The 42169-nt window shown below is 70.6% G+C and carries 43 protein-coding genes; 22 read left to right on the top strand and 21 right to left on the bottom strand.

Going from position 1 to position 42169, the window contains the following annotated elements; all coding sequences use genetic code 11:
• The 4 genes from tuf to rpsL all read right to left on the bottom strand — a co-directional run bounded on the left by tuf (position 1) and on the right by rpsL (position 4325).
• A complete protein-coding gene (gene tuf / locus ACLBX9_RS25445) occupies positions 1 to 1191 on the bottom strand; it encodes an elongation factor Tu (protein ID WP_010686902.1) in 1191 nt (396 codons plus the stop codon).
• A gap of 57 nt (positions 1192 to 1248) precedes the next feature.
• A complete protein-coding gene (gene fusA / locus ACLBX9_RS25440) occupies positions 1249 to 3324 on the bottom strand; it encodes an elongation factor G (protein WP_010686903.1) in 2076 nt (691 codons plus the stop codon).
• A 30-nt stretch (positions 3325 to 3354) separates the two neighbouring features.
• On the bottom strand, positions 3355 to 3825 hold the full coding sequence (rpsG, locus tag ACLBX9_RS25435; RefSeq protein WP_007557567.1) for a 30S ribosomal protein S7: 471 nt from the start codon (positions 3823 to 3825) through the stop codon (positions 3355 to 3357).
• 128 nt (positions 3826 to 3953) lie between these two features.
• A complete protein-coding gene (rpsL, locus tag ACLBX9_RS25430) occupies positions 3954 to 4325 on the bottom strand; it encodes a 30S ribosomal protein S12 (protein WP_007557568.1) in 372 nt (123 codons plus the stop codon).
• 758 nt (positions 4326 to 5083) lie between these two features.
• Between rpsL and ACLBX9_RS25425 the strand changes: the two genes are divergently transcribed.
• From ACLBX9_RS25425 to ACLBX9_RS25415, 3 genes are all read left to right on the top strand, one after another.
• A complete protein-coding gene (locus ACLBX9_RS25425; protein ID WP_010686904.1) occupies positions 5084 to 5461 on the top strand; it encodes a hypothetical protein in 378 nt (125 codons plus the stop codon).
• A 302-nt stretch (positions 5462 to 5763) separates the two neighbouring features.
• The gene (locus ACLBX9_RS25420; protein ID WP_447720879.1) at positions 5764 to 7293 is read left to right on the top strand and encodes an MDR family MFS transporter; all 1530 of its coding nucleotides are present in this window, start codon (positions 5764 to 5766) and stop codon (positions 7291 to 7293) included.
• A 243-nt stretch (positions 7294 to 7536) separates the two neighbouring features.
• Complete coding sequence (locus ACLBX9_RS25415; protein ID WP_039894693.1) at positions 7537 to 8571, top strand: TerC family protein; 1035 nt, start codon at positions 7537 to 7539, stop codon at positions 8569 to 8571.
• A 12-nt stretch (positions 8572 to 8583) separates the two neighbouring features.
• Here ACLBX9_RS25415 and ACLBX9_RS25410 read toward each other — a convergent pair whose 3' ends face one another.
• From ACLBX9_RS25410 to ACLBX9_RS25400, 3 genes are all read right to left on the bottom strand, one after another.
• Positions 8584 to 9339: an N-acetylmuramoyl-L-alanine amidase gene (locus ACLBX9_RS25410; protein ID WP_010686907.1), complete on the bottom strand. Its 756-nt coding sequence runs from the start codon at positions 9337 to 9339 to the stop codon at positions 8584 to 8586.
• Positions 9336 to 10091, bottom strand: coding sequence for a TerB family tellurite resistance protein (locus ACLBX9_RS25405; protein ID WP_010686908.1), 756 nt, complete (start codon positions 10089 to 10091; stop codon positions 9336 to 9338). Before ACLBX9_RS25405 ends, ACLBX9_RS25410 begins: the two co-directional genes overlap by 4 nt.
• Before the next feature lie 153 nt (positions 10092 to 10244).
• Complete coding sequence (locus ACLBX9_RS25400; protein ID WP_007560631.1) at positions 10245 to 10514, bottom strand: hypothetical protein; 270 nt, start codon at positions 10512 to 10514, stop codon at positions 10245 to 10247.
• Between the two features lie 250 nt (positions 10515 to 10764).
• Here ACLBX9_RS25400 and ACLBX9_RS25395 point away from each other — a divergent pair, with 250 nt between their 5' ends.
• A complete protein-coding gene (locus ACLBX9_RS25395; RefSeq protein ID WP_447720882.1) occupies positions 10765 to 11388 on the top strand; it encodes an urease accessory protein UreE in 624 nt (207 codons plus the stop codon).
• A 362-nt stretch (positions 11389 to 11750) separates the two neighbouring features.
• The gene (locus tag ACLBX9_RS25390; RefSeq protein ID WP_447720878.1) at positions 11751 to 12557 is read left to right on the top strand and encodes an outer membrane protein; all 807 of its coding nucleotides are present in this window, start codon (positions 11751 to 11753) and stop codon (positions 12555 to 12557) included.
• 135 nt (positions 12558 to 12692) lie between these two features.
• Here ACLBX9_RS25390 and ACLBX9_RS25385 read toward each other — a convergent pair whose 3' ends face one another.
• Positions 12693 to 12905 (bottom strand): hypothetical protein, encoded by a 213-nt coding sequence (locus ACLBX9_RS25385; protein ID WP_010686911.1) that lies wholly within the window; start codon positions 12903 to 12905, stop codon positions 12693 to 12695.
• 507 nt (positions 12906 to 13412) lie between these two features.
• On the opposite strand from ACLBX9_RS25385, the gene ACLBX9_RS25380 reads away from it, so the two are divergent.
• Entirely contained in the window at positions 13413 to 14288 is an 876-nt protein-coding gene (locus ACLBX9_RS25380; RefSeq protein ID WP_447720877.1) for an SDR family oxidoreductase, read from the top strand.
• 56 nt (positions 14289 to 14344) lie between these two features.
• On the opposite strand, the gene ACLBX9_RS25375 is transcribed toward ACLBX9_RS25380, so the two are convergent.
• The gene (locus ACLBX9_RS25375; protein ID WP_447720876.1) at positions 14345 to 15922 is read right to left on the bottom strand and encodes a cache domain-containing protein; all 1578 of its coding nucleotides are present in this window, start codon (positions 15920 to 15922) and stop codon (positions 14345 to 14347) included.
• 700 nt (positions 15923 to 16622) lie between these two features.
• Between ACLBX9_RS25375 and dusA the strand changes: the two genes are divergently transcribed.
• Positions 16623 to 17654 carry a tRNA dihydrouridine(20/20a) synthase DusA gene (gene dusA / locus ACLBX9_RS25370; RefSeq protein ID WP_447720875.1) on the top strand — a complete coding sequence of 344 codons (1032 nt, stop codon included), beginning with the start codon at positions 16623 to 16625 and terminating at the stop codon, positions 17652 to 17654.
• Between the two features lie 15 nt (positions 17655 to 17669).
• Here dusA and ACLBX9_RS25365 read toward each other — a convergent pair whose 3' ends face one another.
• From ACLBX9_RS25365 to cobS, 3 genes are read right to left on the bottom strand one after another with little or no spacing between them, the layout of a single operon-like run.
• Positions 17670 to 18362: a retropepsin-like aspartic protease family protein gene (locus ACLBX9_RS25365; RefSeq protein ID WP_447720874.1), complete on the bottom strand. Its 693-nt coding sequence runs from the start codon at positions 18360 to 18362 to the stop codon at positions 17670 to 17672.
• Positions 18359 to 18571, bottom strand: a complete 213-nt coding sequence (locus tag ACLBX9_RS25360) for a DUF1289 domain-containing protein (protein ID WP_447720881.1) — start codon at positions 18569 to 18571, stop codon at positions 18359 to 18361. The genes ACLBX9_RS25365 and ACLBX9_RS25360 overlap by 4 nt, the downstream gene beginning before the upstream one ends.
• A gap of 52 nt (positions 18572 to 18623) precedes the next feature.
• On the bottom strand, positions 18624 to 19448 hold the full coding sequence (cobS, locus tag ACLBX9_RS25355) for an adenosylcobinamide-GDP ribazoletransferase (RefSeq protein WP_447720873.1): 825 nt from the start codon (positions 19446 to 19448) through the stop codon (positions 18624 to 18626).
• Between the two features lie 86 nt (positions 19449 to 19534).
• Between cobS and cobT the strand changes: the two genes are divergently transcribed.
• Positions 19535 to 20587: a nicotinate-nucleotide--dimethylbenzimidazole phosphoribosyltransferase gene (cobT, locus tag ACLBX9_RS25350; protein ID WP_447720872.1), complete on the top strand. Its 1053-nt coding sequence runs from the start codon at positions 19535 to 19537 to the stop codon at positions 20585 to 20587.
• Positions 20588 to 20718: 131 nt separating this feature from the next.
• Here the strand turns inward: cobT and ACLBX9_RS25345 are convergent, their stop codons facing one another.
• Positions 20719 to 22311: an ABC transporter substrate-binding protein gene (locus ACLBX9_RS25345; RefSeq protein WP_447720871.1), complete on the bottom strand. Its 1593-nt coding sequence runs from the start codon at positions 22309 to 22311 to the stop codon at positions 20719 to 20721.
• A gap of 117 nt (positions 22312 to 22428) precedes the next feature.
• On the opposite strand from ACLBX9_RS25345, the gene ACLBX9_RS25340 reads away from it, so the two are divergent.
• The 4 genes from ACLBX9_RS25340 to queC all read left to right on the top strand — a co-directional run bounded on the left by ACLBX9_RS25340 (position 22429) and on the right by queC (position 25326).
• A complete protein-coding gene (locus ACLBX9_RS25340; RefSeq protein WP_039894677.1) occupies positions 22429 to 23097 on the top strand; it encodes a GntR family transcriptional regulator in 669 nt (222 codons plus the stop codon).
• A gap of 111 nt (positions 23098 to 23208) precedes the next feature.
• Entirely contained in the window at positions 23209 to 24162 is a 954-nt protein-coding gene (locus ACLBX9_RS25335; RefSeq protein WP_010686922.1) for a dihydrodipicolinate synthase family protein, read from the top strand.
• 98 nt (positions 24163 to 24260) lie between these two features.
• Positions 24261 to 24617 carry a 6-carboxytetrahydropterin synthase QueD gene (gene queD, locus ACLBX9_RS25330; RefSeq protein ID WP_010686923.1) on the top strand — a complete coding sequence of 119 codons (357 nt, stop codon included), beginning with the start codon at positions 24261 to 24263 and terminating at the stop codon, positions 24615 to 24617.
• Entirely contained in the window at positions 24607 to 25326 is a 720-nt protein-coding gene (gene queC / locus ACLBX9_RS25325) for a 7-cyano-7-deazaguanine synthase QueC (RefSeq protein ID WP_447720870.1), read from the top strand. Before queD ends, queC begins: the two co-directional genes overlap by 11 nt.
• Here queC and ACLBX9_RS25320 read toward each other — a convergent pair.
• Positions 25313 to 25879 (bottom strand): TetR/AcrR family transcriptional regulator, encoded by a 567-nt coding sequence (locus ACLBX9_RS25320; RefSeq protein ID WP_447720869.1) that lies wholly within the window; start codon positions 25877 to 25879, stop codon positions 25313 to 25315. The two genes, queC and ACLBX9_RS25320, sit on opposite strands and share 14 nt — an antisense overlap.
• A 126-nt stretch (positions 25880 to 26005) precedes the next feature.
• Here ACLBX9_RS25320 and ACLBX9_RS25315 point away from each other — a divergent pair, with 126 nt between their 5' ends.
• From ACLBX9_RS25315 to ACLBX9_RS25295, 5 genes are all read left to right on the top strand, one after another.
• The gene (locus ACLBX9_RS25315) at positions 26006 to 26974 is read left to right on the top strand and encodes a quinoprotein relay system zinc metallohydrolase 2 (RefSeq protein WP_447720868.1); all 969 of its coding nucleotides are present in this window, start codon (positions 26006 to 26008) and stop codon (positions 26972 to 26974) included.
• 41 nt (positions 26975 to 27015) lie between these two features.
• Positions 27016 to 27855: a quinoprotein dehydrogenase-associated SoxYZ-like carrier gene (locus ACLBX9_RS25310; protein ID WP_010686927.1), complete on the top strand. Its 840-nt coding sequence runs from the start codon at positions 27016 to 27018 to the stop codon at positions 27853 to 27855.
• Between the two features lie 18 nt (positions 27856 to 27873).
• A complete protein-coding gene (locus ACLBX9_RS25305) occupies positions 27874 to 28455 on the top strand; it encodes a rhodanese-like domain-containing protein (protein WP_447720867.1) in 582 nt (193 codons plus the stop codon).
• 219 nt (positions 28456 to 28674) lie between these two features.
• On the top strand, positions 28675 to 29493 hold the full coding sequence (gene panB, locus ACLBX9_RS25300) for a 3-methyl-2-oxobutanoate hydroxymethyltransferase (RefSeq protein WP_010686929.1): 819 nt from the start codon (positions 28675 to 28677) through the stop codon (positions 29491 to 29493).
• A gap of 223 nt (positions 29494 to 29716) precedes the next feature.
• On the top strand, positions 29717 to 30853 hold the full coding sequence (locus ACLBX9_RS25295) for an HPP family protein (protein ID WP_010686930.1): 1137 nt from the start codon (positions 29717 to 29719) through the stop codon (positions 30851 to 30853).
• A 213-nt stretch (positions 30854 to 31066) separates the two neighbouring features.
• On the opposite strand, the gene ACLBX9_RS25290 is transcribed toward ACLBX9_RS25295, so the two are convergent.
• Positions 31067 to 32062, bottom strand: coding sequence for an NUDIX hydrolase (locus ACLBX9_RS25290; protein WP_010686931.1), 996 nt, complete (start codon positions 32060 to 32062; stop codon positions 31067 to 31069).
• 230 nt (positions 32063 to 32292) lie between these two features.
• On the opposite strand from ACLBX9_RS25290, the gene thiE reads away from it, so the two are divergent.
• The 3 genes from thiE (at position 32293) to ACLBX9_RS25275 (ending at position 34558) form a co-directional block, all read left to right on the top strand.
• Complete coding sequence (gene thiE, locus ACLBX9_RS25285; protein ID WP_447720866.1) at positions 32293 to 33003, top strand: thiamine phosphate synthase; 711 nt, start codon at positions 32293 to 32295, stop codon at positions 33001 to 33003.
• Positions 33000 to 33809 carry a bifunctional hydroxymethylpyrimidine kinase/phosphomethylpyrimidine kinase gene (gene thiD, locus ACLBX9_RS25280; protein ID WP_447720865.1) on the top strand — a complete coding sequence of 270 codons (810 nt, stop codon included), beginning with the start codon at positions 33000 to 33002 and terminating at the stop codon, positions 33807 to 33809. The genes thiE and thiD overlap by 4 nt, the downstream gene beginning before the upstream one ends.
• Before the next feature lie 122 nt (positions 33810 to 33931).
• Complete coding sequence (locus ACLBX9_RS25275; protein WP_447720864.1) at positions 33932 to 34558, top strand: helix-turn-helix domain-containing protein; 627 nt, start codon at positions 33932 to 33934, stop codon at positions 34556 to 34558.
• Between the two features lie 7 nt (positions 34559 to 34565).
• On the opposite strand, the gene ACLBX9_RS25270 is transcribed toward ACLBX9_RS25275, so the two are convergent.
• The 5 genes from ACLBX9_RS25270 to ACLBX9_RS25250 form a co-directional block, all read right to left on the bottom strand.
• Entirely contained in the window at positions 34566 to 35147 is a 582-nt protein-coding gene (locus tag ACLBX9_RS25270) for an ABC-type transport auxiliary lipoprotein family protein (RefSeq protein ID WP_447720863.1), read from the bottom strand.
• 121 nt (positions 35148 to 35268) lie between these two features.
• Positions 35269 to 36351: an MlaD family protein gene (locus tag ACLBX9_RS25265; protein WP_010686936.1), complete on the bottom strand. Its 1083-nt coding sequence runs from the start codon at positions 36349 to 36351 to the stop codon at positions 35269 to 35271.
• Between the two features lie 98 nt (positions 36352 to 36449).
• Complete coding sequence (locus ACLBX9_RS25260) at positions 36450 to 37259, bottom strand: ABC transporter ATP-binding protein (RefSeq protein ID WP_010686937.1); 810 nt, start codon at positions 37257 to 37259, stop codon at positions 36450 to 36452.
• Between the two features lie 11 nt (positions 37260 to 37270).
• Positions 37271 to 38410, bottom strand: a complete 1140-nt coding sequence (locus ACLBX9_RS25255) for an ABC transporter permease (protein WP_447720862.1) — start codon at positions 38408 to 38410, stop codon at positions 37271 to 37273.
• A 52-nt stretch (positions 38411 to 38462) separates the two neighbouring features.
• Positions 38463 to 39635, bottom strand: a complete 1173-nt coding sequence (locus ACLBX9_RS25250) for an MFS transporter (protein ID WP_447720861.1) — start codon at positions 39633 to 39635, stop codon at positions 38463 to 38465.
• A gap of 151 nt (positions 39636 to 39786) precedes the next feature.
• Between ACLBX9_RS25250 and ACLBX9_RS25245 the strand changes: the two genes are divergently transcribed.
• Positions 39787 to 40761: a hypothetical protein gene (locus ACLBX9_RS25245; protein WP_447720860.1), complete on the top strand. Its 975-nt coding sequence runs from the start codon at positions 39787 to 39789 to the stop codon at positions 40759 to 40761.
• Positions 40762 to 40828: 67 nt separating this feature from the next.
• The gene (locus tag ACLBX9_RS25240; RefSeq protein ID WP_447720880.1) at positions 40829 to 41269 is read left to right on the top strand and encodes a DUF1489 family protein; all 441 of its coding nucleotides are present in this window, start codon (positions 40829 to 40831) and stop codon (positions 41267 to 41269) included.
• 338 nt (positions 41270 to 41607) lie between these two features.
• Here ACLBX9_RS25240 and ACLBX9_RS25235 read toward each other — a convergent pair.
• Positions 41608 to 42169, bottom strand: a 562-nt coding sequence (locus ACLBX9_RS25235) for a hypothetical protein (RefSeq protein ID WP_447720859.1), incomplete at its 5' end; no start/stop codon positions are given.

Raw genomic sequence — 42169 nt, 5'->3', positions numbered from 1 at the left:
TCAGTCGTTGATGGCGGCGACGACGCCGGCGCCGACGGTGCGGCCGCCCTCGCGGATGGCGAAGCGCAGCTTCTCCTCCATGGCCACCGGCACGATCAGCGCCACGTCCATGGTCACGTTGTCGCCCGGCATCACCATCTCGGTGCCCTCCGGCAGCGTGCAGATCCCGGTCACGTCCGTCGTGCGGAAGTAGAACTGCGGCCGGTAGTTCGTGAAGAACGGCGTGTGGCGCCCGCCCTCCTCCTTGGTCAGGATGTACGCCTCGGCCTTGAACTTCGCGTGCGGCTTCACCGAACCCGGCTTGCACACCACCTGGCCGCGCTCCACGTCCTCGCGCTTCGTGCCGCGCAGGAGAACGCCGACGTTGTCGCCCGCCTGGCCCTGGTCGAGCAGCTTGCGGAACATCTCCACGCCCGTGACCGTCGTCTTCGTGGTCGCCCGGATGCCGACGATCTCGACTTCCTCGCCCACCTTCACGATGCCGCGCTCGACGCGGCCCGTCACCACCGTGCCGCGGCCCGAGATCGAGAACACGTCCTCGATCGGCATCAGGAACGGCATGTCGATCGGGCGCTCCGGCTGCGGGATGTAGCTGTCCACCGTCGCCATCAGCGCCAGCACCGCCTCCTTGCCGATCTTGGGCTCCTTGTCCTCCAGCGCCATCAGCGCCGAGCCCTTGGTGATCGGGATGTCGTCGCCCGGGAAGTCGTACTTCGAGAGAAGCTCGCGCACCTCAAGCTCCACCAGCTCCAGCAGCTCCTCGTCGTCGACCATGTCGACCTTGTTGAGGAACACCACCAGAGCCGGAACGCCGACCTGACGCGCCAGCAGGATGTGCTCGCGCGTCTGCGGCATCGGGCCGTCGGCCGCCGACACCACCAGGATCGCGCCGTCCATCTGCGCCGCGCCCGTGATCATGTTCTTCACGTAGTCGGCGTGGCCGGGGCAGTCCACGTGCGCGTAGTGCCGGTTCGAGGTCTCGTACTCCACGTGCGCCGTCGAGATCGTGATCCCGCGCGCCTTCTCCTCCGGCGCCTTGTCGATCTGGTCGTAGGCCGTGAACGTCGCCCCGCCCGTCTCCGCCAGAACCTTCGTGATCGCCGCCGTCAGCGACGTCTTGCCGTGGTCAACGTGCCCAATCGTGCCGATGTTGCAGTGCGGCTTGGTGCGGGAGAACTTTTCCTTGCCCATCAGAGCCTCCTAAATTCGAATTCGCGTTGCGGAAGAAGAGATGCTTAGGCGTGAACCTCAGGCGTACTTGGCGATGACCTTGTCGGCCTCGCCGCGCGGCACCTCTTCGTAATGGTCGAACTGCATCGTGAAGTTGGCGCGGCCCTGCGAGAAGGAGCGCAGCTGGTTCACGTAGCCGAACATGTTGGCCAGCGGCACCATCGCGTTGATGACGTTGGCGTTGCCGCGCATGTCCTGGCCCTGGATCTGACCACGGCGGGCATTCAGGTCGCCGATGACCGAGCCGGTATACTCTTCCGGCGAGACGACCTCGACCTTCATGACCGGCTCGAGCAGGACCGAGCCACCCTTCTGCAGGGCCTCACGGAAGGCCGCGCGCGAGGCGATCTCGAAGGCCAGCGCCGACGAGTCGACGTCGTGGTAGGCGCCGTCGATCAGCTCGACCTTGACGTCGACCACTGGGAAGCCGGCGAGCACGCCCGCGCCGAGGACCGAGTTCAGGCCCTTCTCGACGCCCGGGATGTACTCCTTCGGCACCGCGCCGCCGACGATCTTCGATTCGAACGCGAAGCCTGCGCCCGGCTCGTTCGGCTCGACGACGAACTTCACCCGCGCGAACTGGCCGGTACCGCCGGTCTGCTTCTTGTGGGTGTAGTCGATCTCCTGACGGCGGGTCAGCTTCTCGCGGTAGGCCACCTGCGGCTGGCCGATATTCGCGTCGACCTTGTAGGTGCGGCGCAGGATGTCGACCTTGATGTCCAGGTGGAGCTCGCCCATCCCCTTGAGGATGGTCTGGCCCGATTCCTGATCGGTGGACACACGGAAGGACGGATCCTCGGCGGCGAGCTTCGAGAGCGCGATGCCGAGCTTCTCCTGGTCGGCCTTCGACTTCGGCTCGACGGCGATCTCGATCACCGGCTCCGGGAACTCCATCTTCTCGAGGATGACGGCCTTCTGCGAGTCGCAGAGGGTGTCGCCGGTGCGGGTATCCTTGAGGCCGGCCAGGGCGACGATGTCGCCCGCGTAGGCCTCCTTGATGTCCTCGCGGTTGTTGGCGTGCATCAGGAGCATGCGGCCGACGCGCTCCTTCTTGTCGCGCGAGGAGTTGAGCACGTTGGCGCCCGATTCGACCTTGCCCGAGTACACGCGGCAGAAGGTGATCGTGCCGACGTGGGGGTCGTCCATGATCTTGAAGGCGAGCATGGAGAAAGGATCCGAATCCGTCGGATGACGGACGGTCTCTTCCTCGGTCTTGAAGTCGATACCCTTGATCTCGCCGCGATCGGCGGGGGAGGGCAGGTAGTCCACGACGGCGTCGAGGAGTGGCTGCACGCCCTTGTTCTTGAAGGCCGAGCCGCAGAGCACCGGGTGGAAGGCGCGCAGCTGCACGGCCTTGCGCACGAGCTTGCGCATGGCGTCCTCGTCCGGCTCGGTGCCGTCGAGGTAAGCGGCCATGGCGTCGTCGTCGAGCTCGACGCAGGCCTCGACCAGCTTGGTGCGGTACTCGACGGCCTGATCCTTCAGGTCGGCCGGGATCTCGACCTCGTCGAAGTTGGCGCCGAGCGCCTCACCGGACCAGACGATCGCCTTCATCTTGATGAGGTCGATCACGCCCTGGAAGCTGGACTCGGCCCCGATCGGAAGCTGGAGGCACACCGGCTTGCCGGCGACGCGATCGATGATGTCCGCGACGCACTTGAAGAAGTCGGCGCCGATCTTGTCCATCTTGTTGACGAACACGACGCGCGGCACGTCATACTTGTCGGCTTGACGCCACACGGTCTCGGTCTGCGGCTCGACGCCCTGGTTGCCGTCGAGCACGCACACGGCGCCGTCGAGCACGCGGAGCGAGCGCTCCACTTCGATGGTGAAGTCGACGTGGCCGGGGGTGTCGATGATGTTCAGGCGCTTGTCGCGCCAGAAACAGGTGGTCGCAGCCGAGGTGATCGTGATGCCACGCTCCTGCTCCTGCTCCATCCAGTCCATGGTGGCGGCGCCCTCATGGACCTCGCCGATCTTGTGGGACTTTCCGGTGTAGTAGAGGATCCGCTCGGTCGTCGTGGTCTTGCCGGCATCGATGTGGGCCATGATGCCGAAGTTGCGGTAGTCCTCGATCGCGTGCGTGCGGGGCATCGAATTGCTCCTGAGAGACGGCGGAACCGCTTACCAGCGGTAGTGCGAGAAGGCGCGGTTGGCTTCCGCCATCCGGTGCGTGTCTTCCCGCTTCTTGACGGCGTTGCCGCGGTTGTTGGCGGCGTCGAGCAGCTCGGCGGAGAGGCGCTCGATCATGGTGCGATCGTTCCGGGACCGGGCGGCCTGGATCAGCCAGCGGATCGCCAGCGCCTGGCGGCGCTCGGTGCGGACCTCGACGGGGACCTGGTAGGTCGCGCCGCCGACGCGGCGGGAGCGGACCTCGATCATCGGGGCGACATTGTCGAGGGCGGCGCGGAACACCTCGATCGGGTTGGCGCGGGCGCGGTTCTCGACGATGTCGAAGGCACCGTAGACGATCCGCTCCGCGGTCGACTTCTTGCCCTCGTACATGATGGAGTTCATGAACTTCGTGAGCACCACGTCCCCGTACTTCGGGTCCGGGATGATCTCGCGCTTCTCGGCAGAGTGACGACGGGACATTGTTTGCGGCTCTCGAACGAAAAGATCTTAAGCACCCTGCGCAGGCCACCTGAGCCTTCCGGCCGGCGGCATCCTTACAGGGCCGTGGAAACGCGAACCGGTGCCCGGAAAATGCCCGGGCCCCGAACTTACTTCGGACGCTTGGCGCCGTACTTCGACCGGCGCTGCTTGCGGTTCTTCACGCCCTGCGTGTCGAGCACGCCGCGCAGGATGTGATAGCGCACGCCCGGAAGGTCCTTCACGCGGCCGCCGCGGATCATCACCACGGAGTGCTCCTGAAGGTTGTGGCCCTCGCCCGGGATGTAGCCGATCACCTCGAAGCCGTTGGTCAGACGGACCTTGGCGACCTTGCGGAGCGCCGAGTTCGGCTTCTTCGGGGTCGTCGTGTAGACGCGGGTGCAGACGCCGCGCTTCTGCGGGCAAGCGTCGAGCGCCGGAACCTTGTTGCGGCTCCGCTGGATCTTCCGCGGCTGGGCGATCAGCTGGTTGATCGTCGGCATCCTGTGCCCTCTTCCTCGGTCACCTAGGCCGGACTGCGCAGGGCAGTCCGCAAAACGAATATGCGCCGGAGGGCCAGTCACGGACCCTCGGCGCGGTGTGGGCAGAGGAGCACGCCCGAAACGAACGCGCTCGTACCTACGGATCTGACTTACACGTCAGGCGATTTGAACCCTCGGAGCGCTCGGGGCGATGGCGGCGGCTTCCGGGGGTGTGCCCAAGGGCCGTCGGCAGCCGATGGCCGTCCGAAGTGGCGCGCTTCTAGACGCGGTTGCCCCGCAGGTCAATGCGTGCGCGGCAGAAAACTGCACCGCGCGGGAGGTTAAGGATCGGTCAAGACGCCGAAATTCCGAGCGCCCGAGCGACGCCCTTCCGGGCCGCCGCGCAGGCCCCTGCAGCCACCTGCACTGGCGACTTCGCGGGGACACGTGCAGGTGTGGAGGCCGGCAAGGTCGACCGTTCCCAGTGGACCCTTCGCGCGATGCAGCCCTAACCCGCGTCACATGCAGCGACGACAGCCTCGAACGTCGCAGGTGAAAATTGAATGGTTGCGGATCGAGGCCGCTGCTCTTGGCGTGAGGTCGTCAGGGCTGGGCGCGGGAGACCCGGCAAATCCTGCAGGGCGGCTCCGGTCCGGCGTGCCGGATCGGGGCAGGGGGGCGCCGTCTCGGTCTACGGAGAATTAAAGCGATCCGTCGAATTGTCGCGAACACCGGGCGGCCGGCACGCCGCCCTCACGTTCGCGTCGAGGATGTTGCGTATGGGTTGCGTCGCGGTCAGCAACGTCGTTCCGTTCCGGCGGCCACTCCCGTCCCAGGCACCGGGCGAGCGGGACGCGCGCAACCGCAGGCGCGGCGAGCAGCGCTCCCTGCTGGACGCGGTCTACGCCACGGGCAGCCTGATCGTCGCCGCCGATGACCGCGCGCTGAAGCTCACGGCCTCGCGCCTGCAGGTCTACGGCTTCCTGGCCATCGAGGAGATGGGCGAGGATGGGACCGCGCGGCGGCTGCGGCCCTCGGAGGCGATCCGCGCCCGGGCCGAGCGGCCGTGGCGCCTGTCGAAGCCGGCCTGCGGTGCGTCGGTGACGATTCCCAGCCTCGACGGCTTCCTGTTCGAATCGTCCGGCCAGCCGGCCTGATCCGGCTCACCTGAGACCGTCGTGAAGGGTTTCCGGCCGGCGCGCAGTCAAGCGCGCCGGCCGATCGCGTTGTCACGGACGCTTTCCAGCCGTGGCCCTCACCCGGAGCGGAGGCCACGCCCGATCGGACGAACCCGGTCCCTGAACCGGCGGGAATTGCCGCCCATCGAACATAAGTACTTCCCCAATCCCGTACCGGCCGGTATCGGCCCGCTGCGGCTGCGCCGCCGCGCGCCCCTTCACGCCGCTCAAGCCGGCTCCGGAGCGGGCTGAAGCGCGGCCCGGACCAGAGGCTCCTGCACGTGGCCAGCCCCGTCGCCGTCACAGGGATCCCGGCACAACCGGGTTCCGCCGCCCCGCCGGTCGTGCTCAACCACGGCGAGATCCGCGCGATCGTCCTCGGTCTGATGACCGCGATGCTGCTGGCCGCCCTCGACCAGACCATCGTGGCGACCGCCATGCCGACCATCGGCCTCGCGCTGGGCGACGCCGCCAACCTCCCCTGGATCGTCACCGCCTATCTGCTGGCCTCCACGGCGGTGACGCCGCTCTACGGCAAGCTCTCCGACATCCACGGCCGGCGGGTCATGCTCCTGATCGCCATCGGCACCTTCGTGATCGGGTCGCTGGCCTGCGCGCTGGCGCCCACGATGGTGACGCTGGCGCTGGCCCGGGGTCTCCAGGGGATCGGCGGGGGCGGGCTGATCGCGCTGGCGCAGACCATCCTGGCCGACATCATGTCGCCCAAAGAGCGGGCGCGTTACCAAGTGGTGATCGCGGGCGTGTTCGTCGCGGCCTCGGTGGCGGGGCCGCTGCTCGGGGGCTTCTTCGCCCAGCACCTGCACTGGTCGCTGATCTTCTGGATCAACCTGCCGATCGGTGTCCTCGCCTTCGCGCTGACCAACGCCAACCTGAAGCGCCTGCCGCGCCACGACCGCCAGCACCGGCTGGACTGGCCCGGGGCCGCCCTGATGGTCTCGGGCTCGATCGCCCTGTTGCTGGCCCTGAGTTGGGGCGGCGTGCGCTACCCGTGGGGCTCCGCGCCGGTCCTGAGCCTCCTGGCCCTGGCGGCCCTGCTGGGCGGCGGCTTCGCGGCGCGGCTCGCCACGGCGGCCGAGCCGCTGATCCCCACCGAGGTGCTGAAGAACCAAGTCGTCTATAGCGCGACGCTGGCCGCCTGCTTCGCCATGGGCACCTTCATCGGACTGACCATCTACGTGCCGATCTTCCTCGAGGGTGTGATCGGCCTCTCGGCGAGCGAGGCCGGCGTCGCCCTGGTGCCACTCATGATCGGCACCGTCACGGGCGCCACCCTGTCGGGCCGGTCGATGATCTATTTCCGGCACTACAAGCGCGTGCCGCTCGCCATGATGTGCATCAGCCTCGCCTGCTGCGGGGTCATCGCCTGGCAGGGACGGGCGCTCCCCTTCTGGCTGATGGAGGTGCTGTTCGCGCTGCTCTCCATGGGGATCGGGACGATCCTGCCGCTCTCCACCATCGCGATCCAGAACGCGGTGGCGCGCCACCAGCTCGGCATCGCGACGGCGTCGATGAACTTCTTCCGCTCGCTGGGGGGCGCCCTGATCGTGGCGGCCTTCGGCACCATCGTCCTGGGCGGTGTCGCGGGCGGCGCGTCCGGGGGGCACGACGTGGAGAGCCTGATCCGCGGCGCCGATCCGGCCCGCCTCGCCCTGACGTTCCGGCACGTGTTCCTGGCCGCCTGCCTCGGACTCCTCGCGGCCTTCGCGTTTCTGGCGCTGATGGAGGAGCGGCCGCTCGGCGAGCGCACCTCGCCGCGCATGGACGGCCGGACGCCGGACAAGCCGGCTTGAGGGTCCTGTCCGTCCCGGTCGGCTCCGTCTTACAGGGAGCCACGTGCCCGAGCCGGTCCGGGCCTCGCCACCCGCAGCCGTAGCCCGTCATCCGGCACCCGGCCGCCAGATCCTGCCCTTGATTCGCCCCGATCGCCTCTTACCTCGCCTGCATCGGCTGCGGGCCCCTCTGGCGGGCGCTCCTCAGCGCCCGTGATGTCGGAGCCGATGCTTTCCGTCTGGAATCAGCATCAGGTCCCGCACATGATGGACGTCCTCACCGTCGAATGGCTCGGCAAGCCGTTGTGGATGTGGCTCGGGTTCCACGTCCTGATCGCCTGCCTCCTGGCCTTCGACCTGGGACTTCTCCACCGCGACAAGGACCACGAGATCGGCGTCCGGGAGAGCCTCCTGCTCACCGGCTTCTACCTCGTCCTCGGTCTGGCGTTCGGCGGCTGGGTCTGGTGGTACATCGGCCCCCAGGCGGGCGAGGAGTACGTCACCGGTCTCGTGGTCGAGAAGTCGCTGTCGATGGACAACGTCTTCGTCATCGCGATGATCCTCACGGCGCTGGGCGTCCCCCGCGCGGCTCAGCACCGGGTCCTGCTCTGGGGCATCCTGGGCGCGGTGCTCCTGCGCGGCTTGATGATCGGGCTCGGCGCGGCCCTGGTGCATCAGGTGCACTGGGTCCTGTCGCTGTTCGCCGCCTTCCTGATCTACGCCGGCCTGAAGATCCTGCTCTCCGGCGACGAGGAAGAGGGCGATTTCCAGAACAGCGCGGTCGTGCGCTGGTTCAAGACGACCTTCCGTGTCACGCCCGACCTGCACGGCCAGCGCTTCACTGTGCGCAAGACCGATCCGAAGACCGGCCGGGTGGCCCGGTACTTCACGCCGCTCGCGCTCGCCCTGGTGCTGGTGAACGGCGCCGACGTGATCTTCGCGGTCGACAGCGTGCCGGCGATCTTCGCCATCACCACCGACACGTTCGTGGTCTATACCTCCAACATCTTCGCGATCCTGGGCCTGCGGGCGCTCTATTTCGCCCTCGCCGCGATGGTAGATCGCTTCGCCTATCTCAAGACGGCGCTCGCCTTCATCCTGATCTTCATCGGCGCCAAGATCGTGGTCGCCGACACGTTCGGGCTCGTCGCGGTGCCGCCGTGGGTCTCGCTGGTGGTGACGCTCACCTTCCTGGCGGCGGGCGTCGTCTACAGCCTGTGGCGGACACGGACCGACGCGCCGGCCGAGGCGGTCCCGGAGTCCGGACACCCGCACGAGGCGCGGGCCCACCGGGCCTGATCCGGCCTGTCCTCAGGCGGCCGGGAGGGCCGCGATCAGGTCACGGAGGGTGGTGATGGTCGAGGCGTCGGCCACGCCGTCCACCCGCGCCTGCCGGAAGTGGCGCTGGAACGCTGTGACCACCGCGTGCGTGCGCCCGTCGAACATGCCGCTGACCGGCAGGTCATAGCCGTACAGGGCGAACATCGCCTGCAGCGCCTCGACGGGCTGGCCGGAATCGCCCTGGGCGAAGAAGCGGCCGTCCCGCATAGGCGCCGGCGGCACCCCGTGGCCGATTCCCGCCGCCGCCAGACGCGCCCACGGGAAGGTCTCGCCCGGGTCCTCCTTGCGCTCGGGGGCGATGTCGGAGTGGCCGAGCACCCGCTCGGGTGGGATCGGCCAGCGGCCGAGGATGTCGCGCGACAGGGCGGTCACGGCGTCGATCTGCGCCTCAGGGTAGGGCGGCAAGCCGCCGGCATGGCCCGGATTCACGATCTCGATCCCGATGGAGCGGGAGTTGATGTCGGTCTCGCCCTTCCAGGCACCTGCGCCCGCGTGCCAGGCCCGGCGGCCCTCCGGCACCAGCTGGACGATGCCGCCATCTTCGAACACGAGGTAATGGGCCGAGACCTCGCTCAGCGGGTCGCGCAGGCGCGCCAGCGCCGCGGCCCCGCTCTCCATGCCGGTGTAGTGCAGGATCAGCATGTCGAGCGGCCCGGCCCGGCGGGCGCCGTGGTTCGGCGAGGGTGCGACGCGGCGGGCGAGGGGGGTGTCGGGAACGAGGCTCACCGCAGCCCGCGCTCCTGCGCGACCCGGTCGTAGGCGGCGTTGATCGCGGCGAGCCGCCGCGTGGCGATGGCCACGGCCTCCGTGGGCAGGCCGCGGGCGAGCGCCCGGTCGGGGTGGTGCTCGGCCACCAGCGCGCGGTGGCGCGCCTTCACAGCGGCGTCGTCCGCCTCCCGGTCGAGTCCGAGGACGCCGTAGGGATCGTCCGGCAGCCGCACATGCCGGGCGGCGATGCGCCGGAACGCGGCCTCGTCGAAGCCGAAGATGCCCGAGACGGCGCGCAGGTAACGCTCCTCCGCCTCGTGGAGCGCCCCGTCGGCGCCCGCGATCTGGAACAGCCCGTCGAGCACGTCCTCAAGCAGGGCCGGCTCGTCGCCGAAGGTCGTGGCGAGCTGCTGCGCGTAGGCCTCGAAGCCGTTCGTGGTCTTCTTGGCGAGATCGAACAGGCGTTCGACGCCCGCGCGCGCGGACGGCTCCACCTGCACGACCCGACCGAACGCCTCGACCTCGGAGGGCAGCACGACGCCGTCGGACTTGGCCATCTTGGCGGCGAGCGCCACCAGACCGGTGGTGAACACGACATCCCGGGGCGTCCGGCCGAAGGGCGCACCGACCCGGTCGAGGAGGAAGTGACCGGCGACGCCGCCGACCAGCGCCCCGAGGGGCCCGCCGATCGCGAGGCCGAGGCCGGCGCCGCCGATCTTGCCCCAGACGCCCTGAGCCTGGGTTGCGGAAGTCTTGGTGCCGGGATTCATCGGTCGAGCGACGCCGGCGAATATCGTGGACTCGGTGCTGTCATCGTAGGCGGCAAGCGTCCGTCACCGGGGACGCGCCCGGCCGGGCGTCGAGATAGCCGCTCCTCAGGCCGTGAGGAAGGGCCGGATCGCGCCCGGCCCCCCTCCCGCAGGTCAGCGGCAGTAGATGTTGCCGTAGGCGTCGCGATAGGTCCCGTAGGGGCAGCGCGGCGCGGTCGAAGCGCCCACGATGGCGCCTCCGGCACCGCCGATGGCCGCGCCCGCAAGGGCGCCGCCCGCGCGGCCCGTGGCGGCCGCGCCGATCGCCGCGCCGGTCAGCGCGCCGAGGCCCGCGCCGCCGAGCGCCCGGTCCTCGGGGGTGTTGCAGGCGCCGAGCGAGAGAGCGGCGATGGTGGCGAGGGCGGCTGCCGTGAGCTTCTTCATAGGTTCGGAACTCCCTTGTGCATCCGGTCCGGCATTTGGCCGTGATCGTGGCGGATCGCGCCGAGCTTAGCAGGAAAGGAATGGCGACCATACGGCTAAGGTTCCATCCGCCGAGCCTGGAGTTGCGACTGAGGTTGCGTCGGGTTCCCCGATCGCCCTATGCCACCCCAGCAGGCGGCGCCCCGACCGGCACCGCCGCGGCACCGTGTCCGAGGGTTTTATGTCCGAGGGTTCCATGTCCGTGGGTTCCATACCGACCGCCACCACGATCGTCCGCCGGCCCGCCGTGCGCGCCGACCGCGTCGCCGACACCGTGAGCCTCGGCCACGGGGCGCGGGCCGCAGCCGCGGGCTCGCTGGTCGCAGAGGGCGGATTGACCTTCTCGGTGGCCCTCACCAAGGCCGCGACGCTTGAGGATGGCGATGCTCTTCGCCTCGACGACGGGCGGCTCGTTGCGGTGCGGGCCCAGGCGGAGGACCTTCTGGAGGTGCGCGCCGAGAACCCCGCCCGGCTGCTGCGGCTGGCCTGGCAGCTCGGCGGCAGCCACGTGCCCGCCGAGATCGCCGGGGACGTGCTCTACGTCCCGGCGACACCCGCCACGGCCGAGCTGGTCCGTGGACAGGGCTGCCTCGCGACCCCCGTCTCCCGCGCCTTCCGCCCCGAGCACGCCGCCCACGATCACAGCACCTGCGGGCACGATCACCACGGCCACGACCACCATGACCACGACCACCATGGCCACGACCACCATGGCCACGACCACCATGGGCACGACCAAGGCCACGATCATGGCCACAAACACGGCCACCACGATCACGACCATGATCACGGCCACGGCCATGTGCATGGACCCGGCTGCAGCCACGACCATTAGCGTGGGCCGGAGCTGGGCGGTCCCGGTTCCGCGATGCAGACCTCGGCAACTTCCGAAGCGGCGCCTGATCGATATCCGATCAGGCGCCGCTCTTTTAGGTCGCGATGCCGCCCCCACGGTCGACCTCAACCGCGCGACGCAACGGCCGTTTTTCCCGCAAGCGACAGCCCGAAGAAACACAATCCGAACCTCGGAAACGCGCCTTTATCGATTTCAATCTAGATATAATTCGAAATTAATTCTCATTTTTCGAGATATATCTTTCAAATATGCTTGATTTTGCTTGTTGCAAATGCACAACAGACGGACTTGGTGGCGGCATATATATCGATTCCTGTATCTTATTCCTGGAATCGACCAACATGAAGAACATCTTTACGTCCGTGGCCGCTCTCTCGGCCCTGACCACTGTCGCTTCAGCCGCAGATCTGCCCCGTCGGGCGCTCCCGCCAGCAGCGATTCCTGTGCCGGTCTTCACCTGGACGGGCGCTTACTTTGGCATCAACGCCGGCTATATCACCTCGACCAAGGATATAGTGGACACAGTGGGCACGATCCGGGCCCCCAACGGCCGCCCCGACCTGGACTATTCAGCCTCGGCTCCGCTGCCGCGAGATGGGTTCACGGGTGGCGGCCAAGTCGGCTACAATTATCAGTTCACGCCCGGCTCCGGCTTCGTCGTCGGCGTCGAGGCCGATGCAGCCTACACAGCTCTCCGCCGCAGCAGCAGCTTCCAGAGCAGCATCCTCGGGACCCACAACTTCCGCCAATCCAGCGATTACCTCGGCACCGTGCGCGGCCGGATCGGTTATGCCGTTGACCGCACCCTGTTCTACGCCACGGGTGGCTTCGCCTATGCGGGCGACACCTACCGCGCGAGCCTCTTCCAGACCCGGATCGAGCCGAACTTCTACGGAAGCCGCGCGCGCACCGAGACAGGCTACGTCGTCGGCGGCGGCATCGAGTACGCGCTGCCCACCGATTCCTTCCTGAACGTCTTCCACTCCAGCGCCGTGACGGTGAAGGGCGAGGCCCTGTACTACGACCTCGGCAGCCGCACGATCCCCGTCCTCCCGACCTACCGGAACATCAACGTCTTCGGGACGCGCTTCCAGAACGAGGGCGTGCTCGGTCGCGTCGGCGTCAACTACAAGTTCGGAAGCTACTGAGCCGCCCAGCCCTGGCCTTCGGCGGGCATCCCCAGCCCGATCAGACTGGTCGCCCCGTCGAAGGCCGCCCCAGGAGCCAGCTCGTGGGGCGTTTTGCGTGGCGCGGCCCCGGTTCGCCCTGGAGCCCGACGCCGCTCAGAGCCGCTTCGGCACGGGCCGCCGGCAATAGGTCCGCGCCTCCTCCGCGGCGAGGCCGTCCTGCGCCGCGACACACTGGTCGAGGGTGAGCCCGATGCTGCTCGCGTAGGGCTCGTTCGGCGACAGCGCCTCGCGGGCGAGGCTGGCCAGGTAGAGCAGGAAGGCGCCGACCGCGAACACCACGGCCGCGAGCAGGGCGCGGCTCAGCATGCGTTCCGAACCACGGCCTCGCGCCGCGAGGTCTCCGGACCGGGCAAGCCCGATCCCTCGACGGGCAGGCCGTGGCCCCGGGACCGGTGACGACAGGCACCGGGGCGACGCCATGGGGCCCGGCGCGGCCGGGACGATCGATCCACGGCGCGTACGGCTGATCCGGCCGGCATTCCGGCCCACCCTACTGCAACAGGCCCCAGAGGCCCGTGGCGAGGCCGAAGGTCAGCGAGAGCATGGCCGCGGCCACGAGGGCGCGGTCGATCAGGCGCGCGGCCCGGTCTTCAGGATGCGATTCGATCATGGCGGCGCTCCCTCTTCCCGCGAGACTGCGCAAGGCCTGTTGCTGCCCTATGTCGACGCACCGTCAAGGCAGAGGTTCCCAGTGTCCGTGCTTCCACGGCCGCGGCCGAGACTGTCGAACCGGGCGGCCTGGACCCGGCGAGGCTGCCTCGGAACACCCCGGGTGCCCCGCGGTTGGACCGGACATCCCACCGGAGACGACGCGTGACCACGGACCCGCTGCATAAGCATCCCCGACCGCCCTTCGCGGCTCAGCCGCAGAGCTTCCCCGGCAAGACGGGCCGGATGGAACCCGAACCGGATCACGGCGAGGAGAGCTACACGGGCTCAGGGAAGCTCACGGGGCAAGCCGCGCTGATCACCGGCGGCGACAGCGGCATCGGCCGCGCGGTGGCGATCGCCTTCGCGCGGGAGGGCGCGGATGTCGCCATTGCCTACCTGCCGGAGGAGCAGGCGGACGCCGAGGCGGTGGGCGGCTGGATCGAGAAGGCGGGCCGGCGCGCGCTGCTCCTGCCAGGGGACCTCAAGGATCCCGCCTACGGGCGCCAGATCGTCGCCCGCACCGTGGAGACCTTCGGGCGGCTCGACGTGCTGGTGAACAACGGCGCGTTTCAGCAGCCGAACCAGGATCTCGCGTCGATCGACGACGCGATCTTTGAGGACCATTTCCGCACGAATGTGTTCGGGTCCTTCTACGTGACAAAGGCGGCGCTTGCCCATCTGAAGCCGGGCGCCTCCGTGATCTTCACCTCCTCGGTGAATTCCAAGCATCCGATGCCCTCGCTCCTCGCCTACAGCGCGACCAAGGGCGCCCTGAGCAACATGGTGCTGAGTCTCGCGCAGCTGCTGGCCGAGACGGGCGTACGGGTCAACGGCGTGCTGCCCGGCCCGATCTGGACGCCGTTCATCCCGTCCGGGATGAGCCAGGATTCGGTGAAGTCCTTCGGCAGCCAAGTGCCGTTCGGCCGCCCGGGCCAGCCGGCGGAACTCGCCTCGGCCTACGTGATGCTGGCCTCCGAGGAGAGCAGCTATACGTCCGGCGCGCTCGTCACCGTGGCGGGCGCGATGCCGGTCTTCTGAGCGGCGTCCCTTTGGCCGGGCGCTGCGCTCGGCCGGAGGGGTCGGGACCCGCGACGTCAGGCGGCGCGCATGTCGGCGAGGAAGCGCACCACCTCGGCGCGAAGCACCTCCGCGCTGCGGCTCACGCTGCTGGCCGCCTCCCCCACCTCCTGAGCGACCCGCCGTGTGTCGTCCGCGGCCGCCGAGGCTGAGACCACCGTCCCGCTCACCGCGTCGGTCCCCCGCGACGCCTCCTCGATATTGCGGGAGATGTCGCCCGTGGCGGCGCGCTGCTGCTCCACCGCCGCCGCGATCGCGCTCGCGATCGCGTTCATCGTGTCCACCGTCTTGCCGATCGACTGGACGGCGCCCACGGCCGCGGAGGTCTCGTGCTGGATGGCGCTGATCTGCGCGGTGATCTCCTCGGTCGCCTTGGCGGTCTGGCCGGCCAAGCCCTTCACCTCGGCGGCCACCACGGCGAAGCCGCGGCCGGCCTCACCGGCGCGAGCCGCCTCGATCGTCGCGTTCAAGGCGAGCAGGCTCGTCTGCTCGGCGATGGCCGAGATGATCCGCACCACCTCGCCGATCCGCTCCGCCGCGCCCGCGAGTCCGCGGATCTGATGGTCCGTGCGCTCGGCCTCGCTCACAGCCCGGCCCGCGATCTCCGCCGACTTGATCGCCTGTCCGCCGATCTCCGCGATCGAGGCGGTCAGCTCCTCGGTGGCCGCCGCCACGGTCTGCACGTTGGCGGAGGCCTGCTGGACCGCATGGGCGGCCGAGCCGGCCTGCTTGGCGGTCTCGACGGCCGTGTCCGACATGGCGCGGCAAGCCTGCTGCATCCCGGAGGCGGCGCTGTCGACCTGCTGCAGGAGCGCGCCCGCGCTCTGGTCGAAGCTGCGCGTCAGATCCTCCATCCAGCGGGCGCGCTCCTCGCGCTTGGCTTGGTCGGACAGCCGATCGGCGATCAGTGCCTGCTCCTTGAGCATGCTGTCGCGGAAGATCCCGGCCGCCGCGGCCATCCGGCCGATCTCGTCGTGGCGGCCGATCCCCGGGATCGTGAAGGTCAGGTCGCCGCCGGCCAGCCGACGCAGGGCCGCCGTGAAGGCCGCCAGGGGCTTGGTGATGCTCCGGACGAGCACGATCCCCACCGCGACGATCGCCAAGCAGATCGGGACCAGCCAGAGGAGCGATTCCAGCATCCGCGCCCGGCCCATCGCCTCGATGTCGTCCACGTAGAGGGCGGAGGAGACGATCCACTGCCACGGTTCGTAGGCCAGGGAGTACGCGACCTTGGGCGCGGGCTCGGTCTCGCCGAGGCGCGGCCAGCGATATGCGGTGAAGCCGCCGCCCTTCCGTCCACGCTCGACCATCTCGCCCACGAAGGTCTTCATCATCGCCGCGTCGTCGCGGCTCTTGGTGCCCTGGACCTTCGGATCCGGATGGACGACGTTGCGCCCGATATCGCCCGGAGCCGCGCTGTAGACGAAGACGTAGTTGCCGCCGTTGTAGCGGATCGCCCGCAGGGCCTCGCCGGCCCTCCGCTTCGCCTCGTCCTGCGAGATCGTCCCGGCCTCGGCCTGCTTGCCGAAGGCGGTGACGAGGCTGTGCGCGGCCTCGACCTGGAAGCGGACCGCCGACTTTCGGCCCTCCATCATCAAGTCGGTATTAGCAAATATCTCAACTCCCAGTATCGATATGAATGCCAGCAAGATCCCGAAAATCAGAAAATATATCTTGGATCTTATAGTGAGGCATGAATATCTTAGCGCGGATAAACGATCTGGGAACTTACGGCCTGCCGGTGAATAAATTTCGCTCATGGCAACCTTCCAAACAATCGATTTGAATTGTCCTTATGCTAACTGCAAGCTTCCTACAAGATCGCCGTATTTTGATGACTCGTGAACTTTACAATTCTCAAAATCCAGTATCTTGAATAGATATCGTCTTACGAAGGATCAAGAAAAGACGATCTCATGGGCTGAACGGCAAAACTATTCTTCTACACGAATGAATTTGTTCGGTGCGATCCTCATCTAGCCCGATCAATGGATCGCCCCTCGATGTCCCCCGTGCGTGTCCGGCGCGCGTCAGGGGCCAGCCGGAGCATGGAGCCGTCAGCCTGTGGCGAAGCGCCGTAGCGGAAACCGGACCGGCTGACGCTGCGGGCCGTCCTTCCGCGTGCACAGCATGCCTTCGGACGCTCGCTCCATGTCGGGCATCACAGACGCGGCGGGTCTACCGTGGAACCCCAGCCCGTGGTATCGAACGGGCATCCTCCACAAACGCTGAAGGCGAGACGCGGCGTCCTCGGGCAGCCCGGCATCGTCGAGCGTGGAGGCCTACCGGTACAGAATGGATCGGGCACACGTGACGGCGGCTGACGAACGCGGCGCACTGGCGGGATGGCGGTTCTCCGTCGCGCCGATGATGGACTGGACGGATCGCCACTGTCGCGCGTTCCACCGGACCCTCTCGGCGCATGCCCGGCTGTACACCGAGATGGTCACCACCGGCGCTGTCCTGCACGGCCCGCGGGAGCGGCTGCTGGGATTCTCCGGAACGGAACATCCCGTGGCGGTCCAGCTCGGCGGGTCGAACCCGGCGGAGCTGGCCCAGGCCGCGCGGATCGCCGCCGAGTTCGGCTATGACGAGGTCAACCTCAATGTCGGCTGCCCCTCGGACCGCGTGCAGGAGGGCCGCTTCGGCGCCTGCCTGATGCGCGAGCCGGCCCTGGTCGGCGACTGCGTGGCGGCCATGAAGGCGGCGGTCTCCGTGCCGGTGACGGTCAAGTGCCGGATCGGCGTCGACGACCAGGATCCCGAAGCGGCCCTGGATACCCTAGCCGACGCCGTGGCGGCGGCGGGCGTCGACGGACTGATCGTCCACGCCCGCAAGGCCTGGCTCCAGGGCCTCTCGCCCAAGGAGAACCGCGACGTGCCGCCCCTCGATTACGGCCGGGCGGAGCGGCTGAAGCGGCGGCTCCCCGGGCTACCGCTCTCGGTCAATGGCGGCCTGCGCGACCTCGATGCCGTGCGGGCGCGGCTCGACGAGGTCGACGGCGTCATGGTCGGTCGCGCCGCCTATACCGAGCCGGCGCTGCTCCTCGACGTTGATCGGGAGCTCTTCGGCGTGGACGCCCCGGCGGCCGACCCCTTCGCGGCGGTGGAGGCGTTCGAGCCCTATATCGCGGCCCTTCTCGCCCGGGGCGAGCGCCTGCACGCGGTGACCCGGCACATGCTGGGGCTGTTCAACGGCCGGCCGGGCGCGCGGTCCTACCGGCGCCACCTCTCCACCGCGGGCATGCGGCCGGACGCTGACCTCGCGACCCTGCGGGCGGCCGTGGCGCTGGTGTCCCGCACCGCACCGGAGGCCCGGGCGGCCTGAGCGGCGGCGTCCCGGTCAGGGCCGGCGCAGGATCAGGCGATCGCCGCGGACCTCGGAGCCCGAGAGCCGCGTCAGGAAGGTCTGGCCGAGCAGGTTCGCCGAGAGCGCGCCGGGCTTGGCCACCATGGCGTTCACCCGTCGCTCCGTGATCGTGCCGACGCTGAGCGAGTCGAGCTGGATCGGCGCCGCGTAGGTGATGCCGTTGGCGGTGGAGACGCGGGCGGTGAAGGCGGAGGGCTCGGGGGTCAGGCCGAGGGCGGCGGCGTTGTCGGCGGTCAGCACCACGCTGCTCGCGCCGGTGTCGAACAGGAACGGCTGGACCCGGCCGTTCACCTCGGCGTCCACCCGGAAGTCGCCGTCCGCCCGCCGGGTGATGGTAACGGATCCGTCGCCGCTTGACGTGGCGGTCCCGGGCCGGAGTTCGCCGACCACCCGGGACGTGACGCCCTGGATCCGGTCCCGATAGCTGTAGCCGATCACCAGGGCGAGGCCGATCAGCGCCCAGGCCAGGAGCGCCCGCAGGTTCGCGCCGAGCCGGGCCGTGAACTGCCGCCAGAACCCGGCCACCACCAGGAGCAGGATCGTGCCGGTCCAGGCGAGATTGGCCAGTTGATCGGGCTCGATCACGCCGCCGACGCTGTCGCTGCCGTCGCTGAGGACCAGGGCGACGATCACCAGGGCGATCGCGGCGAGCCCGAGATAGATCATGACGGCAGCGGCGCTTCCAGAGGTGTGAGGCCGGCGGCCCGCATCCGCGCCTCGAGTCCCGCCATGACGGCGCGGCGCCGGGCCTCCGGCATCGAACCCCAGGCGGCGATCTCGTCGCGGGTCCGCCCGCAGCCGCAGCACAGGCCGGTCGCGGCGTCGAGCACGCAGACCTTGGTGCAGGGCGAGGAGGGCTTTTCCACGGGCGGCATCAGGGAACCTTGGCCGAGGGATCGTGGCCGGGTCATGACGTCGGAGGTCTCCTCAATCTGTCACCGACACCACCAGGGCCAGCAGGGCGGCGATCTCCGCGGCCTGCTGGCAGGCGCCGATCACGTCCCCGGTCTGCCCGCCGATCTTAACGCGCGCCAGCCGGGTCAGGCCTAAAGCCGCGAGGCCGGCGCACAGGATCATGAGCGCCACCCCTCCGAACGGCAGGCCGAGCAGCGTCGCACCGAGCGCCAGGGCCGCGCCGAGGCCGATCGCGGTGGCGAGGCTCGCCCGGCCCGGGCGGCCGACCGAGGCCGAGAGGCCGCCCGGTCGCGCCGGCGCCAGCAGCACCATCGGGGCGAGGGCGGCGACCCGCGACAGGGTGGCCCCAAGGAGCAGGCCGGTCACGGCCGCGTAGCCGGTCCGGTCGAGGAGCGTCGCCAGGGCGCCGATCCGCAGGGCCAGCGCCAGGACCAGGGCCGCGCCGCCGTAGGCGCCGATCCGGCTGTCGCGCATGATCTCCAAGCGGCGCTCCCGCGTAATCCCGCCGCCGAACCCGTCGGCGACGTCGGCGAGTCCATCCTCGTGGAGGGCCCCGGTCGCCACCACCGACACCGACACCGCGAGGGTCGCGGCCAGGAACGGCCCGAGTCCGATGGCCCAGCCGGCCGCCAGCACGAGGGCCCCGGGCAGAGCGAGGATCAGGCCGGCCAGCGGCAGCATCCGCGGCAGGGTGGTGAAGTCGGGGCTCCGGTGCGGATCCGGCTCGCCGGGCAGTTGCGGCACCGGCAGGCGGGAGTAGAAGCGCAGGCACCCGGCGAGGTCGTAGAGGGCGCCGCGCCCGGGCCAGTCGGCCTCCCCGCCGGTCTGCCTGTCCATCGCGGTCTCTCGCATCCGCCCGCCACCGCGCGCCGCTCCCGTATAGTCTCCCCGACCGGAGGCGCCCACAGGAAATCATCGCCGCCATGTCCGACCCGGTGACCGACCCGATGACCGCTCCCGAACACGGCCCGTTCGACGACATCCGCAACCTGCTCAAGGCGATGCCCGGCCCGGACACCGACGCGCAGGCCGCCGTCGCGGCGCGGGACGCCACCCTGACCAAGCCCGCAGGCTCCCTCGGGCGCCTGGAGAGCCTCGTGTCCTGGATGGCCGCGTGGCAGGGCAAGGCGCCCCCGAGCTTCGACCGGCCGCTGGTCTGCGTCTTTGCCGGGAGCCACGGGGTCACGCGCCGCGGCGTCTCGGCCTTTCCGGACGCGGTCAACCGGCAGATGCTCGACAACTTCGCCGCCGGTGGCGGGGCGATCAACCAGATCTGCGCGGCCTACGGCCTCGGCTTCAAGGTGTTCGACCTCGCCCTCGACATGCCCACCGGCGACATCACGGAGGGGCCGGCCCTCGACGAGCGAGCCACGGTCGCCACGATGGCCTTCGGCATGGAGGCGGTGGCCGCCGGCACCGATTGCCTGGGCATCGGCGAGATGGGCATCGGCAACACCACGGTGGCGGCCGCCCTCTACGCCGCCCTGTTCGGTGGCGACCCCGCCCACTGGGTCGGGCGCGGTACGGGCGTGGACGGGGACGGTCTCGGCCGGAAGGTCGCCGCCGTGGAGGCGGCGCTCGCGCACCATGCCGGCCACCTCGACGACCCGCTCCTGGTCCTGGCGCGCCTCGGCGGCCGGGAGATCGCCGCCATGGCGGGGGCGATCCTGGCCGCGCGGCTGCAGCGCATCCCGGTGGTGATCGACGGCTACGTGGCCACCGCCGCGGCGGCCGTGCTGCACGCCGCCGACCCGGGCGCCCTCGACCATTGCCTCGCCGGCCACGTCTCGGCAGAGGGCGCCCACGCGGAGGTGCTGGAGCGGCTCGGGCTGGTGCCGCTGCTGGCGCTCGGCATGCGCCTCGGCGAGGCCTCGGGCGCCGGCATGGCGATGGGCCTGCTCAAGGGCGCGCTCGCCTGCCACACCGGCATGGCGACCTTCGCGCAGGCTGGGGTGTCCGAGAAAGGCGCGGGCTGAAGCCGCGCGGGCACCCGCATCTTTGCGAGCGGAGCGAAGCAATCCAGCGGCGGCACGGCCATCAGAGGCCCGCTGCCCTGGGTTGCTTCGCTGCGCTCGCAAAGACGAACCATCCTCGGGAGCGCCCGGACTCAGGCGGTCTTCTCGATGTTCCAGAAGAACTGCACCGGTGCCATGACCATGCCCTTGAGCTTCGCGCTGATGGCCATCGGCTGCTGCACGAGGCCCGCGGGTGCGTAGGGCACGACCGCGAAGGCCCGCTCCTCGATGCGCGCGGCCAGCGCCTTCTGCTGCGCCTCGTCGCCGGTGGCGATCCACTCGCTGCGCAGGCCCTCCAGGGTCGGGTCGTCCGGCCAGCCGAACCACGCGGCCGCGCCGTTGGCGCGGATCAGCGGGTGGAGCGCCGGGTTCAGCACGTCGGCCCCCGACCAGAGCGTGTGGAAGACCGACCAGCCGCCGGCATCGACCGCCCCGCGATTGCCGCGGCGGGCGATGAAGCTGCCCCAGTCGGTCGAGACCAGATCGACGTTCATCCCGAGTTGCTTGAGCAGGTCCTGGGTCACCAGTGACTGGTTGTAGGCGATCGGCTGGTCGGCCGGGGCCAGGAGCACCACACGCTCGCCCTTGTAGCCGGCCTTGGCCAGCATCGCCTTGGCCTTGCCGAGATCGTCCTGCATCGCCGCTGCCCCGCCGGCCCCGGTCGACATCGGCGAGCCCGGCGTGAAGAAGGTCTTGGCCTCGCGGTAGTATTCGGGGCTGCCGACCACCGCCTGCATGTAGTCGTCCTGCTTCATGGCCATCATCACGGCCCGGCGGATCTCGGGATTGTTGAACGGCGGCTGCGTGTGGTTGAACCGCATCAGCAGGATCAGCCCGAGCGGCACGTTGCGGATCTCGATCCCCGGCTTGCCCTTGAGGACCGGGATCAGGTCGATCGCCGGCTGCTCGTACCAGTCGACCGCGCCCTGGATCATCGCGCCCACCGCCGCCGAGGCCTCCGTGATGGCGAGCCACTCGATCCGGTCGACCTTCGCGACCTTGCCGCCGGCCGCCCAGGAGGGCGCCTCCTCGCGGGGGCGGTAGCCGGCGTGGCGGGTGTAGATCGCGTTCTGGCCGGGGATCCATTCCCGCGCCTCGAAGCGCCAGGGCCCGGAGCCGGTGGCGTCGGCGATCGGCTTGGACGCGTCCTGGAGCGCGACGCGCTCCGGCATGATGAAGGGCACGTTGGAGGACAGCTTGCCGAGTGCCGCCGGGAGGAGGGGGAACGGCTTCTTCAGCGCGATGGTGAAGGTCCGCGCGTCCTCCTGGCCGTACCCCTCCACGAAGCCCGCCAGGGTCTGGCCGAAGGCGTCCCGCTTGGACCAGCGCGCGATCGACGCGATGCAGTCCTTGGCCTCGACGGGGGAGCCGTCGTGGAAGGTGAGGCCGTCGCGGAGATGGAAGGTCCAGCGCAGGCCGTCGGGCGCGGTCTGCCAGTCGCTCACCATCTGGGGCTGGATCCGGAAATTCTCGTCTGTGGCGAACAGCGTGTCGTAGACGAGATAGCCGTGGTTGCGGATGACGTAGCTCGTGGCGACGATCGGATCGAGGGACGGCAGGGGCGTCGACGGGATGAAGCGCAGCACGCTGCCGCCGCCGGGCTGGGCCCGGACCAAGTGCGGGAGGCCGAGGCCGGCGGCCGCGCCTGCGGTACCGGCCAGAATCTGGCGGCGAGAGAGCGTCATCGCGGGCACCCATGTCCTGATCGAGCCCGTTGCCCGATTGATTTTATACAATTTCAACACTGGAGCTCCGCCGTCAAGGGCCCCGCGGAGCGCCCGGGGCCGAGGCGGAGCGAGATCATGAAGAACCGGACCATGGCGGGATCGATCGGCGCTGAAATCCGCCGACGCGTCCTGGACGGACGCTACCCGGCCGGGTCGCAGCTGCGCCAGGACGCCCTCGCGGCGGAATTCGGCGCGAGCCGGATCCCCGTGCGGGAGGCCCTGTTCCAGTTGGAGGCGGAGGGCCTCGTGCGGATCCACCCGCATCGCGGGGCCATGGTCGCGCCGCTCTCGCCGGCCGACGCCGCCGAGGCCCTCGAACTGCGGGGCATCCTCGAGCCGCGCCTGCTCGCCGGGTCGGCACCGCATCTGACTGAGCAGGATTATCGGCAGGCCGACACCCTGCTGGACGATTACGCCGCCGCCCTGCGCGACGGCGCCACGGCGCGCTGGGGCGCCCTCAACACGGAGCTGCACCTCCTCCTGTACAGCCGGGCGGAGCGACCCCGCACGCTCGCCTTCGTCGGCTCGCTGCTGGCGGAGTGCGACCGCTACACGCGCCTGCAGCTCTCGACGGACGGGGCGGAGCTGGAGCGGGCCGACCGCGAGCATCGCGAGATCGTCCGGCTGTGCCGGAACGGCCACGTCTCGGCCGCCTGCGCCCTCCTGACCGACCATATCGGCCACGTCGCCGCCGCGCTGATGGCGTTCCTCGGCGAGGCCTCGACCCCGCGAAGCTCCGGATGATTGTATAAAATCCTTGCCAGGATCGCGGCCGGCTGCCATGGAGGGGCGCGCCACCCCGCGAGGCCCGCACGGCCGGCCGGGGCGATCCTCCTCACAGCAGACGAGCCGGCGATGGCCTCCGACCGACACATCTTCTCCGGCACGATCCCGGCCCTGATGACGCCCTGCCGTTCGGACCGGACGCCCGACCTCGACGCCCTCGCGCGCAAGGGGCGGGAACTCGTCGATGCCGGCATGTCGGCGGTCGTCTATTGCGGCTCGATGGGCGACTGGCCGCTGCTCACCGACGAGGAGCGGATGGCAGGCGTCGAGCGGCTGCTCGCCGCCGGCGTCCCGGTGATCGTCGGGACCGGCGCGCAGAACCCGAAGCGGGCCGCGGCGCTCGCGGCGCACGCCAAGGCGGCCGGCGCCCACGGCCTGATGATCATCCCGCGGGTCCTGTCGCGCGGCAGCTCGGCCGCGGCCCAGGAGGCGCATTTCGCCGGCATCCTGGAGGCGGCCGTCGACCTTCCGTCGGTGATCTACAACAGCCCCTATTATGGGTTCGAGACCCGGGCGGACCTGTTCTTCCGCCTGCGCGCCCGCTACCCGCACCTCGTCGGCTTCAAGGAATTCGGCGGCGCGGCCTCGCTTACCTACGCGGCCGAGTACATCACCGGCCAGTCGCCCGACATCACCCTGATGGTCGGGGTGGATACCCAGGTGGTGCACGGCTACGTCAATTGCGGCGCCCGGGGCGCCATCACGGGCATCGGTAACGTGCTGCCGCGGGAGGTGCTCCACCTCGTCGCCCTGTGCGAGAAGGCCGCCACGGGCGACGTCCAGGCCCGGCGCCGGGCCGAGGAACTCGACGCCGCGCTGGCGATCCTGTCGAGCTTCGACGAGGGGACGGATCTCGTCCTCTACTACAAGCACCTCATGGTGCTGGAGGGGAACCCGGACTACGCGCTCCACTTCAACGCCACCGACGCGCTGAGCGCCGGCCAGCGCCACTACGCGGAGACGCAGCTACGCCTGTTCAAGGCGTGGTACGCGCAGTGGTCGGAGGCCGGCGCCGGGGCCTGATCCTCAGCCATCTCGGCATGCAGGGCAGCCCATCTTTGCGCGGGACCGCCCGTCGGCGCTATGGCGGGGGCGAGATCGGCCACAGCCCGCGAACCCCCATGAAGATCACCCAAGCCTTCACCTTCGAGGCGGCCCACCGGCTGCCGAACGTGCCCGAGACGCATCGCTGCCACCGGATGCACGGGCATTCCTACCGGGTCGAGCTGACGGTCGCCGGCCCGGTCGATCCGCACACCGGCTGGGTCATCGACTTCTACGACATCGAGAGCATCTTCGGGCCGCTGCTCGCCCGGCTCGATCACCACTGCCTCAACGAGATCGAGGGGCTGGAGAATCCGACCGCGGAGAACATCGCGGCCTGGATCTGGCATCGGCTGCGGCCAGACCTTCCGGGGCTCGCGCGGGTGCGCGTCGCCGAGACACCGATGTCCTGGGCCGAGTACGATGGCGAATGAGACCGCGATCGCCGGGGACCGCGCCGCGCTGGTGCTGTTCTCCGGCGGCCAGGATTCGGCGACCTGCCTCGCCTGGGCGCTGGAGCGGTTCGACCATGTCGAGACCTTGGGGTTCGACTACGGGCAGCGCCACCGGGTCGAACTCGACCGCCGCGCGGCCCTGCGGGAGGGCACGACGGGCTTGAACCCCGTCTGGGCAGCACGTCTCGGCGACGACCACACGCTCGCCCTCGACGCCCTCGGGCAGGTGTCGGAGACGGCGCTCACCCGGGAGGCCGCGATCGGCTACGAGGCCTCGGGCCTGCCCAACACCTTCGTGCCCGGCCGCAACCTCGTGTTCCTGACCTTCGCGGCGGCGCTCGCCTACCGGCGCGGTCTCCGCCACATCGTGGGCGGCATGTGCGAGACTGACTATTCCGGCTACCCGGACTGCCGGGACGACACCATCAAGGCCCTGCAGGTGGCGCTCAACCTCGGGATGGAGCGCCGCTTCGTGCTGCACACCCCGCTGATGTGGCTCGACAAGGCGCAGACCTGGGGCCTCGCCGAGAATCTCGGCGGCGGGGCGCTGGTCGACCTGATCGTCGAGGAGAGCCACACCTGCTACCTCGGGGAGCGCGGGCAGCGCCATCCCTGGGGCTACGGCTGCGGGACCTGCCCGGCCTGCCGGCTGCGGGCGGACGGCTACGCCCGCTTCACTGCGGCCTGAGGCCGTCGACCAGCACCGTCAGCGTCCCCCGGAACGCGTCGGGGCTCGCGAACAGGCGCTCCATCAGGAGCGCCCCCTCCAGGGTGGCAATCACGTAGCGGGCGAGCACCGCCGGGTCGGCGCCCGCACGGACGCTGCCATCTGCCTGGCCCGCCCGCAGGATTGTCTCCAGCCACGCGAGGTGATCCGCGAAGAAGGCCGCGATGTCCCGGCGCAGGCGCTCGGGCAGGGCCTCGCCCTCGATGGCCAGCGCGGCGCAGAGGCAGCCGAGCCCCTGCTCGACGCCGCCGAGATACAGCCGTCCATAGGCCTCGACCCGGCCCGGCCCGTCCGGCACGTCCCGGTGGATCGCCTCGAGGGCTGCGGCGTAGCGGGCGGCGTAGGCCGCCACCAGGGCGGCCCCGAGATCGACCTTGGTGGGGAAGTGGTGGTGGATGCTCGCCTTGCGGATGCCCACCGCCTCCGCGAGATCGGCGTAGCTGAAGCCCGCATAGCCTCGCCCCCGGACCAGGACCTCGGCCTGAATCAGCAACTCGGCACGGGTATCCCTCATCGCGGCGATCGTCTCTCCGGCTCACGCGAACGTGGGGCCCGTCGTGCCCCCAATCCAGATCCGCCCCTTGACGGTCCAGCAATCTACCTACTTAATGGTAGACAATCAAGATCGGGAGGTTCTGGCATGACGGCGTCCGCCGTCCATCTGCGGAAATCCGCCGCCGGCCGCACGCTGTCGCGGCGGCACGCCCTGTTCGGCGGCCTCTGCCTGTGCTGCCTGCCGACCCTCGGCCGCGCCGCCGAGAGCTTCACGATGGAGGAGGTCGGCCCCGGCATCTTCGTCCGGAAGGGCCTGATCGCCGACGCTACGCCCGACAACGCCGACGCCATCGCCAATATCGGCTTCCTCATCGGCAAGAGCGGCGTGCTCGTCACGGAATCCGGGGGCAGCCTCGCCGACGGCCAGTGGCTGCGGGCCGAGATCGCCAAGCGCACGGACAAGCCGGTCACCCACGTGGTGCTGACCCATGTCCATCCGGACCACGTGTTCGGGGCAGGGGCCTTCGTCCAGGACAAGCCGGTCTTCATCGGTCATGCCAAGCTTGCCGAGGCGCTGTCGGCGCGGGGCGAATTCTACCGCAAGCGGCTGATCGATCTCCTCGGCGAGGATCGGACCGGGCCGGTGGTGTACCCCACCATGGCGGTGGACGACACGGCCGAGATCGACCTCGGCGACCGGCGCCTGACCTTCACGGCGCACGGGCCGGCGCACACCACGTCGGACCTGTCGATGATCGATTCGGGGAGCGGGCTGCTGTTCCCCGCCGACCTGCTGTTCGTGAACCGCATCCCCTCCCTCGACGGCAGCCTGAAGGGCTGGCTCAAGGAGGCCGAACGCCTGAAGGCCATGGGCCCGACTCGGGCGGTGCCGGGACACGGGCCGGTCGCGGTCGACCTCGCCCCAGCGCTCGCCGACCTCACCGGCTACCTGACGGCGCTCCGCGACGGCACCCGGGCGGCGATCGCCAAGGACGTGCCGATCGAGAAGGCGGTCACGACCGTGGCCGCGCAGCAGAAGGACAAGTGGGCCCTGTTCGACACCTACAACGGCCGCAACGTCACCGTGGCCTACCAGGAACTCGAGTGGGAATAGCGTTTCGCGTCGCCATATCAGAACCAATCGGGAGACACGCCATGATGAACAGGTTCGGCAAGACCATCCCCACGCTCGCCCTCGGCCTCGCCCTGGCGACGACGACCCTGGCCGGCCCCCTGGTCGTGGCGGCGCAGGCCGCCGGCGCCTCCGACACCGATCAGGAGCGGGCGGCCCGCTGGCAGGAGATCGCCAAGTCGATCTTCGGCGATCGCCAGATTGCCCAGACCGACAGCCTCGTGAAGATCGACGCGCCGGCCCGGGCGCTGGACGCTGCCCTGGTGCCGATCACCCTGACCATGCCGAAGGACGGGCAGATCAAGGCGGTCTCGCTGATCATCGACGACAACCCGGCACCCTACGCCGCCAAGTTCGAGTTCGGACCCGCGGCCGATCCGGCCGAGCTGAAGCTGCGCGTGCGGGTCAACAACTACACCGACATGCATGCCGTGGTGGAGACGCAGGACGGCAAGCTCTACGAGGCCAAGCAGTTCGTGAAGGCCTCCGGCGGCTGCTCGGCCCCCATGGGCATGAGCGACGAGGAGGCCATGAAGGGCATGGGCGACATGCGCATGAAGTTCGCCGACGCCCAGCCCGGCAAGCCCGTGGAGGCGACGCTGATGGTCCGCCACCCGAATTTTTCGGGCATGCAGATGAACCAGGTCACCCGCGACTTCACGCCGGCGCGCTACATCGACAAGCTCACCGTCTCGGCCGGCGACCAGAAGGTCTTCACCATGACGGGCGACATCTCGATCTCCTCGAATCCGGTGATCAACTTCGCCTTCAAGCCGGACGGCAAGCCGATCCAGGTGGCGGCCTCCGACAATCAGGGCGGACGCTGGCAGCACAGCTTCAACCCGCCGGGCCCGACGAACTGAGCGATGCGGGAGCACCACATGATCGGCCGGATCGCGGCGGCCTGCGCCGCGCTTCTCTGCCTCGCCGCCGCGCCGGCCGATTCCCCGGTCAACGTGCCCGAGCCGGAGGGCCTCTATGCCGGCCCGCCGAAGGGCTACACGCCGCCGACCCTCAAGGGCGCCGCGGTGGTCGACGCCGACGCCGTCGCCGCACTGACGGCCGGGCCGGACAAGCCGGTGCTGATCGACGTGGCAGCGCCGGACCGCAAGCCGTCGAACTTCCCCGAAGGCCGGCTCTGGCTGCCGGTGCATCCCTCGATTCCAGGCGCGATCTGGATGCCGGAAGCCGGGGCCGAGCCCCTGGCGCCAGAGCGTGAGGCGCTGTTCTACGACCGCGTCGCGGAGCTGACCGGGGGCGACAAGGCCAAGCCGGTGGTGGTGTTCTGCCACGTGGAGTGCTGGGGCAGCTGGAATGCCGGCAAGCGCCTCGTCCGGAAGGGCTATACCGGCGTGCGCTGGTTCCCCGAGGGCGTCGAGGGCTGGCAGGAGAAGCACGAGACCGCAAACCTGCGCGTCGATCCGGCCTGGAAGGCGGCGGGCGAGCCCCAGGCGGGGCGCTGACCCGCGCGGCCGGGCGGTGTAAGAGGAAGCGCCCCGCTCGCATGTGAGGCTCGAGGTTATTCAACAACCGGACCGGGCTCTCTCCTCCCCCTTGTGGGGAGGAGTTGGAGGTGGGGGTGGTGCAGGATCAAGCGTAACGGTGCCTTCTGCACCACCCCCACCCCTCGCCCCTCCCCACAAGGGGGAGGGGAAACGCCCGAGCCAAAAGGGATCTGAACCATGTCGCAGGTCGTGCAGTCCCGCCGACTCCGGGCGATCGATATCGGCAAGCGCAAGGCCGAGGGGCGCAAGATCACCGCGCTCACCGCCTACCACGCCCACACGGCCGGGATCGTCGACGCGTATTGCGATTTCATCCTCGTGGGCGATTCCCTCGGCATGGTGATGCACGGGATGGAGTCGACGATTCCCGTGACCCTGGAGATGATGATCCTCCAGGCCCAGGCGGTGATCCGCGGCACGTCGAAGGCCCTGGTGGTGGTCGACATGCCGTTCGGCTCCTACGAGGCGAGCCGCGAGCAGGCCTTCCTCAACGCCTCCCGGGTGCTCAAGGAGACGGGCGCCGGCGCGATCAAGATGGAGGGCGGCGCGCACTTCGCCGAGACCGTAGCGTTCCTGGTCCAGCGCGGGGTGCCGGTCATGGGCCATATCGGCCTCACGCCCCAGGCGGTGAACACGATGGGCGGCTTCAAGGTGCAGGGCCGGGCGCCCGACGACGAGCGCCGCCTCCTGGAGGATGCGCGGGCGATCTCCGAGGCCGGCGCCTTCGCGATCGTGCTGGAGGGGATCGTCGAGCCGGTGGCGCGGGCGATCGCGACCTCGCCGCGGGTCACGGCCGCCACGATCGGCATCGGCGCGTCGGCGGTCTGCGACGGGCAGATCCTGGTGCTGGAGGACATGCTCGGCCTGTCGGAGCGGACGCCGAAATTCGTCCGCCAGTTCGGCTCGCTCCGCGCCCATATCGAGGGGGCCGTGAAGGCCTACGCGGAGGAGGTGCGGGCCGGCCGATTCCCCGCGGACGATCACACCTACGGGTAGGCGACCCGGAGAGGAGCGCGTCAACCGCCTCTCTCGCACAGCTCATCCGGCACCGGCCTCTGAAGCGTCATGCCCGCTCTGCCTCGCTGACGGGCATGGCGCCTAAACCTGTTGCAATTCCGTCCCCGGTCCGTATCGTCCATCTGGTATACCAGACCTCCGCGTCGACAGCCGCGGTGGTTGCCGACGGGGTCGGCGGGTCGAGCAAGCGAAGGGCGCGCGGATGTCCAACACGGTTGGCCCAGAGAACCGAGCCAACCGGGTGCCCGGGTTCCAGCTGTTCAGGCCGATCCTCGCGGGGGCGACCCTGCGGGAGCGCCTCATCGCCTGCCTGGGCGCGCTGGCCGGCATCACACTCACCGGCCTGATCTGCGGCTGGTTCTTCGGTCAGGGCCCCCATATCCCGCTCATCGTCGCCCCGATGGGCGCCTCGGCTGTCCTGCTGTTCGCCGTGCCGGCGAGCCCGCTCGCGCAGCCCTGGTCGATCATCGGCGGCAACACGATCTCGGCGTTCATGGGCGTGCTGGCCGCCCACCTCATCACGAACCCGGTGGTGGCGATCGGCGTCGGCGTGTCGCTGGCCATCGCGGCGATGTCGCTCACGCGCTGCCTCCATCCGCCCGGAGGCGCGGCCGCCCTGACGGCGCTGATCGGCGGGCCGGCCGTCACCTCGGCCGGGTTCCTGTTCCCGCTGTTCCCGGTCTGCATCAACTCGGTGATCCTGGTCGCGCTGGGCGTCGCGTTTCACAAGATCTCGCGCCGCAACTACCCGCACGTGCCGGCGGCGGCGCCGGTCAACACGCACGGGACGGCCGACTTGCCGCCGTCGATCCGGGTCGGCTTCAGGCCGGAGGATGTCGACGCGGCCCTGCTCGCCCTGCACGAGACCCTCGACATCGACCGGGAGGATCTGGACCAGCTCCTGCGGCAGGTGGAGGCGCACGCGCTCCTGCGCACGCAGGGCACCCTGACCTGCGGCGCGGTGATGTCGCGCGACGTGGTGACCGTCGCGCTGGACAGCTCCGCCGAGCGGGCGCGGGACCTCCTGCTCGCCCACAACATCCGCACCCTGCCGGTGGTGGACGGGACTGGCCGGCTCGCCGGCACCCTTGGCCTGCGCGAGCTGACGCTGCGCGGCGACCGGGATGTCGCGTCGGCGATGTCGGAGGCCAGGACGGCCGCGCCGGACGAACCGGTGGTCGGGCTGATCGGCTCGCTGACCGACGGCCACACCCACGCGGTCGTGGTGACGGCCGAGGACCGCAGCATCCTCGGGATCATCACCCAGACCGACCTGCTCGCCACCCTGATGCGGCTGCTCTCGGCCAAGGCCTTCGCCACGCCCGAGACGGCGGCGTAGGCGCCTGATTCCTGCCGGTCCGGATCCTGGCCCGGTCGTTGCCTCTGGCGGAAGCCGAGCAACGCCGCGTCCGCAGGATCCCGCCGATGCAAGATGGATCGCTTCTCCAGACCCTGCTGCATGTCGCCCTGATGGCGTCGAGTATGATGCTCACGTGGCAGGTCTACCGCCTCCGCCGGCCCTGAGCACCTGAAGGGCGGGTCCGGACGGCTCTCACCCCACCCGCCGGGACGGCAGCCGCAGGCCCGGGGCCGGCCGCTCCAGCAGCACCTCCCTGCGGAAGCGCACGAGCCGCGCCGGACGGCCGGCGGCGCCGCTGGTGACGCTCTCGGTCTCCTCCACCAGCCCCTGCTGGGCCACGAGGCGTCGGAAGTTCTGCTTGTGCAGCTGCGTGCCCGAGAGCGCCTCGACGGTGCGCTGGAGCTGGAGCAGGGTGAACTCCGGCGGCATCAGCTCGAACACCACCGGGCGGTACTTGATCTTGCCGCGCAGGCGCCCGATCGCCGTGGCGAGAACCCGCCGGTGATCGAAGGCCATGGGCACGCCGGTGGGGTCGTTCGGGAGGGCCGGCCCCGGGTTGCCGCGAGCCTCCGGGATGAGGCCAGCCTCGAAGAGCAGCTCATAGCGCTCCAGAACCCGCTCCTCGTTCCAGGTGCCGCCGTTCATGCCGAAGGTGAGACCGAGGCGGTCGAGGCGGCGGGTCCGGACGGCGCAATCCTCGGGCTCGGCCGCCCAGGCGGCGAGGTGCGCCTCGATAGCGTCGAGCTGGCGCGGGCGGCCCTGCCGGAAATCCTCGTAGGGCAGGTAGCGGTACCAGTTCTGCCACGCCGCCTCGGCGATCCCGGCCGGCCGCTCCTCGCGGACCAGCGCGAGATAGGCCACCGACAGGGAGTGCACCGCCGCCATGTCGGAAGCTCCGGAGCGGTCGCGGTCGCCGAAGGTGTAGAGCTGCTCCACGTAGCCGAGGCGCTGGTGCGTCTGCCGCTCCACCCAGGCGCGCAGGCCGCGCTCCAGGGTCGCGTGCTCGGGGACCAGGGGCCCGGCCGGCAGGCCGTCGCCCCGGCCCGGCGCCTGATCGGGCACGCGGATCGTCAGGGCGCGCGGTTCCCCCCGCGTCGCGGCGACGATCACCGCGACGAGGCCTACGGAGGAGCGCTCCGGCGGGGCCTGCGCCCCGCGCGCACCCGTCTGCGCCGCGGCAACCGTCATCGTTCCTCGAAGTCCCTCGAAAACCTCTCCCCTCGGATACGCCGGAGCGGGTCCCACCTATAGGGGTACAGGATCGCCGCGCGTCAACGCCGCCGTATGACGGCGCCGATCCGCGATACTGGACCGAGACGCGCGACAGGAATGCTTGCCAAGCCCGCGGGGGCTGCCCAAACAGAAGCGCCCAGACGGGCCGGCACGGTGCCGGACGGGGCGGGGATCCAGCCACAGCGATGCCAGCCAGCGCGCGTTCTCCGGCGACCGGAAGCCGGGCGGTCGACCTGCGACTCTACGGCCTCCTCGACGTCGGCGTCTGCGGCGGCGACGGGGCGCGGCTGGCGGAGCTCGGTGCCGAGGCGGTGGCGGGGGGCTGCACGCTCCTTCAGTACCGCGAGAAGGACATCCCGGACGCCCGGGCCGCCCTGGCGCGGATCCGGGCGATCCGCGAGGCCGTGCGCGGCCGGGTACCGGTACTCGTCAACGACCGCATCGACCTCGCCCTCGCGGCGGACGCCGACGGCGTGCATCTCGGACAGAGCGACCTCCACCCCGCCGACGCGCGCCGCCTCCTGGGGGAGGGCGCGATCATCGGCCTCACCCTGAAGAAGGCCGCCCAGGCCGACGAGCTGTACCGGCTGCCCGTCGACTACGCCTGCATCGGTGGGGTCTTCGCCACCACCAGCAAGGACAACCCGGACCCGCCGGTCGGGCTCGAAGGCTTCGCCAGCATCGCGTTCCGGGCCCGCCTCGCCCGGGGTGCGGACCTGCCGCTCGGCGCCATCGCGGGCATCGGCGCGGACAACGCCGCCGCGGTGATCGCCGCCGGGGCGGATGGCGTCGCGGTGATCACCGCCCTGTTCGGCGCGGAGCCGGTCCGCCAGCGCGCCCGGGACCTGCGCGCGCGCATCGATGCGGCCCTGGCGGAGCGGGCGGGCGCCCGATGAGCGCCCCCATCGCGGTGACCATCGCGGGCTCGGATTCCGGCGGCGGCGCCGGCATCCAGGCGGACCTCAAGACGTTCTCGGCGCTGGGCGTCTACGGCGCCAGCGTGATTACGGCGCTGACCGCGCAGAACACCACGGGCGTCCAGGGCATCCACGACGTGCCGCCGGACTTCGTAGGCCGGCAGATCGACAGCGTGTTCTCCGACCTCGCCGTGCAGGCCGTGAAGATCGGCATGCTGTCGCAGACCGCGGTGATCGCGGCGGTTGCCGACGGCCTCGCGCGCCACGCCGGCGCGATCCCGATCGTCCTCGACCCCGTGATGGTCGCCACAAGCGGCGACCGGCTGATCGCCGACGACGCGGTGGCGGCGCTCCGGGCGCGGCTGCTGCCGCGGGCCGACCTGATCACCCCCAACCTGCCGGAGGCGGCGGTGCTTCTCGGCGAGGCGGTGGCCGAGGACGCGGCGACGGCGGTAGCCCAGGCCCGGCGGCTCGTGGCGCTCGGCGCCCGCGCGGTGCTGATCAAGGGCGGTCACGGAACAGGGCGCGAGAGCATCGACCATCTCGTGACGGCGGACGGGACCCTGCGGACCCTGGCGGCGCCGCGGATCGCGACCGCCAACACCCACGGGACCGGTTGCACCCTCTCGGCCGCGGTGGCGGCGGGCCTCGCCCACGGTCTGACGCTTCCGGAGGCTGTGGCGGATGCCAAGACCTACCTCACCGCCGCCCTCGCCGCGGCGGACCGGCTGGCGATCGGGGTGGGCCACGGCCCGGTCCATCACTTCCACGCCGTCTGGTTGTAGGGGGCGCGGCGCGGAGCTTTCGGTGGTTCCGTCCCGCGCGTGCCTTGCAACCGGTCGGTGATTGCGTTTGAAGAAGCGCACGATCGTTCGGATAACGGAACGGCGCAGGCGGACCGGTGACGATGCAGGATCAGGCGGAACGGCCCGACCGGGGGCGCGGGCGCGACCTGCTGACCGGCGCGCAGGTGCTCTCCGGCCAGCTCGGCAAGACCATCCAGCGGTTGCGCAAGGCTTACAACCTCTCGCTCTCGGAACTCGCCGAGCAGTCGGGCGTGGCCAAGTCGATCATCAGCCAGATCGAGCGCAACGAGACCAATCCGACGCTGGCGACGATCTGGCGGCTGTCGCAGGCGCTGGACGTGTCGATCGAGCGGGTGCTGGCTGCGGGCGACGAGGAGCCCTTCATCGAGAAGACCTCGCGGGCGGACACGCCGATCCTCGTCTCCGAGGACGGCAAGGTACGGTTGGCGATCATCGGGTGGCTCAAGACGATCGAGTGGCTGCAATGGTACGAGGTCACGGCCGATCCCGGCGGCGTCCTCGACTCCGACCCGCACCAGCGCGGCTCGGTGGAATCGCTGTCCGTCTCGGAGGGGGCGTTCGAGGTCGAGATCGGCGGCACCGTGCAGCGGGCGCGGGCCGGCGAGACCCTGCGCTACCGCTGCGACCGCCCCCACCTCGTGCGCTGCACCGAGGGACCGGCCCGGGCCATCATGGTGGTGATCATGAAGGCCGCGGTGATGGAGTGAGGCGCCCTCAGCGCCCGGTGTTCACCCAGCGCACCACGTCGGCCAGCACGGTGGACAGCGCCTGATCGAGGGCGTGGGCGCCGTTGCCCGAATCGATCTTCCCCACCGGTACGCGAGCCGTGAAGATCCGCGCGGCCACCACCTTGCCGGTGCCGTCCGCCACGAGCTTCAGCGACAGGTCGACCACCGCCTCGCCGGTCCCGGCCTGGACGTCGAAGGCGCGGATCTCGCTGATCAGCTGGTAATCCGCCACGACCTTGTCGCCGGGCCGGCTCACCGAGCGGAGCCGGCCGGAATTCTCGAGGCTCTGGATGATCCGGGTCTGGATCAGCCGCGGCAGCCGGTCGGCCCACTGGCCGCCCGCGAGGAACGAGAGCGCTCCCCCCGGCTCGCGCACGATGATCCGGTCCGCCTCGAAGGGCTGGATGCCCACCGGCTCCGAGACCGCGATGGACCGCCCGGCGGCCACCGCCCGCCCGGAGGGTGGCAGGGCCGCGAGATCGAAGGTGAGGGGCGCCGCACCGCCGCCGCAACCGCCCAGAAGGGCAGCGAGCAGCGCGGCGGCGGCGATGTGGGACGAGCGAACCATGCGCACAACCTGAGAGACCCCACCGTCGGGCGGCAGAGCTGTAAAAGCTATGCGGTTAAAACTAACCCGCTCCCGGATTCGTGTCGTGCGCCGGGACACATCGGCCCTGCAGAGGGCGATTTCAGCGACCGCCGTTGTATTCGGGCAACGATGGCTTCCCGCCGAAGATCACCTGGCTCGGATCGCGCTCCAGGCTGCGGACTGTGCGGTTGAGGGTGCTCAGCGTCCGCTGGCCGTCGCCCGACAGAGCCTCGACCTCCCGGCGGCCGGTGCCGCTCAGGCGGCCGAAATTGCTCGAGATGCTGGCGGTGCGCTTGTCGAGATTCTCCGACATGGTCCGGAAGGCCTTGCCGGCATCCCGCACGGAGATCGCGGCCGCGCGGATCTCCGCGAAGGTGCTGGAGCCCTCCTGGCCGGAGGCCGAGCCGAGGAAGCCCTGCGCGCCGTTGAGCACGGCGTCGATCTTGTCGGCCGAGGCGTTGAGCTTGGCGGCCAGGGATCGGGCATCGTGCAGGCCGGACTCGATGTCCGGGCTCGCCTTCGACAAGGCCTCCGAGAAGCGGTCGGCGTTGTCGATCACGTGGCCGAGCTTCACGCCGTCCACCGCCTTGACCAGCGCCGAGATGTTCGGGCCGGCATCGGCGAGCGTCTTCGAGAAGGTCTCGACGTTGGTGAGCGAGCGGTTGATCGCGCCCTCGTTGGCGGAGACCAGCCGGTCGAGGCGGGCCAGCATGTCGTCTGCCCGCTGCGCCACCTGGCGCGCCAGCGCCATCATGTCCTGCATGTCGGAGGAGTCGGCGAAGATCGTCGGCGGCTCGCCGTTGGCCATCGGGGTCAGCACCGGCGCATCGGCATTGCCGCCCGACAGCGAGATCACCGAGACGCCGGTGAGCATCGCCGAGTCGAGGCGGGCGCGGGTGTCGGCCCGGAGCGGCGTCGCGGGCTCGACCTTGATCTGGGCCAGCACCCGGCGCGGATCCTGCGGGGCGAGGCGGATGTCGGTGACCTCGCCGACCTTGATGCCGTTGAAGTTCACGCTCGACCCTCGGGAGAGGCCGCCGACCGAGCCGGAGAAGACGATGCGCACCGTCTGGCTGACCTGCCGCGACGAGCCTCCGGAGAGCCACAGCACGGTGCCGAAGCCCGCCAGGATGACGGCGATGGTGAAGGCCCCGATGAGGGCGTAGTTCGCGCGGGTTTCCATGCGCTCAGCCTGCGGTTCTGGCCGGCGGACAGGGTCCGGCCGGGCCTCTGGCCCCGGTTCCCGAGTGGGAGCGGGGCGGGATCCGGGTGGGGCGCGGGTCAGACATGAGACGCCGCGCCGCCCGTGGCGATGGTCCGGGCGCGCTTGCCGTGGAAGTAGGAGCGCAGCCAGGGATGGTCGCTCGCCAGCATCTCGTCGATGGTCCCGGCCGCGATGATCTGGCCGTCGCCGAGCGCCGCGATGCGGTCGCAGGCGGTGTAGAGGCTGTCGAGGTCGTGGGTGACCATGAAGACGGTCAGTCCCAGCGTCTCCTTGAGGGTGGAGACGAGGTCGTCGAACTCGCCCGCGCCGATCGGGTCGAGGCCCGAGGTCGGCTCGTCGAGGAACAGGATCTCGGGGTCGAGCGCCAGGGAGCGGGCCAGCGCCGCGCGCTTGATCATGCCCCCTGACAGTTCCGAGGGCAGCTTGTCGGCGGCGTCGGGCTTCAGGCCGACCATCTCGATCTTGAGGCGGGCGAACTCGTCGAGCAGGCGCTCGGACAGGTTCAGGTGCTCGCGCATCGGCACCTGGATGTTCTGCTTGACGGTGAGCGCCGAGAACAGGGCGCCCTGCTGGAACAGCACGCCCCAGCGCTGCTCCATCCGGCGCCGCTCGGCGTAGGTGAGTTCGTCGACGTCGCGGCCGAACACCTCGATGGTGCCCGCCCGCTTCGGGTTGAGGCCGAGGATCGTCCGGGTGAGCACCGACTTGCCTTGCCCCGAAGGTCCGACGAACCCCAGGATCTCGCCGGCGCGGATGTCGAGGCTCAGGCCTTTCAGGATGTTGCGGTCGCGGAAGCCGACCACGAGGTCGCGCACGCGGATGATCGGGGAAGGGGCGGACCTCGGGGCATCCATCGGGGCGCTCATCGGGCCGGGTCTCAAAAATCGATCGCGGCGAAGAAGACCGCGAACAGGCCGTCGAGGACGATGACCATGAAGATGGACTTCACCACCGAGGCGGTGACGTGGCGGCCGAGCGATTCCGCCGAGCCTTCCACGGCGAAGCCCTCGATCGTGGCGATCACCCCGATGGTCAGCGCCATGAATGGCGCCTTGATCAGGCCGACCATCACGTGGTGGACGCCCACCGCCGCCTGGAGCCGGGCCAGGAACTGGTCGAGGGTCAGGCCGCCGTAGAGCATCGCGGTGAGGCCGCCGCCGGCGAGCGCCGCGAGGTCGCCGATCAGCGTCAGCATCGGCAGCCCGATCATCAGGGCGAGCACCCGGGGCACGATCAGGATCTCGACGGGGTCGAGGCCCATGACGCGCAGCGCGTCCACTTCCTCGCGCATGCGCATCGAGCCGATCTCGGCGGTGATCGCCGAGCCGGAGCGGCCGGCGACCATGATCGAGGTGAGCAGCACGCCCATCTCGCGCAGGATCAGGAGGCCGATCAGGTTGACCACGAAGGTCTGGGCGCCGAAGCGCTGGAGCTGGAAGATGCCCTGCTGGGCGACGATGCCACCGACCAGGAACGAGATCAGCACGATGATCGGCGTGCCGTTGAGCGCCACCTGCTGGATCTGGTTGATCAGGGCGTTGCCCCGGAAGGTGCCGGGTCGCAGGGCGACGCGCCCGCAGGCGGCGATCAGCTCGCCCAGGAAGGCGAGGGCGGTGACGAATTCCTGTGCGCCGCGCACCGTCTGCCGCCCGGTGGCGTCGAGGGCGCCGACGATCGGGCCGTGCCGCCGGGGCGGCATGGCCTCCGGCTCGCGCAGCCGGACCTCGCCGAGCAGGGTGCGGTGCTCCGGCCGCGCTCCGAGATAGGTGAGGGCGCCGCCCGCCTGCTCGATCTCGGCGCGGGTCCGCTCCAGCACCCAGGCGCCGAGCGTGTCGAGGCGCTCGATCCCCGAGAGGTCGACCGCCACCGGCCCGGCCCGGCCCGCCGCCGCGATGCGCGCCGCCGCCGCCTCGACGGTGGGTGCCTGGTCGGCGGTCCAGCGGCCGTCGAGCGCCAGCCGGCCGTCGGCCGGCCGGTCCCGCAGCGATGCGCCGAGAACGATGTTCTCGCTCAGCAAAAGACCTCACTCCTCGATCGAGGCGCCATCCTGACGGTCGGTTATGTCGACATTACGGTTGACGATCCGTGTCCGGCGTCGCGCCGGCCCGCCGCGACGCGAGGGCGAGCCCGAGGCCGGCGGCGGCGAGCGGCGCCATCAGCAGGAAGGCGAGGGGGCCGCCGGACCGGTAGGCCAGCCCGCTCGCCAGGGTGGCGACCACCGCGACGCTGGCATTGACCGCGCTGAGCGTCCCCTGGGCCCGGCCCCGGGCCCCGTCGGGGGCGTAGGCCGAGACCGCCGCCATGGCGCCGAGCTGCGTCGCCCCGAAGGTGAGGCCGTGCAGGCCTTGCAGCGGCACCAGGGCGGCGAGATGGTCGCCGAGGAGGAACATGCCGACGGCCCGCAGGATCGCCGCGCCGGCGCCGGCGCCGAGCAGCCGCACCGGGCTGCGCCACGCGGCGGGCAGGGCGGGCACGGCCGCGAACAGGGCGATCTCGGACAGGACGCCGACGGCCCAGAGCGATCCGACCCAGGCGGCCGCGATGCCGTGGTCGGTCCAGTAGATGCTGCCGAACCCGTAGATCGCGTTGTGGCTCGCCTGGATGGCGGCGGCCGCCCCGATGCAGAGCCACAACCTGCGCGGGAGGCGCGGCCGTCCGGCATCGCTGGACAAGAGGGGTAGGGCCGCCACCGAGCGGCTGCGCCACGCCACCCCGGCCGCCAGCAGGGCGAGGCCGGTGAGCAGCAGCGGCACCGCGAGCCGGCCGCCCAGGGCGGTGAGCAGCAGGCCGCCCGCGAGGTTCGCCAGCAGGAACGCGACGGAGCCCGCCATCCGGATCCGGGAATAGGCGAGGCGGGAATCCCGGCGCACGGCGGCCAGGGTCAGGTAGTCGATGCAGGGCACGAGGGGGGCGCCCGCGACGGCGTTGAGCACGATCAGCCCGGCCAGCAGGGGCCAGCCGATGCCGGCGGCGCCGGGCATCAGCGCGTAGGTCAGGCTCATGGCGAGGCTGCCGAGCAGGATCAGCCGGCGGGGGCCGAGGCCGCGGTCGAGCAGGCTCATCAGCGGCGCCGTGGCGGCGATCCGGGTGGCGATCGGCAGGGCGAGCAGCACGCCGATCAGCCCCGCGTCGAGGCCGAGGGTATCGAGCCACAGGGGCATGAACGGCATCGCGATGCCGATCTCGGTGAAGACGACGGCGTAGAGCAGCGACAGGCGCGCCGGGCCGGACGGGCGAGGCAAGGCGGGTCTCGGGGAGGCGGATCCGGGGCGCCCGGCGGCGGGGCCCGCCCGTAAGCGCCCGTTAAAGCCATCCTGTCAAATTGCGCGCTCCCGGGCCAGGCCCTGCGCCGGCCGTCCGCCGCTGCGCGCCTCGACCCGTTCAGGGAAGTCCATGTCCGGTCCCGCCTTACCGAGCCCCGACGCGTCGGCCGAGTACGAGACGATCGCGGCGGCGCTCGCCGCCACCGAGCGCGGGCGCTGGTTCCTGGCCGAGCATGGCCGCCGCAACCGGGGCGCCGACACCGAGATGCTGCTCGGCGCGATCGCCCGGCTGGAGCGGACCGTGACCGCGGATCGCGGCCACGAGGCGTTCGGGCACCTGCGCGGCAACCTCGTCGACATGGCCGACGCGATCAGCCGCACCAAGGCCGAGATCGCCGCGATCAGCGCCACCAACACCGAGCAGACCCGCCTGACCCAGGCCTCGCTGGCCCTCGACGCGATCGTCCGCGAGACCGAGCAGGCCACCTCCGACATCCTGGGATCCGCCGAGTCGATCCAGGAGGCGGCCTGGACCCTGCGCGAGCGCGGCGCCGACGCGCAGGCCTGCGACACCCTCGACCGGCACGCCACGGCGATCTACACCGCCTGCTCGTTCCAGGATCTGACCGCGCAGCGCACCGCCCGGATCGTCTACACCCTCCGCTACCTGGAGGACCGGCTGTCGGCGATGATCGCGATCTGGGGCAGCGAGGCCGCACCGATCCCGTCGCCGCCCGGCGCCCCCGACGCGGCGGCGGAGCCCGCGGACCTCTGCCAGAGCGACATCGACCGCTACATCGGCATGGACGTCCCGGCCGTGACGGCCGCCGCGCTGGTGGCGCGGCCCGGGAGCCCGCCTCTCCACGAGGATCTCGTGTTCCTGCCGGTCTCCGACGGGCGTGAGGCCGAGGCTGCTGCGGCGATCGACGGGGTCGCGGAGAGCGAGCCGGTCGCGGAGGCACCCGTCGGGGACGATCCCGAGCTGGACTGGGCCGCCCTGGTCGCGGCGACGCCCCTGCCGGCGCCGGCCGGCGAGGAGCCGGCTCTGAGCTTCGCCGAGATCGACGCGCTCCCGCCGGAGCAGAGGCTCGCGCTGTTCGCCTGAGAGGCGCGCCCGGACGCGGACCCTGCTATCAGGTCCGCCCCGTCGACAGTCGCGAGAACCCGTGTCCGTGGCCCTGCACCTGATCAAGCTCTGCGTCGGCCCCGCCTCGATCGCCGATCTCGAGGCGCGGCAGGCCCGGTTCCTGGCCGAGGCAGCGCGGGACGGCCGGCCCGCGGCGCCGTTCCACGTCACCCGGACCTTGCCCAAACGCCACGGCGAGATCACCGGACGCGGCTCGATCTACTGGGTGATCCGGGGCACGCTGTCCTGCCGCCAAGCGATCACCGCGATCGAACCGCTGACCGGCGAGGACGGGATCCCGCGCTGCCGGCTCGTCTTCGACCCGCGGCTCGTCCCGGTGGCGCCCCGCCCGTACCGCCCGTTCCAGGGCTGGCGCTACCTGACGGCCCGCGACGCACCGGCCGACCTCGGAGCGGGCACCTCGGGCGACCTCGCCGAGATGCCCGAGACCCTGCGGCGCGAGCTGGTCGGCCTCGGCCTGCTGTGAGGGGATGCGCCGAAGGCGCCAGCGTACAGAATTGCAGATGTCCGGCGCAATCCTCCCACCGTGTCCGGTCGCAGCCTCCGGCACCGACATCCTTGCGAGCGGAGCGAAGCAATCCAGGGCAACGCCACGCTGACCGGCGGTGCGCGGCCCTGGGTCGCTACGCTCGTGATGACGAGAGGGACGCGTCGATCGAGGCGTTCCATCGGAATCCGTATCGAAGACGCGCTCGGGCGACGCCCGAATGACCGCGGCCCGCCGATGGCGCCACCTCCGGGGAGGGGAAGACCGCCCCTCGCCCGGCGTACCGCCGGAACCGATCTCCGTTCCGGCGCGGACGACTACGCCCCGTCGAAGCGCCCGCTGGCATGGGCCAGCATGGTGTAGACCTTGCCGGTCTCCGAGGTGAGGTAGGCGTCGGTCCGCTTGGCGTCGCTGTCGTTCTTGACCACGTCGCCGAGCAGGCGTTCGAACTCGCTGACGTAGCGGTCGACGCTGCGGCGGAACTCCGTGTCGGTCCGATACCGGCGCTGGATCTCCGCGAAGGTCGCCCGGCCCTGCGGGGTGTAGATCCGCGGGTCGAACAGGTTCGGCTCGCCGCGGCGGTAGCGCTCCCAGAGATCGACCGCGGTCCGGTGCTCGATCATCTTGGCGATGTCGGTGGAGATCGTGTCGAGGGCGATCCGCCCGGTCTCGGCCGCGGCGACCGGGGCGCGGCGGGCGGAGGGCGCGGTCGCGGCCGGCGCCTCGGCCGCGGGTGCAGCCTCCTCGTCGTCGTCCAGGGACGCGCGGGTGAGCAGATCCGACAGCCAGCCGCGCTTGTCCCCGGCCTGCGCGGGGCCGGCGGGACGAGACGGGGCGGCCGGACGGGACGCCTCGACCCGGGCCGGACCGGCCGCGGCG

The organism is Methylobacterium sp. A49B (genome assembly GCF_053346215.1).
Note: the sequence above shows the minus strand (reverse complement) of the source record. Positions and strands in the feature narration are given on the sequence as shown.

Coding starts and splice junctions, on each gene's coding strand:
- ACLBX9_RS25260 (WP_010686937.1), bottom strand. CDS start 37,259: ATGAGCGCCCCGATGGATGCCCCGAGGTCCGCCCCTTCCCCGATCATC.
- rpsG (WP_007557567.1), bottom strand. CDS start 3,825: ATGTCCCGTCGTCACTCTGCCGAGAAGCGCGAGATCATCCCGGACCCG.
- ACLBX9_RS25390 (WP_447720878.1), top strand. CDS start 11,751: ATGAAGAACATCTTTACGTCCGTGGCCGCTCTCTCGGCCCTGACCACT.
- ACLBX9_RS25320 (WP_447720869.1), bottom strand. CDS start 25,879: ATGAGGGATACCCGTGCCGAGTTGCTGATTCAGGCCGAGGTCCTGGTC.
- ACLBX9_RS25270 (WP_447720863.1), bottom strand. CDS start 35,147: ATGGTTCGCTCGTCCCACATCGCCGCCGCCGCGCTGCTCGCTGCCCTT.
- ACLBX9_RS25310 (WP_010686927.1), top strand. CDS start 27,016: ATGATGAACAGGTTCGGCAAGACCATCCCCACGCTCGCCCTCGGCCTC.
- cobT (WP_447720872.1), top strand. CDS start 19,535: ATGTCCGACCCGGTGACCGACCCGATGACCGCTCCCGAACACGGCCCG.
- rpsL (WP_007557568.1), bottom strand. CDS start 4,325: ATGCCGACGATCAACCAGCTGATCGCCCAGCCGCGGAAGATCCAGCGG.
- ACLBX9_RS25265 (WP_010686936.1), bottom strand. CDS start 36,351: ATGGAAACCCGCGCGAACTACGCCCTCATCGGGGCCTTCACCATCGCC.
- thiD (WP_447720865.1), top strand. CDS start 33,000: ATGAGCGCCCCCATCGCGGTGACCATCGCGGGCTCGGATTCCGGCGGC.
- queC (WP_447720870.1), top strand. CDS start 24,607: ATGGCGAATGAGACCGCGATCGCCGGGGACCGCGCCGCGCTGGTGCTG.
- ACLBX9_RS25275 (WP_447720864.1), top strand. CDS start 33,932: ATGCAGGATCAGGCGGAACGGCCCGACCGGGGGCGCGGGCGCGACCTG.
- queD (WP_010686923.1), top strand. CDS start 24,261: ATGAAGATCACCCAAGCCTTCACCTTCGAGGCGGCCCACCGGCTGCCG.
- ACLBX9_RS25360 (WP_447720881.1), bottom strand. CDS start 18,571: ATGCCGCCCGTGGAAAAGCCCTCCTCGCCCTGCACCAAGGTCTGCGTG.
- ACLBX9_RS25315 (WP_447720868.1), top strand. CDS start 26,006: ATGACGGCGTCCGCCGTCCATCTGCGGAAATCCGCCGCCGGCCGCACG.
- ACLBX9_RS25385 (WP_010686911.1), bottom strand. CDS start 12,905: ATGCTGAGCCGCGCCCTGCTCGCGGCCGTGGTGTTCGCGGTCGGCGCC.
- ACLBX9_RS25365 (WP_447720874.1), bottom strand. CDS start 18,362: ATGATCTATCTCGGGCTCGCCGCGATCGCCCTGGTGATCGTCGCCCTG.
- tuf (WP_010686902.1), bottom strand. CDS start 1,191: ATGGGCAAGGAAAAGTTCTCCCGCACCAAGCCGCACTGCAACATCGGC.
- cobS (WP_447720873.1), bottom strand. CDS start 19,448: ATGGACAGGCAGACCGGCGGGGAGGCCGACTGGCCCGGGCGCGGCGCC.
- panB (WP_010686929.1), top strand. CDS start 28,675: ATGTCGCAGGTCGTGCAGTCCCGCCGACTCCGGGCGATCGATATCGGC.
- ACLBX9_RS25405 (WP_010686908.1), bottom strand. CDS start 10,091: ATGAATCCCGGCACCAAGACTTCCGCAACCCAGGCTCAGGGCGTCTGG.
- ACLBX9_RS25340 (WP_039894677.1), top strand. CDS start 22,429: ATGAAGAACCGGACCATGGCGGGATCGATCGGCGCTGAAATCCGCCGA.
- ACLBX9_RS25295 (WP_010686930.1), top strand. CDS start 29,717: ATGTCCAACACGGTTGGCCCAGAGAACCGAGCCAACCGGGTGCCCGGG.
- ACLBX9_RS25305 (WP_447720867.1), top strand. CDS start 27,874: ATGATCGGCCGGATCGCGGCGGCCTGCGCCGCGCTTCTCTGCCTCGCC.
- ACLBX9_RS25335 (WP_010686922.1), top strand. CDS start 23,209: ATGGCCTCCGACCGACACATCTTCTCCGGCACGATCCCGGCCCTGATG.
- ACLBX9_RS25400 (WP_007560631.1), bottom strand. CDS start 10,514: ATGAAGAAGCTCACGGCAGCCGCCCTCGCCACCATCGCCGCTCTCTCG.
- ACLBX9_RS25425 (WP_010686904.1), top strand. CDS start 5,084: ATGGGTTGCGTCGCGGTCAGCAACGTCGTTCCGTTCCGGCGGCCACTC.
- ACLBX9_RS25415 (WP_039894693.1), top strand. CDS start 7,537: ATGATGGACGTCCTCACCGTCGAATGGCTCGGCAAGCCGTTGTGGATG.
- ACLBX9_RS25345 (WP_447720871.1), bottom strand. CDS start 22,311: ATGACGCTCTCTCGCCGCCAGATTCTGGCCGGTACCGCAGGCGCGGCC.
- ACLBX9_RS25290 (WP_010686931.1), bottom strand. CDS start 32,062: ATGACGGTTGCCGCGGCGCAGACGGGTGCGCGCGGGGCGCAGGCCCCG.
- fusA (WP_010686903.1), bottom strand. CDS start 3,324: ATGCCCCGCACGCACGCGATCGAGGACTACCGCAACTTCGGCATCATG.
- ACLBX9_RS25245 (WP_447720860.1), top strand. CDS start 39,787: ATGTCCGGTCCCGCCTTACCGAGCCCCGACGCGTCGGCCGAGTACGAG.
- ACLBX9_RS25375 (WP_447720876.1), bottom strand. CDS start 15,922: ATGATGGAGGGCCGAAAGTCGGCGGTCCGCTTCCAGGTCGAGGCCGCG.
- dusA (WP_447720875.1), top strand. CDS start 16,623: ATGGATCGGGCACACGTGACGGCGGCTGACGAACGCGGCGCACTGGCG.
- thiE (WP_447720866.1), top strand. CDS start 32,293: ATGCCAGCCAGCGCGCGTTCTCCGGCGACCGGAAGCCGGGCGGTCGAC.